Below are 57671 nucleotides of genomic sequence, written 5' to 3' on the forward strand. Positions count from 1 at the left end.
GTTTTTTGGCTGCAACTGGAACATGTTCATTACCTTCAACACATGAAAATGATCGGATAGCCTCAACATATGGCTTTAGAATCTGCACACGACGATCAACCTGCTCAAAACTAATATCATCACCTGGTTGCTGACCATCTTCATACATACTAAAACAAATTCCATGAAATCCTTCGTTTATAGTTTTGCGCCACAAATCTTTTAAGGCTTCCCGTGATAGTTTTGAAGTATCAATTCCTACAGTGTTTTTCTGACTATAGCCCTTGTATTTGTAATATGATTCTCTTCTATACGACATATATTTAATTAATTAAAATTTATAACTCACCCCGTCTTTCAACGAGCTGTGCTTTAATTTCCTTTGCTCTTTTTTCATTCAAACTATATTTCCACATCACAATCATCGCCATTGCCGCTGTAGTGGCAGGAACAATAATATCAGCTACGCGAAGCCTAGTCATGGTTTCAACAGCTTGTTCAGTGATGTTCTGATCAAACCCTACTATTTTTAAAATCACTCCACTTAAAATAATAGCTAGTGCTTGCCCTAATTTTACCATCCACCAATATATTGCTCCAAAGGTTCCTTCCTTTCTTGGCATACCATTTTCCAATTCATCTAAATCGCACACATCTGCAGTCATAGACATCATAAGTGTAAACAACCCACCCATACCAAACGCAAATAACGGAATAGGAATAAAAATTAGCCAAGGTATTCCATTACTGGCATCAATACTAAACCAAGACATCCCTGCCTGTTCCAGATATGGGTTTAAAAATTCAAAGATAGATGCGACACCATTGTTCAAGCTTTGTCCGAGGGATGTTTGATTAAATTGATCATTTAGTTGAACGTCGAATCCCCACCATTTTAAAATGTAGCCAATGATAGATAGAAAAGTTGAAATTAAAAACGCATTTCGTTTACCCCATTTGGTAGCCATTTTGGATATAATTGGAATAACAAGAAAAGCTGTAATAATAGCATTTAGAGTGTTGAACCAGGCAGGCCATGTTCCTGCGAGCTCCCAGCTTCCTTGATTCATATAAAATACAATTATAAAAACCGAAAAGGCTGCTACAAGTTGAAATCCATTAAATACCAAAAAAGTTGCGCCACATAATTTCATGAACGGCTTGTTTTTGGAAACTTGCTTAATTCCATGCCAAAGTTCTTTCATATTTGAAGCCAGTGTTTTGAAATTTATCTCTTTTCTGTTTTCCATATGTGCCGCATCAATACCCCTACAAAAAAAGGCTGGCAGAACTCCAAAAACTATACAAACTACACCAACAATAATTGCCATTGTTCGCACACCTTGAGCAGGATTGTCAAAGGTATTTGCATCAGGAATGATGACATATAACCATGGTACAATCATCCAAGCAATTTGACCCATTGAATTAGCAAGACTCATTAAACGGGTTCTTTCATTATAGTCAGAGGTCATCTCATAACCAAGACCTACTAATGGCGTTGCAAACATGGTATTTCCAACTAAAAACAATATTTGCAAAATCATCACATACCAAAAATTGAAGGTTTGTGATGCATTTTCATCAAGTTGCCACATTAATATGAAAAGAATACCACTAATAATTGCACCTGTAAAAATATAAGGTCGGCGCCGTCCAAATCGTGACTTGGTATTGTCTGAAATAAAGCCCATTATAGGGTCTGTAAGCGCATCAAATATTCGAGGTAAACCGCCTAATAAACCTGCCCAAACAGGATCCATTCCAAAAGCGGTTAAAATAAATACTTGAAGATATACTCCTAAAACACCTGGCAAAAGATTAAGCACAAAATGCCCAGCCCCAAAGGCTGCCTTTTGCCCTATTGGCACTCTATTTCGAGATACTGCTTTAATTTTTGACATAATACTTAATTTATCTGTTTAGTATTAAAATAGATTGAAGAGTTTGTCCATCAATATCAATTATGGTGCTTTTGCCATCAAATTGCAATTCAAAATATTTGGATTCCATCCCTTCATTAAAAATGATGACCGTTATTGAATTATCAGGATTTTTAGCTGCTGTAGCCAAAAGACCATTATCTGTTTTTTCGACTCTTAAAACAACCGCACCAGGTCTAATGTATTTACTAAAATGAGCCATGACATAATACAACGGTGTGAAATAGACCTCATCAGCTTCAGGGTCAACAATGATTGGCGCTACACACCAATTTTTAAACCAATTTGGACCACCTTGTCTATCGAGAACCATGTTCCAATCTACCCAACCATCAACCCAATTATTCAGGCATCCAATAATATCTCTAGCATAACGATTAACCGGTGCATATTTTGGATGCAAATACTTTTCGTCTTCTGCGGCCCAATCCCAGCCCCAATCTGTAGCTTCTTTTTTCCAATACCACGCATCATCTTTCCATTTTGGGATTTCCGCATCAATACATCCTTCCGTTTCAATTAAAAACTTATTAGGTGCTTTTTGATGTGCATATTGTAAGGCTTCAGGAAAGACCTCATAGGTGCTTTCATACCAATGAATCGCTGTTCCATCGAAATATTTGGAAGATGCTTCTGTAGCATACATAACATCTACCCATTCTTTTAAACCTGCTCTGTTTTGGTCATAACCAAGTACGATTTTATCACCGTATCCATCCGATTCTAATTTTGGTCCTAAATGGTTTTGAACAAAATCAGTCATCTCTTGTGGCGTAAAATGCATACTCTCCCAGTTGTTTCCATTACCATGTGGTTCATTCTCAACAGTAAAGCCCCAAATAGGAATACCTTGGGCTTCATAAGCATCGATATATTTTGAAAAGAAGAGCGCCCAAGTATCATAATATTCGGGCAATAGCTTGCCACCTACCCAATCGTTATTGTCTTTCATCCATGGTGCCGCTGTCCATGGTGAAGCAAATAATTTAAATCCATCTTCAGTAACAGCCATTGCATCTTTAATCATGGGAATTAAATCGTCTAAATCCTCCTGAATGGTAAAATGCTCTAGATTTATATCATTCTCAACAGGTGAATATGAATAATTACTTAATGAAAAATCACAGGAATTCATATGAGTTCTGCAAAGCGAATAGTTGGCACCATCTTTACTGAAATAGGCATTCAGAATTTTTTCCCGATTAGGTTTGCTCAATTGGTTTAGCAAATATGCAGACGACTCTGTAAAAGCACCACCAAACCCAGTGATGGTTTGATATTTTTTTTCAGGATTAATTTTGATTAGAGATGCTGAATCAGCGGCTTGAAAATCTTGGCGTTTAGTCAGTTTGTTTCCACTAGCGGAAGTTTCATAAACCTCAACTTTTAAAGTCTTGTTTTGCTTTTCGTGATTACAACTAACCATAAAACCTAAAAAAAGACAAGCCATTATATAGCCTATTGATTTCATATTCATTTGTTTTCATTTATAGCCACTATTTATGAGCCATCAATTCTTCATAAGATGGCGGCACCATAACATCAACCATTAGTGATTTATATTCCCCATTATATGTTTTTGTTATTTGATTTCCATTACGCGTTAATCCTTCAAAAACGCCTTTGTCTACTAATTCCCAAATAGGGTATTTGGCTTGACCATCTATGGTGAATAGCCCAAAATGATTTTCCGATCCCTTTGGGTTATGGGCATCTTTCCATTTTTCATTAAAGGCCTCAAAATAAAAGCAGGAAATGCTACTACTATTTGTCCATTCTCTTATTTGCTTGAAATAAAGTCCTTGCTTATACTCGTCAGTGGCTTTGGAACCATTTGGTCCGTAATGTCCGTTAGACACACTGGCCCAACCTGTTTCTCCTATGTGTATGGGTTTGGTTATACCTAAACTTTTTATATAATTTGATACACTATCATATTGTTTTTTTGAAAATTGAATAGCCCGTTTCATGGCTGCATCAATCTTCTCTATACTGGATAATTCTGTTTCATCTTCAGGAACCACCCAAAACTGTGGATTATAATGCGTGTTATGATATGGATAAGTATGCATTGAAATATAATCCACGGCTTCAATTAATTTATTTAAATCCTCATTATGGTATTGGCTATCACCGCCTCCCCAAGATGCAAAATCATCGGAGCTTGTTATCCATATATCTTTCGGAAGTTTGCCTTCCTTTTTCAAGTTTTGCAAATGCGTAACCCATTTTAAGATAACATGAGGCTGTACATAATAACTTGTTGCCCATTTTACCATGGCTTCATTACCCACGGCTAAAATTTTCACTATATCAGGATATGCGTTTGCTAATTTTACAGCACGCTCAATTTCTCCTGCGTTATTGGGGCTTTCTATATCGTGGTTGGGAGCTTGATCTGTCCATGCATTTAAACAGTCTATCCAAGCACCGAGCATGACGTACATTTCAAAATTTGGGTCTTCAGATTTCAACTCTTTAATGGCCTTCAAGACATTAGGCGCATGATCTAATTGTACGTTGTAGGTGCGTAAAATTTTAATCCCCATGGCAGACAATATTCTCATATCATTTTTTAGCTGCTGAATGGTTGGCTGACTATCTCTGGATACCTCTCTGTATCCGCCATAGGATATTGCCAGATATTCTGGATTGCCCAAAATTTCTTTTGCTGTTAAGTTCTTCACTTTTTTCACAGGTGCTGTATTGCTCTTTTTTTGGTTTGAATCATTACATGAAAACATAACTATTGATAAACAGAAATAGATGATATGTAATGATGTTATTTTCATTGGTTTTTATTCCTTTAAAGAAACTTGTATATAATTTATTTCACCTTTTCTTTTAAAGACACTCTCACTTGATTTTGTGTCCATAATTAGAGAATCAAAGACTTCTGATTTCCCATCGTTATATGATACTTCTATAGAACTTTGACTACTTAACTTATAAATGACAGGCACTTGACAATAGGTGAAGCAAATAGATTTTTCCTCAACAGGCAATTTTTTGATTTCGTTATTCAATGCCGTGTAAACAAATGTTTTAGGCTCTTTAAGAAACTCTTCTCCTCTTAATAATCTTGGATTAAACACTATTTTTCCGTTTTCCACAAAAACACCTAATTCACCAAAACGACATAAAATATCTTCTTTTACTTGACCTGTCATTCCTGGTTGCTGGGCACCTTTTCCTAATGGTGTGTGCGAATACGGATCTGTTGGAAAGGCTCCATAAAGTTTTGGTGATTTGTGAACACCAATGCCTTCATTAATTTCATAGTAATGATCCAACAAGCCTCCAATAGTTACGTTACTTTCACCATCCTTATAAGCTTTCAAACTGGTTTCTTGAACTGCCAACAATAATTTTGATACCATGTGCCAATAAATAGAACCAAGACCTTCATATCCAAAAAATGTTCCCGAACGCCCTGTAAATGCCTTATGATTGAATAATTCTTCATAGGTGTTTAAAATTACGGTTGAGTCTTTTTTTACAAGAGCTTCATACTTTTGTGGTAACGCATCAAGAGCTTCCCTCAATCTATCTGCATTATTAAAGTTGCCATTAAAATGGTAACTATTTAAAACATCTTGTTGAATAATCTGCTTATTTCCATCTTTGAGTAATTGTTGCAACAATTCAGACTGCTCAACTGCTTGTTTAGGTAGCCTGTTTTTTTCAAAAAATCCTGGAAGATCTTTATTTGGATACAATAAATAACTATACTGATCTGGTCTGAACAAAACACTTGCTTTTAAGGCGTTTAAAACTTCTAACGATTGCTCTCCAGAAATATAACCTGAACTTAAAACAGCTACTTGTCCTTCCAGCATTTCTGGCAAATATGAAATTGATAATTCAGAATTACCTTTAACAGTCATTAAATTGTAAGCGTGATAGAGTTTGTCTTCACGTTGATTGGCATTGATAGAATGTTCAAGATAGGCATTGGATAAATCTAAAAATTGCGAAATACTAGCTTTGGTTATGTTGCCTTTATTTCCTGAAAATCCGTTATCGTAAATTTTCAATCTAAAATCACTTCCGGCTTGACCTAATCCATCCAGCACCAATTTTCTATCGCTATCAGAAAAACCAGTGTTTAGGCGATTTTTAAAATTATCGAAGGTATTCAGTATTCTATCATAAAACGCTTTAAGTTCCTCTGAAACTTCAAAAGATTCCAATTCAGAAGTTATAATAATACCTTCAAAGAAGTTGATAAATCGTCTTAAATAATAAAGCGTAACCATAGAAACGCCATTTCCTACCAAAGCATTGTTGGCATCGTTCCATTCGGGTCTTTGCGTATTCATCCAAATACCACCTTCAGGTATAAAATTGGACAGTTTAGCTAAAACTGTAGCCAAAAGCTTTTCCATTAAATTCGCCTTGCAAATACCATTAGCTTTATTTCTTAATAACGCACCATCAGCACCAAATTCCTTACGTAATTGATGTATTTCAGCATCAAGTGTGTCATCAAAAACAATAGTATCTTTTGGGTTTTTTAATAAGTCTGCATAGGCCTTTATTCTGTATGGCACATTGGCGTACACAAACATGTTTTCATTGAAATATGCAGCCAATTTATTTGGATAGTGATTCTCAATTATTTCTAAAAATTTGAGCAGATAAATAATTTGGTGGTCTCCCCAATATCCTATGTAAGACCATGGATCATCTGGCTCTATAGTTTCCCAATCAAAACCATCTTTTGTAACTCTGTAAGGGTTGTACCCATCAAAGGTTGTGGCATTTAAGAATTTATGGATCATGCCTTCAATAAATTCTGGATAAGCATGTGCTAGGGCCTCCCAATTCTGAAAGATATCGCGCCAATTGCCTTCATAGTCCAAAATTTTGGAACCATCAACCTCGCTTCTTGTGTTAATTGAAAACTGATTCCATGGACGACTTGGATCACCATGTCTTCTGCTGAATTTTAACGGTAAATATTCATAACAAAGCCTTTTAAAATCACTATTATTATCCGCGTTTGCAAGACCTTTTAGGTGTTCCAGATTAAAGATTTCTTCTAAACTATTTAATACATGTGCCTTTTCTTTGTAGACTTGTTTATTGGCTTTTTGTAGATATGCTATAAAATCGGTTTTCTCAATTTGATAGTTGTCATCAAAAATACCTCCACGCATAATGTTGAACAAGGTATTTGAGAAATGACGCGCATTGCGCAACTTGTTTCTGCTTAATTGCATGGCATCAGATGCTCCTGCCAATTCTAATAAGTGCTTGGTACCTAAATCAACATTCTCCAAAACTTGAGCTTTTAAATCGGTCTCGTGTTTTATTTTTTCAGAAATGCAAACCACATCACTTATGCTTTGGTTGACATTGGCTATGAACATCCAATCTTGTTTCTGTCCTGACTCCAAGTTGACATCAGTAGAAATGAAATAAGCACCTTTTTCAGCTTTTACATCAGTTTCATTCTGAATAGTTTCGCCTCTTCTAAATCTATCCAATTGTAATGACGAGAGAAGATATTTTGGTTTTTCAAATCCTAAACTCCAAACGGTATTTGCCTTTAGGGCTTCGCTAGGCTCCGCCTTATCAACTATTATGGCACTTAAAGCGAATATGCCGATTCCTGTTTCTTCTTGCAACTCACTTCGTTTGTAGGCATCAACCAAATTACTATAACTATTTTGTAGGTCTGACCCAACTCCGAAAGGAATTATGTTTTGAAGCCCATCTAGAACATTCACAGTCACAATAGAATTTGAATGATTAATGAGCTTTGATTTTTTAATAAAACCATAGGCGTTACTGGTACACCACTGATAGCTAAACGTCAGTTCTAAATCATGGTTGATTTCTTCAAAAACCACCTTATTGCCATATTGATTTTTGTATATGTTTCTTTGAATGTCGTAAATACCGTAATATCTATTGGAAAAAGGTTCCCATACATGAGTCTTACCGTTTTTATGAGCTTGCAGTATGGTTTTGCTTCCAGTGGTTTCGGCAAATTCTGTGATTTTATCATCCGTGTAATATGGAAACAAAGCATGATTGGCATCTTTTCTACCTGCTGAAAGACCACCATTACTCGATATAAACATCCAATGATTGGAATTACTAATGAGACTCATAAAAAATGGTCTCATTTTATCTGAATTGGAAATTTTATAATATACCTCGCCTTCAAAATTTATTAATTCACCCGTAATCTCTTCCTCTTTAAATGAAGCCTGATTATTGCCGATATAAATTTTGTTGGGATTCATGCTTGTATTTCTTTCTTCAAAATTTTGATTGCTAGTTAAAATTTTTGTTGTCATAGTAGTCTTTTAAACCTACCCCACAAAATTGTAGGCTAGATTGATGATTCGTAAAAATTTGGGTATTTTTAAAGGTCGAGTAACTGGCTCGACCTTTAAATAAATATGTTTAAATTGTTCTATTGATAAACGCGGACATAATCAACGTACATAGTTTGAGGGAAAACGGTATTGGCATTTGGAGGACCTCCATAATTGCCACCCACAGCAACATTCATAATAATATAAAATGGCTGGTTGTCAAAAACCCATTCACCAGAAACATCTTCTGGTGTTATTTGATTATATAATACATCATCTACATAAAAGTTTATGTATCCTTCTCCCCATTCTATGCCAAACACATGAAAGCCAGTATCAAATCTATCATTTACAAGGTCATAAACTTTAGATATAGATTCCCCTCCAGAATATCCTGGGCCATGAACCGTTCCATTTATAATAGTTGGCTCACTCCCTCTATTTTCCATGATGTCAATTTCGCCGCAGGCGGGCCATTCAACCACATCAGAATTTGAGCCTAGCATCCAAAAGGCCGGCCACATACCTTGTCCCCAAGGCAGCTGAATTCGCGCTTCAAAACGCCCATATTTTTTTTCGAACAAATCTTTTGTTTGAATTCTGGCTGAAGTGAAGCTTGAACCTTCATAAGATTCTTCTTGAGCAGTAATTATCAGCATACCGTCTTGAACGGTAATGTTTTCAGATCTATCTGTATAATATTGTAATTCATTGTTTCCCCAACCAGGTATTCCTTGTTCAACACCATTTCCAATGTCATAGTTCCATTTGTTAGTGTCAATTGGTCCATCGGAATTAAATTCATCCTGCCAAACTAGCTGATTCAAAGTAGTAACTGTTTGAGTTTCGTCTGTAGAACAACTTATTAGAAACAGACTAAATACTATTAAGAGTACATAATTTAATTTATTCATTTTATATTTTTCTTTCTGTTGTTAATCAATAATTTGAATGTCGTCAAAATAGTAGGTACTCCCATCTCCAGGCAGGTCTACTACAAATTCAAAGAACACAACTATTCTTACATAATCTACTGAAGAATTATAAACACTACTGAAATCCCACTCCATTTCTTCCCACTCATCGGAAGTGGTTGTTGAAGCATCAATTTCTATACCTGCTGTATTATTTTGATCTTCCAATCTCACTTTTACTGGAATACCACTTTTTGGAGATAAAACCTTCATCCTAACTTTTTGAGAAGTCGAGAAATTAATTGGAGAATCTAAGTTTAATGCTGTTCCTGCATAGAATTGGGCTCCAACTGTTTTAATAGATTGCAAGACTGTTGATGTTGGGTTAATTCCACTAGCCATTGGGTTAAGTTGAATTGAAGAATCAGCCCCTTCAAATCCAACAAAATCATAAACCAAACTAGTTGATTCAAAACCTATTGGTAATGCTACTTCCGTTGCCATAGAATCATCGACATTTGGCGAAGGTTCTAACACATCACGGTAAAAATAAATATTATCTAAATAGAAATTACTTAAGGATGAACCATTAATATTTTCGTATATAATGAGTCCCAAATTATCCTTGTTAGCCAAAGTTAAAGGAAATTCTAATGTAAACCATTCATTAGCAACAACATCTGAAGAGCTAACAAAAATCTGTTGTCTCGTGTCATCACCACCGCCATCTTGTCCGTCATCTCCAAAATCCACAACCGAAATTAAAAAATCAAAATCTGATGGGATATCACCTGGAATATACATGTTTAAGTGTAAATTGGAATGACCCGAAGCGTCTACAGTTGGGTTCGCAAACTGATTCCCAACAAAATTAAAGTTAGTATAATTTAAAATATTATCTCCATTTACAACAAAATCAGCTGACAATGTTGTCTGGAATGGTTCCCAATATCCATTATAAAAATCAACTGGAACATTTTCATAAACATCACTAAAAATTGAAATAACGTTATCAGGGTCTCGTGTTGGTTCAGGAGCTAAATCAAAATCACCTAAAGAATTAATTGTTAAAGAGCCAGCAGCTTCTAGTCCTCCAATACTAGCAGTAATAACAGCAGTTCCGCCAGAATTAACGGTTATTTGCCCTAATTCGTCCACACTTGCAACGCCAGGGTTTGAAGAAACAAATTCAAAATAACTAGGCGCCGTTACAACTGTTTGATCTAAACCTGTTCCTAAATTGTATGTTTGCGTTAAACCCGTAACTTCTAGCTCTACACCAATAAAAGTATCAGCTATAACATCCTCCCCATTTTGGATTTTAGGTCTTGGATGAGCTAGTGTCCCTAATTTTTCAAATCTAATTTCATCTAACCAAATCGTATATCCGAGACCACCTGTTGCTTGTGTTCCCGCAGCGTATCTAAACACACCTCTTTCTTCAACAAGTTTTGACGGATCTGGAATTGGAACAATATATTTATTCCAACCTGTACCGATACTTACATTAGTTATTGCAGTTTGATACTTATTATCAATAAAATCTTCTCCAAAACCGATAGCATCCAGGTTCACACCTTGAGATGCCTTGGCATAAAAAGTCAAGGCATCAAAACCCGTTAAATCTCTTCCTGCTCCATCAATTCTTAAAATAGCTCCAGCATAATTTCCTTCTGGATCATCTGCATTTGGAACATTTATACGAATAGAAGTGCTTCCTCTATAGGCTTCAACACCATCAAAAGCAACAGCGTCTGGTTTTGAACCTGCATACGGAAAATAAAAATTACTACCTAAAGCAATTGGTCCGTCAATAAAAATATCACCTTCTTTTGAGAACCCTGCTAAAACAGCATCATCTGACAAATCACGTTCACAACTTCCTATTAACAAAAAGATAAATATTAATAGTAGTCCTTTTAATTTATAATTAAATCGTATGTTTTTCATAATCTTTTTTTTTATTTACCTACGTTAATATGGATATACGTTCTAATTTCCCATTCATTCCCATCAGGAAACCCAACAGGGCTTAATACTGGCAGAGTTGAAAATCCTTCAACTGCTGCTGGTGCATATCTATTTGAATATTGATCCAGCGTTCTATAAGTTCCTCGAATACCAATTTGGGTATTGGGCAATATGAACCAATCGGGTTTACCCAAAGTAGTTGACAAATCTAACATGACTTGTACAGGGAATGTAAGGTTAAAATCACGATGATAATCATAAGGCCCCCAATCATTAAACTTTGATGAGTACATTACTTTGAATTTTTTATAGATAACCCTAATGTCACCTCCATAACGTTCAATTAATCTGTCGTCACTACCGTTGGCTTGTGCATTACCGAAATACAAGTTGGCAATGATTCCTAGATCTGAATGTATTTTGGATACGATTCTGGTATTCGATTCCCATAAATCTTGAGCCGGTGCGGCTCCAGGGAAGGCAAAGGTTGTTCTACCATCTGGTAAAATACCAATGGCCGCATCTTGGGAAGTTGGTAAATGACGGAATACAAATCCTGTACTGAATGCAAATTTAGCATCTTCCTGCCTATCATTATCCCATTGATACATCCATGTTCCAGGTGTTGGATCAAAGGTTAACAATAACTCGACACCAACGGTTTCTCTATTTGCTCTCACCGCGAAAGGATCGTCTTGGATGTTTCTTAATCTTCCAGGAGCGCCAACATCGCCTGGCATGGGGTCAACTAATGGTTTTTGCCATAGGAAATTTGGTGCCACTTGAAGGTTTCCAAAAGAATATGTGAAACCGGTTAAAAAATTTGTTTGGTTTCCACTTCCTGTATCTTTAAGTCTCCAACCTGTAAAAGTTTGGGTTGCGTCAGCTCCGCCATTTGCAACAAGCCCCATATAAGCACCCTGCGCATACCAATTAAAACGCCCTTTAGAGAAGGTTATTTTTGCTTTTCCACCCCAATTATCACTTCCTTTTATTTCATCTTCATAAACTGTATAGTTGCCAGGCTCACCTTCTGCTATTTGAAATTTTCTACCATTAAGAGGTTGTCCACCCCAAATTCCACCTAGTTCCACCCCAACATTACCGAATTCTCTTTTTACGTATAATGTTGCACTTCTTGTTTGAGGTAGTGGCACCGCTATTGATGATACTGCTGCATTTGCATCATCAATATCACTTCTATACATTGCCGCCAAATCAAATTTACCAACAGTTCTTTCATACTTAAATAAAACAGCTGGGTTAGCGCCCCACCATAATTGTGGACCAAAGGCAGCTTTTAAACCAGACAATCCCCTCTTACCATCTACTTCTATACCTGATATTTCACCATTATATATATCTAAATTTGGACCATAATTCGCTTCAGGGTAAAGTCCGAAAAAGTCACCTTCGTATTGCCAATGATAATGACCAGTACGATAAAAACCTCTTAAATCAAAATCTTTTGCATTCCATTCATATTCTGCACTATATATTTTTACTCTTTCAATATCTGAAAGCTGAAGTTCTCCTTCGGCCGTGTTTACAGCTCGAGTTCTGGCTCTATTTTCGTAAAATATTTCATCTATTGGGTTTTCAGCTACATTACCAACAATATTAACATTAACTTCTGCTCGCATATTTGCCGTTGGATTGGCTTCTACTCCAATGTAAAAAGATTGCATATGATCAAAACCTAATTCATCAGGAAATACTAAATCATCTTCATTGGGTTCATCTGGTGTGGTTATTAAACTACCACCCGTATTAAAAGTTGTGAATTCGGCTCTTAATTGGCTTATTCCTAATTTTTTCGAGCTTTGGGATTCAAGTGCTGCCTTATCGCCTCTAGCTTTCAAAACAGCATCCATGATTTGTATATTCTTAAAATAATTGTTGAGAAATTCTGAAGTCATTCCCTCATCATAAGGATTCAATTGATGTGCCTCTTTCAAAGTATAATAAGCTGCTCGAGGATAAAGATCATAAAGGCCTCTTTCGTTTGTTGGGCCTTTGGCACAGATTCCAAACCATTCTTCATTCATATTATTCTCACCAGGTTCCAAATCATGCGGATATCCACCGTTGGCCCAAGAAGCATTACTATCATGAATGTCTGCATTCTCTCTATCATCAAAGCCATATTTCCACCATCCATCACTAAACTGAAAGGTGAAACCCCCTATTGAAATTCCAGACTTACCTAATCCTGCTGCATTTTCATAAATTTCCTTCCAATTGCCCAACATATAATAAGCCTGCATTTTTTGGTCTTCCTTCTTCTCTATTTCATTAAATGCATCAGCTCCAAATTCTGTGAATAATAAAGGCATATCTAATTTTTCTTTTACAACATCAAACATGTCAGTAAAGGACACACCTCTATAGGTATTTGTGCCATATATATCCACATCTTTACATTCTTGAGCAACAATGTCAATAAAAAGGACATCCCCGTTACAAATAGCTACTGGATGTGACGAATCTGCAGATTTAATGAGTTTTGCCGCTTCATTCATCAAACGATACATCGGTCTTCCTCTTTTCTCTCCAATAAATTCCTTTTCTTTTTCATCATCTGGAAAATCCTCTGTTTCAGCTCCTTGCCAAAAAAGCCCATAGTTGTTTTCGTTACCTAACAGATACATTAATAATCCAGGCGTGTTTTTGTAATCATTAACGAGAACATCTATTTCAGCTAATAGATGCTCCTGGGTTTTTGGATCATCATAAATGGTAACAGGTGTCCAAACCCCATCAAGTGTCAAGCCATATCGTCCAAATGAATGGTTTAGCATGGTATAAATACCATACTTTTCATAAATATATTTTATCCATCTGGCCGGCACACCTGTATACTGCCTAATGACATTAACTCCCATATTTTTCAATAAGGACATTTCGGTGTCAAGCCCTTCTTTAATAATATCATCTGGATTTTCCCAAAATCTAGCATCTACGGTATTTTTTCCAATGGGAATGTAATCCCAATTCATACCATTTACAATGAAATCTTCACCATTAACCATTAATCGCATACCAGTAGCGTCCTTTTTAACGGTAACTATGTTCTGTTGGGAAAAGCTAAAACAGGTGAAAAAGAAAAGAATTAATCCTACTAATTTGTTTCTCATAGTATTGAAATTTTAATAATCTCTGTATCGTGGATTTTAAAAATGATAAGAGTTAGTTCGATCCATAAGACCATAATCGTAAATTTAACCCATGATTCTATGAATTTACCAATTTTAACCCCAACAAAAAATATACATTTCAAAAAAAAGGGTTAAAAATTATCAAATCATCAAAGTTTTCTTTTAAAAACAATATAAACTGTAGTATAAATTTTCTTGCCAAGAAAGAAAAATAAAGACTATAATGTTAAAATGTTGTGGTAATGTATGGTTAAAATAACTTATTGTAGTATGCTCTACAATTCCAGTATGTAGTCAGTTAAGCTTGTTTCGTGCTCTAATTCCATTTTTTTACGCAATCGATATCGTTTCACTTCAACACTTCTAACTGAAATATTTAATAATGGCGCTATTTCTTTAGAAGATAGATTAAGCCTTAAGTATGCACATAATCGAAGATCGTTATGGGTTAAGGATTGGTGTTTTGATTTTACTTTTTTCAAAAAATCTTTATCAGCATTGTTAAACGCTTCTTCAAACATTTCCCAATCATTCGAGTTGTTGATGTTTTTGTCTATTAATCTAATTACTGGGTTGAGTTTTTTGTCTGGATTGAGTTTTTTTAATTCTTCTTTGATGTCATTTAAAAACTCATTTTTCTTGATTAAACTCATTGTTGAAATAGCTAGTTCACGGTTTTTATTTTCAATATCTTGAGTTAATGTCTCATTTTTAAAATTAGTAATCTGTTGTTGGTTTTCCAGTTCTTTTAATTCGAGATCTTTCTGTGTTTGTTCTAATATTTTTTTTCTTTGATTTTTGTAATAAGCTCTATAGAACAAGTGAATTATCAAGAGCATTATCATGCCACCGATAATATATATAATGATAAACACATTAGATAAATACCAGGGTTTTTCAATAACAAAATTAAAACTTGCTGTATTAATGGTTTCAATATTGCCAATTTTGCCTCTTACCTTAAAAGTATACTCTCCATATGGCAAGTTTTCAAATAGATGGGTGTTTTCATCGGTCCACCCACTCCAATTGTTATTATATCCTTCTAATAGATATTGGTAACGTTTTTCAGAATATTTATAGTATTCTGGTATGCTGTAAGAGAAAAATAAATTGTTGGTTTTATTTTTAAATACTGATGACCCTTGCAAAGCAACTTTATTCATTTCAGAATCAAGCCTACCAACCTCTATATGGTTTATTGATATATTGAATTCATAATCCGTATTCAACTTTGATAAATCGATTATCAAATAACCATTGGATGTTCCTAACAAGTATTGGTTTTTGAACAAATGACTAATATTCTCATAACCATTCATACTATTAATTTGTTTTTTAGGCAATGGTATATTGACCAATTCGGGAATATTACCAAACGAATCAAAATCCAAAAAAGCAAGATTGTATTCTGAAAATCCCCATAATTTATTTGTTTTATCAACAACAAGTTTTCCAGTAGTATATTCAGTTTTATTGTATAATTTGGACAAAATAGAATCTTTATAGAAACTGTTCTTTAACTGACTATAATTAAAAACACCGTCTTGATTGGCATAGAAAATAGACTCATTGTATTTTATTAAACTAGAATTTAGACCCTTTTCAAAACTCGGTTCTTTTTCAACTTTTAAAGCTTCTTCAAAGTCTGGACTCAACTCTATTTTAAATACACCTTTATATTCATGACTGACAAAAACTTTATTGTCAATTAATTCAAAATATCTTGAAGAAATGTCAAAACCTATAATTCTATTTCGCAAGCTCCATTTGCTTGCTTTCTTCTCCAATATATTGAGACCATCGTAAGTACCTTGTATTATGAGGTTTGGGTTGCCTGAAATTGGTTTTAAAGCCCAAGTTCCTTGAGTGCCTGGTAGCAACGTGGCTTCATTATTGCCATTAACTATAAACGTGCCTCTATCATGACCACAAAAAAGTTCGCCGTTTATCTCTATTAAGCTCCAAACTTGACCATTAGTTTCAGGAACAATAATATAGTCTTGGTTACTATTTGTTTTTTTAAAAAAAAGCCCTTGGTTAGTTCCAAGATATATATAATCATTATATATAATTGAGGTGTAGGTTGTTCCTAATTTTCCTGAAGAATCATAATAAATTTTGTAAGGAGAATTACTTTTAATAAAGTTGACACCATTATCCAAACCGAGCCAAATATTGTTGTCTATATCTTCTGTAATAGTTAAAACAGTATTGTTTTGTAAACCCCTAGTTTGATTGATATGGTATAGGAACTTCCCATTATGGTCAAGTGCTAACAAACCATTAGAAATGGTGCCAAGTAAAATAGTTTTGTTTTTGAGGATCTCGGCTGAATAAACTGTAATGTTATTCAGAATATCATCAATTTCATAGTCCCAATTGGTTAAATCACCATCTTTGTAATAATAAAACCCATTTCTTTCTGTTATAACCAAATACCCATCTTTATAATCAAACAAATTAACTATCCGAGACTCCAATATTTGGGCGGAATCTATAAACAATAATGATGAACCATTCTCTATTTTATAAACTCCTTCTCCAAATACTTGATAAAAAACGTCATCATTGATTTGGTACATTTTAACAATCCTAGATTTTGGTGCAACAACTTGAAAACTTTCATCTATTGTGTTATAAATATATATTCTGTCCAATGACTGAAATAACACCCAATTTTTAATATTAATAATTTTCCAAAACTCTTCATCCTCAACAATAGAGTCTAACTTATTTGACAAAGATGTGTAGTTTAAAGTTCCCTTACCGTCCTTGTCCCAATAACCAAACTCCATGTAGCTGCCTGTATACACTCTTTTTCCAACAACATGCACAGATCTCATTACAGTTTGATTTGGAGTTGGATAAAAGTCCCAAGTAGCTCCATCATATTCTAATAACCCTTTATTATTAGCTATGTATATATACTTATTTGAGGTTTGAGATATATCCCAATTTTGATTATCTGCATCATAATCCTGCGGTGAAAATCCCCCAATAGGTGGAAGCTCTTGAGAAAAAAGACTCCCATACAACAAAAAACCAAATAAGAATAACAACCAAGATACTGTTTTCATAAAGCCTCTATTTGCTTACATTTTTACAATATACAAAGAATGTATAGTTATACGAAAAACAAAAATCGACCTATACAAAAAATTAATTTTATGAAGGACCAGGAAAACCAACGATTAAAATCTTTTTAAAGTAAAAAGAATAACAATAGGCTGGTTCATTATAAGTAAAACTCCTAATAGTGATTCAAGATTTATTTTAAATTTAAGACCCAACCACAAAACACCAATTTTATATCAATTAGACAAACCATTTAAAAATACTTGTTGACTCAACTAATCAAATTCATTTTTTTTACACACTAGCACATATTGAAGTATGGGCAATTATTCAACTTAAAAGTTCGACCTGCATAAAAAGCAAAAGCCTTTACATTTCTGTAAAGGCTTTCTGTTGTTAAGCTCCCCCTCTTGGGCTCGAACCAAGGACCCTTTGATTAACAGTCAAATGCTCTAACCAACTGAGCTAAGGAGGAGTGTTATTCGCTTTTGCGAGCGCAAATATAAAGTATTTATTATTTACTACAAATATATTAATTAAAAAATCTACTTAAAATTTTAATTAAAAATAGCTTTATAAATATCATTGCCGTTTGCAAACAATACCAACGCTATTAAAAGAATAAAACCAATTAGCTGGGCGTATTCTAAAAACTTATCGCCAGGTTTGCGTCCAGAAATCATTTCATACAGTAGAAACATAACATGACCACCATCTAACGCTGGAATTGGCAACAGGTTTAAAACTCCCAGCATAATAGATAAAAATGCTGTAATAGCCCAGAAAGCCTTCCAGTCCCAACTTGGCGGAAACATATTTCCAATAGCGGCAAATCCACCGACTTGCGAAGCCCCTTTCTTCGTGAAAATATATTTAAACTGTGCCAAATAATCTTTAATGGTCCAGTAACCTAATGAAGTGCCCTTAACTATGGCCTCACCAAACGAATAGTCTTTGTGGTTGGTAACAATACGCTCTGTTTCTAAACTTACAATGCCTATGGTTGCATCTTCAGTTGGCTTGATCTCTAAATTTACAACCTCATTATTTCTTTCCACTCCGATATTTAGAGTATTATTACCGTTGCGTTTTAATCCATATTTTAAATCGGTAAAATAATTAATAGCCTCGCCATTTAAACTCACAATTTTATCTGTAGGTAATAATCCGGCTTTTTCTGCAGGAGAGTTTGGTGCAACAGAATCCAATTTAAATGGTAATCGAGGTGACATGGCTGGTAAATCACCTGCTTCAAATAATTGTGTGCCAATATCTTCAGGAACAGTTAAATTTGCTATTTCTCCTGATTCACGTTCGACTTGTATAGTGTTAATTTCCCTAAACAACAAATACGAATTAATATCTGTAACTTCACTAAAAGGCTTGCCATCTACAGATACTATTTTATCACCTTGCTGAAAACCATATTTTTCCATGGTTTCTGATACGCCAAACCCATAAGTAATATCATCTTTGTTAGAGTAATCGGTTCCCCAAACAAATAATATCATCATATAAATTAAAAACCCAAGAATAAAGTTCACAATTACACCCCCTAGCATAATAATTAAACGCTGCCAAGCCGGTTTGGTTCTAAACTCCCAAGGTTGGGGTGGTTGTGCCATTTGCTCTTTGTCCATGCTTTCATCAATCATTCCGGCTATTTTTACATAACCTCCCAAAGGCAACCAACCTATACCATAAACCGTTTCGCCAATTTTCTTTTTAAACAATGAAAATTTTATATCGAAAAACAAGTAGAATTTCTCTACACGCGTTTTAAAAAGTTTTGCGGGAATAAAATGTCCTAATTCATGAAGGACTATAAGAATAGACAAGCTTAAAAATAATTGCGCTGCCTTAATTAATATAACGGTCATAAAATCTGTCTTCTTTTAAATAACGCACAAAAGTAGTGTTTTTTAACTCAAGAATAAAACCTGAATCCAAGCACATTTGTATTTAACATATAATTATAGTCTTGAATTGTTTATTGGCTTCAAAAATCAATGTATTTTTGCAAAAACAATGCCAATAACTCCACTCTATGCTATCGTTTTTTAAAGACTACAAATATTTCGCCATTGTATTTACTATTATTTCAATTATAATAATTTCAATAATCTTTAATATTCTAAATGTCGATAAACCGCTTCCTATTTATCAACCTACAATGGTAAACTCTGAATTGGTAGACAGTACACTTTTAGATGTCAAGAAATATCATAAAATCGCTGATTTCAGCCTCATAAATCAAAACGGGGAAACCATAACCCAAGACAATTATAAAGACAAAATTTATGTTGCCGATTTCTTTTTTACCACATGCCAGACCATTTGCCCTATAATGACGAATCATATGGTAGAAATTCAAAATAAAACTTTAAGCGACAACGATATCATGTTGCTTTCGCATTCCGTGACTCCAGAAATAGATTCTGTAGCGCAATTAAAAAAATACGCCTTAAAAAAAGGAGTTAACGACAATAAATGGAATTTAGTTACTGGCGATAAAAAACAAATTTACGATTTGGCACGGAAAAGTTATTTAGCCGTTAAAGACCATGGAAGTGGTGATCAATACGATATGATTCACACCGAAAATTTCATGCTCATTGATAAAAAACGGCAAATTCGTGGTTTTTACGACGGAACCAACCCTGAAGATATCGAGCGCCTACTCAACGACATTGAAACCCTAAAAAAAGAATATCAATAGTTTTTCTACACAAAGTTTTTGCCTTATTTTTGCTTCTTTAAAATCAATCTAAATAAGCTTGCAGGTAACTTTAGCAGATATTAAACGTGGTGAAAAAGGCATTATTGCTGATGTTTCATCTATTCATATTCCACTTAAATTATTAGAAATGGGCTGCTTGCCTGGCAATTCTGTTGAATTGGTTCAAGTCGCTCCTTTTGCAGATCCCATGTATCTCAATATTAATGGGAGCCATCTTGCAATTAGAAAAGAAACAGCCATTCACATTTTAATAGAGATTTCCAATGGGTAAACAAATTAATGTTGCACTTATAGGAAACCCCAATACAGGAAAAACCTCTGTGTTTAACGCCTTGACAGGTTTAAATCAAAAAGTAGGTAATTATCCTGGCATAACAGTCGAAAAAAAAGAAGGTATATGCAAGTTGCCTAGAGGTGTAAAAGCGCATATAATAGATTTACCAGGAACCTATAGTTTAAATGCCTCGTCCCTTGATGAAAACGTCGTTATTGAACTGCTATTAAATAAAAAGGATAAAGATTTTCCCGATGTGGCTGTAGTGGTTAGCGATGTTGAAAACCTTAAACGTAATCTCCTTTTATTTACACAAATAAAAGACCTTCAAATCCCTACAATTTTAGTCATTAACATGGCTGACAGAATGGCTTATAAGGGTATTTCACTGGACATTCCATATCTAGAGCAACAACTTGAAACCAAAATTGCTTTAATAAGCACAAGAAAAAACCAAGGCATTACCGCTCTTAAAGATCTTATAGCAAATTTTAAAGAGCTTTCTGTAAAGCCTTGTTTAAATGCTTCCGAAATTGATACCGAGTATTTTGACAACTTAAGAAAAGCTTTTCCTAATCAGTTGTTATATAAGCTTTGGTTGGTAATCACTCAGGATGTTAATTTTGGTAAAACAGATAGAAACGAAATTGATGCCGTAGCCGATTTTAAAACGAAATCTAAAGCCGATTTAAAACGCCTGCAACAAAAAGAAACCATTAAACGCTATCAATTTATTAATGATACGCTAAAAAAGGGGCAGACCATAGACTTAAGTACAGCTAAAGATTTAAGAATAAAACTAGACAGGATAGTAACCCACAAAGTTTGGGGCTATCTCATTTTCGGTATTATATTATTAACCATTTTTCAAGCTATATACGACTGGTCTAGTGTCCCTATGGATTTTATTGATAGTACATTTGCCTCGTTTAGCGAATGGACAAAAAATAAAATGCCTGAAGGTGCCTTTACCAATTTAATAGCCGAAGGTATAATTCCTGGTCTTGGCGGTATTGTTATATTTATTCCACAAATTGCCTTTTTATTCCTTTTTATTTCTGTTTTAGAAGAAAGTGGCTATATGAGTCGCGTGGTTTTCCTTATGGATCGTATTATGCGCCGTTTTGGCTTGAGTGGTAAAAGCGTTGTCCCCCTTATTTCGGGTACGGCTTGCGCTATTCCAGCTATTATGGCCACACGTAATATAGAAAGCTGGAAAGAACGTCTTATTACTATACTTGTTACACCTTTTACAACTTGTTCTGCCAGACTTCCTGTTTACCTCATCATCATCGCTTTGGTAATTCCCAAGGGTCGTATTTTAGGGTTGAGCTATCAAGCCTTAACGTTAATGCTTCTGTATTTAATTGGTTTTGGTGCTGCAGTTGGTTCAGCTTACATACTAAATAAAGTTCTTAAAATAAAGAGTAAAACCTTTTTTGTGGTCGAAATGCCCAACTACAAGCTCCCTTTATTTAAAAATGTTGCTTTAACAGTTATTGAAAAAACCAAGTCGTTTGTGTTTGGTGCGGGTAAAATTATTTTGGCTATATCCATCGTATTATGGTTTTTAGCTTCCTATGGACCAGGAGATAATTTTAACAATGCCGAAGCTATTGTTACGGAGCAATACGCTTCACAAAATATTTCTCAAGAAGATTTACAGCAAGAAATAGCTTCATTTAAATTAGAACACTCCTTTATTGGTATAACAGGAAGAACTATAGAGCCTCTCATTAGACCTTTAGGCTACGACTGGAAAATTGGTATTGCCATAGTAAGCTCATTTGCAGCGCGAGAAGTATTTGTGGGTACTCTTGCCACTATTTACAGCGTAGGTAGCGACGAAGAAGAAACCATAAAAAATCGCATGGCTGGCGAGGTAAACCCCATACTTGGTGGTCCTTTGTTTAATTTTGCTTCAGGTATTTCATTACTGCTATTTTATGCGTTTGCCATGCAATGCATGAGCACACTGGCCATTGTTAAACGCGAAACCAATAGTTGGAAATGGCCCACCCTTCAATTAGTAATCATGAGTAGTTTTGCTTACATTGTAGCTTTAATAGCCTTTCAATTATTAAAATAATGAGCAGTGTTATTCAAAACATATTAGCCCTTACTACACTTATTATAGCGCTTGTGTATCTGGTAACGAAGTTTTTCTGGAAAACTAAACTATCAAAATCAAAAAGTTGTAGTTCAGACGATTGCGGGTGCCATTAATCTTTTGTAATTATTAATTGCAAATAATAATCGGATTTGTTAATCTTAGAACTATATTCAGGATACGGTAAAACATTATAGATTTCTACTTTAATGTTTTCGTAGTTTAATATAACTGGATAGTCATTTTGCAAATAGGTGCTGGGTGTAATATCTACAACTTCATTTTTAATGGTTTCACCATTTTTAGAAACATGAAATTGCACTTTAGCTTCACCTGCTCTTACACAATTTACATATCTAGGACACCTTGAGTCGTTTACAACATCTATAAACTTTATTTCAAATTCTCCTACTTCTATTATATTGTCCAATAAAAGTTTAGTTACAATTTTAGGACTGTCAACATGGACATCAGTAGTATCTTGGGCTTTTGCAATTAAAGAGAAAAGCAACATAAAAGCGAGTAATTGGTACTTCATAATTCCATTTTATAAGGCATAATACCGAAATCATACCAAAGTAGTGAAAATTTGCAATTATATTTAATTTAACTATATTTGAAAACTTTTTTAAGTATACTTAAATTTTATTTAAAGCAACAATAAATGTCAATAGCTATTGAAAATTTCGTTAAAGCAATTTATAAAAACGATAAGAACGACAGTAATAACACCAAGCCAGGTAACATTGCAAAAAAACTAGGCATTTCTAATGCAGCAGCAACAGATATGGCAAAAAAACTGGCTTCAAAAGATTTGCTTCACTATGAGAAGTATCAGGAGCTTCAGCTAACCGACAAAGGAACACAAATGGCTTTGAACATCGTAAGAAAGCATAGACTTTGGGAGGCACTTTTATTCAAATTATTTGACATGTCCTTACATGAAATTCATAAAGAAGCTGAACTACTGGAGCACCAGACATCGGATTTTTTAGCCGATAAAATTAGTGCTTATTTAGGTAATCCAAAATTTGATCCGCATGGTGATCCCATTCCTAATGCAAAAGGAGAAATTACAACAGTTGATAATTCCATAGCCTTATCGCAAACTCAAGCAGGTGAAACCTACATCATTTCTAGATTAATGAGTGACGACAAGGAATTCTTTGATTTTTGTGCGCTTCACGGTCTTAAATACGGCAACCGAATTACGGTAACTAATCAATTTAAAAATAACCGCATGACGCAAATTTCAATAAATAACAACACTATTTTACTAAACGAAGATTTTACTAATATTATTTATGTTAATGAAAGTAACTAAACACTTAAAACAACTATCCATTTTTGTATTTACAAATTGTTTTATGTGCTTGCAAGCACAAGAAACGGAAACCACAAAACCCCTAGAAACCGACAGACCAGATATGACCGAAGCTTCAAGCACAGTTCCTAAAGGCTTTTTACAGGTTGAAACCGGTGCCTTTTTTGAAACTTTTGAGCGTAACCAAATAAAGACCGAAAACTTTACCTATAATACTACATTAGTCCGTTATGGTTTATCCGACAATTTCGAATTGCGTTTGGGTTGGGATTTTCAAGAGAACATCACACATGTAAATGGTCAAAAAATGGATAATGTTACTAGCGGTTTAAGCCCATTGCTTTTAGGAATGAAAGTTTATGTAACCGAAGAAAAAGGTTGGATACCAGAAATTAGTTTAATAGGTCATGTTTTTTTGCCTTTTACAGCAAGTACAGACTATAGACCCGAAACAACAGGTGTAGATTTCAGGTTTTCACTCTCGCATACCTTGAGTGAAAAATCCAGCTTGGGCTATAATTTAGGAATGGCTTGGGGTGATGATTCTCCTGAAGCCAATTACGTCTATACTATAGCATATGGTTATAGTATATCTGATAAATTTGGAGCCTATGTTGAACTTTATGGAGACCTTCCTGAAGATAATAAAGCAAATCATTTATGGGACGCTGGTATGACCTATTTAGTATCTAATGATTTACAATTGGATATGTCTTTTGGCACAAGTATAACAGAAGGGCAAGACCTCTTGTTAAGTGCTGGAGCTAGTTTTAGATTACCAATTAAACACTAATTAAAATGAAAAAAACTGCACTTTTAATAAGTTTCCTTTTAAGCTTTATAAGCTGTAAAAACGAAGACAAAAAAAACGACAAACTAAATGTTATTACAACAACGACCATGATTACCGATTTAGTAAAAAACATTGGTGGCGATGTTATTACTGTTCAAGGATTAATGGGAAGTGGTGTAGACCCTCACCTTTATAAGGCTAGCGAAGGTGACGTAACCAAATTAGCAAATGCCGATTTAATTTTTTACAACGGATTACATCTTGAAGGCAAATTAGTTGAAGTTTTTGAAAAAATGGGCAGCCAAAATATTAAGACGGTTGCTGTATCCAATGTTATTGATAAAAATACTCTGATTGGTTCAGAATATTTTGCATCAAATTACGATCCGCATATTTGGTTTGATATTACTTATTGGGAGCAAGCCACACAATTTGTTGTTGATAAGTTATCAGAATCTGTACCATCAGAAGAAAATACGTTTCAAGAAAACGGAACGCGATATTTTAAGGAGTTAAGTGATTTAAAAGCTGAAATCAATACAACAATCAATACGTTACCAGAAGATAAACGTATATTAGTAACGGCACATGATGCCTTCAACTATTTTGGAAAATCCTTTGGTTTTGAAGTGGTTGGATTACAAGGTTTATCAACAGCTACTGAAGCTGGCGTTCAAGATGTTCAAAAATTGGCAGCTTTTATTATTGAGAAAAAAGTGAAAGCCATTTTTGTTGAAAGTTCTGTTCCAAAACGAACTATTGAAGCACTTCAAGCTGCTGTAAAATCTAAAGGACACGATGTGTCAATTGGTGGTACTTTGTATTCTGATGCTTTGGGAGATGCTGGAACCATTGAAGGCACGTATATAGGCATGTTTAAATACAATGTCAATACTATTGTAAACGCTTTGAAATAATGAGCTCAAAAATTGCTGTTCAAGTCGACGATTTAACTGTAGCTTACAACTACAAACCAGTCCTTTGGGATATTGATCTTGAAATTCCTGAAGGAGTCCTAATGGCTATTGTTGGCCCAAACGGTGCTGGAAAATCTACATTAATTAAATCAATTTTAGGAATTTTAAAACCAATTGCCGGAAGCGTGAGTATTTATGGCAAATCGTATGACAAACAACGTTCACTGGTTGCCTATGTACCACAAAAAGGTAGTGTAGATTGGGATTTCCCGACTACCGCTTTGGATGTTGTTATGATGGGAACCTATGGCAGTTTAGGATGGATAAAACGACCTGGACAAAAAGAAAAAAAAGCTGCTCTTGAAGCTTTGGAACAGGTAGGTATGCTGCCATTTAAAAATAGGCAAATAAGTCAACTATCTGGTGGACAACAACAACGTATATTTTTAGCACGCGCTTTGGTACAAGATGCCTCTATTTACTTTATGGATGAACCATTCCAAGGTGTTGATGCAACTACTGAAATTGCCATTATCAATATCTTGAAAGCATTACGTAAAGCCAATAAAACAGTAATCGTTGTGCATCACGATTTACAAACTGTTCCAGAATATTTTGATTGGGTGACATTCCTTAATGTTAAAAAAATAGCCACAGGACCTGTAAAGGATATTTTTAATGATGACAACTTAACAAAAACCTACGGTATTAATTACAAAGTGAGTATCCAGAAATAAAATACTATAGACTTACTAGAATACATAGAACTTGTAATAAACGATTACACTTTAAGAACCATAACACTTGGTACAGCTATTTTAGGTGCTGTTACTGGTATGTTAGGGAGTTTTGCCGTGTTACGAAAACAAAGTCTTTTAGGTGATGCTATTTCTCATGCAGCCTTACCAGGCATTGCTATAGCCTTCTTATTAACTGGTGCCAAAGAAAGCAATACTCTGTTGTTAGGCGCTTTAGTTAGTGGTTTGATCGGTACGTTTTGGATTAGAGGTATTATTACAAAAACACATTTGAAATCCGATACAGCTTTGGGATTGATTCTCTCATTGTTTTTTGGCTTCGGAATGTTGCTATTGACTTTTATTCAAAAACAACCCAATGCCAATCAAGCAGGATTGGATAAGTATTTGTTTGGTCAGGCTGCCACATTGGTTGAAAGTGATGTATGGCTTATGGCTATTGTAACAGGTTTATGTCTAATAGTTTTACTTCTGTTCTGGAAAGAATTTAAAATTTTATTGTTTGATAAAGATTATGCCAACACCCTAGGATTTAACACCAAAACTATAGACATTTTAATTACCTCTTTTATTGTTTTGGCTATTGTTTTAGGCTTACAAACGGTTGGTGTGGTTTTAATGAGCGCCATGCTTTTGGCTCCTGCTGCCGCAGCGAGACAGTGGACAAACAGTTTGAGTATGATGGTTTTCCTTGCTGCGTTATTTGGTGCGTTTTCAGGGGTTTTTGGTACAGCCATTAGTGCCGCTCAAAATAATCTATCTACAGGACCTGTAATTGTTATTGTAGCTTCAGTATTTGTGATGTTTTCTTTTATTTTTTCACCCAATCGTGGTTTGTTGTTTCGTCAAATCAGGTTTATAAAAAATCGTCGTGATTTAGAACTTCACAAAACACTGTCCTTTATGTTTAATATTGCGAAAACACACGAGAACATTTCGCATCCACATACCATTAAAATTTTAAATAACTTCCAAGGGTACACCAAAGGCACGCTTAAAAAATTAGTGGATAAAAACTATGTGACATTAAATGGAAACATGTGGAGTTTGACCCAAGAAGGATTTGAAACAGTATCCAATTTATATAACCAACAACTAAAAAAAGATGAGTAGCGCACAACTTGAAATACAACTCATTGCCAGTTTGGTTGCCATTGCCTGTGCCATTCCAGGAACGTTTTTGGTATTGCGCAAAATGGCTATGATAAGTGATGCTATTAGTCATTCCATTTTACCAGGAATTGTTGTTGGATTCTTTATCACACAAGACCTCAACTCGCCATTATTGATTGTTTTAGCAGCATTAACAGGTGTCATAACTGTCGTATTGGTCGAGCAAATTCAAAAAACGGGATTGGTAAAAGAGGATACTGCTATTGGATTGGTTTTTCCTGCCTTGTTCAGTATTGGTGTCATTATGATAGCTAAAAATGCCAATGATGTACATTTGGATGTTGATGCTGTACTTTTGGGTGAATTAGCATTTGCCCCTTTTGACCGATTGCTAATTTCAGGAGTTGATGTTGGACCAAAATCGTTGTGGATTATTGGAATTATTCTACTTATAACTATTGGGTTGCTATTTGCGTTTTTCAAGGAATTGAAATTAAGCACGTTTGATGCTGGCCTAGCCGCATCGTTAGGGTTTTCACCTGTTGCTATTCACTATGGCTTGATGACCGTTTCATCTGTCACAACTGTTGGGGCTTTTGATGCTGTTGGAGCCATTTTGGTTGTCGCCCTTATGATTGCGCCTGCCGCAAGTGCTTATCTTCTAACAACCGACTTAAAAAAGATGCTTTTTCTCTCCATGTTTTTTGGTGTATTTAGTGCTATTTCAGGATACTGGGTAGCGCATTGGTTGGACGCTTCAATAGCTGGATCTATAACCACTATGTTAGGCTTACTGTTTTTAGTTGTTTATTTATTTGCGCCTAGCAAAGGTTTGATAGCTGTTATGTACCGCGAAAAGCAACAAAAAATTGAAGTGTCACTCCTAACATTTTTACTACACCTAAAAAATCACACCGAAGAAAACGAACGTCATGTCAATCACTTACGAGAGCATATTAACTGGCAGAAAATCCGTGCCAAGACAGTTGTAGATTTAGCACTAAAAAACAATATGGTTACCATTGATAATCATATTGTTTCTTTAACCAAAAAAGGCGATGAGTTTACCTCTCAAGCCATTGACTATATCATTACTAATGAAGATGCCCAAATTGAAGACATGAAAGATGACTTCTTTTTATTTAGAGGATAAGTAATATTTTTATTTTTGAAAACCTTACAAACTATAATTAAAAAGTTTTTAATGATTTAAAAATGGCTGATTTTAATATTTTTCATATTATTCTACTGCTTGGTACTATTCAGGGTTTTATTTTAACATTTTTACTTTTTGTTGTTAAGAAAAATAATCAATCAGCTAATTCATTTTTAGCAATTTTTCTTTTAATGCTATCGCTTACTATGTTAGGGCGCTTTTTGATTGAACTGTCTTTTATTAAAAGCTTGCCCAATTTTCTAGCACTGCCTGATGCCATTATTTTTCTATATGGCCCTTTAATGTACATCTACCTTAAAAAATTATTATTAAAGAATGAGTTAAGCAAAACTCAAGTTTTATTACTTTTTTTACCAGCTATTCTATTTGTTTTGTCTGAAATTCCTCTACTGCTAAATGAAAAGAGTTACTTAAAAGCACTTTGGATAAAAAACACAACATACCGATTCATAATTATTGAAGGCACTGCAATACTGTATAATATATATTTTCTTTTCTTACAGTTTCAACTATTATTAAGATATCAAAAAATATCAGACAATAATTTTTCATTTAGGCAGTATCCCAGTTATCTAAAAGTATTATACAGTTTTACGGGACTAACATTGCTTATCTGGTTTATATCATATCTCTCATGGGTTTTTGGATATTATAGTGTTTTAAGTGCTTATGGTTATAGAGCTATTTGGTTAATTCTTCCAATAATCACATACATTATGGGATATTTTGCAATGAAAAATCCTGAATATTTTAAAATAGCTTCAACAAAAAATAATTCATCTAGAAAAAAATTAGTAGAGCATGAAAAACTAAAGATTCTCAACGAGATTCAAACTATAATGGTTCAAGAAGAACTATATAAAAACCCTGAATTTAGTCTTACTGTTCTATCAAATAAGTTGTCGATTGATAGAAATAAGCTTTCTCAATTAATAAATAATGAATTCCATAAAAATTTCAATGAGTGGACTAATGAATATAGAATTAACGAGTCTAAAACTCTTTTGCTAGAAACAAACTTAAGTATAAAAGAAATTTTTTACCAAGTAGGATTTAACTCAAAATCTGCATTTAATAGAGCGTTTAAAAACAATACTGGAACCACTCCTTCTGATTTTAAGAAAAAATAATACCCTTTAAATTTCTATTAAAAAGGGTATTATACTTTATTCAATAACAAACCATTAATCTTCTCTAAAACCTTCAATTTTTCTAACACTACCTTCTCCACTAACGATATAAAGTGTTCTTCCATCTTCGGAAGCAACAATGGCATTTGGGCTAGTCAGTGTTGCAACATCTCCATTTCCATCGGTATGCCCTTCAACACCTTGTAAGCCAGCAATAATTTCAGAAGTCCCATCACTGTCTATCATTAATACAGTATTATCACCAATACTTGTGGCATAGAAATATCCATCAGAATAAATTATAAAACCTATGCCACTACCATTATTTAAAGGCAGATTAACAAATGTACTTTGTTGGTTTGTAATAGCATCTATTTTTTTGATAATTCCCGAATTATAATCCGAGACATAAATATTATCATCATCATCAATTGTTAAGCTACTATTGTTGTATATGCCTACGGGAATGATTGTCTTGTTACCTTGAGGATCAATCTTTGTAATTGCATTGTTTACATTGTTGTTAGTATAAATATTACCATTTGAGTCAAAATCAACTGCTATTGGTGCTGCTATCTCATTTGCAACTACTTCAATTGTGTTACCTTCAGAATCTAACTTTACTATATCAAAAGCTTCATATCTAGCTAAATAGATGTTATCGTTAGAGTCTAAAACCATTCCCGCAGCTCCATCATGATTATTTGAGAAGATCGTTACAGATTGATTGGTGTCAATTTTATAAACAATATCATTCCAATAATTAGTTGCATAAAGATTTCCTGAACTATCAATAGCTAAACCATCTCCAGCAAAAACCGAGGTGGCATATGTAGACACTTGAACGAGGGAAGGTGCAATAGGAGTAACGGTAACACTGTCCTGATCGTCTTCAGTTATGTCGTTGTTGTTAGGTTCAGAATCTGGATCTTCTTTATCAGAAGCTATTACTTCTGCGATAACATTATAATCTCCTGTTTCATTAACTGTTGCGGTTATATTTAATGCCTTGTTTAACCCATTGGATATATCTGGCACTGTCCATACTCCAGTAACGTCATCATATGTTCCATTAGTTGACCCATTATCACTTATATAGCCATAACCGGACGGCAATACACTTTTTACTAAAACTCCAGTAGCCGTTTCAGGGCCCAAATTGGTTACGGTTAATGTAAATGTAACGTTGTCTCCAAAATAAGGCGATTCATTATCTACATTAACCATTAAACTTATATCAGAGCCTGTCTGTGGTTGCGGTTCAATACCTACTCCTCCATTTGAATCATCGGAAGAGCAAGAGGTTATAAAAATGACTAATAAAAATGTTGATTTGAATTTTTTTAATACGTTTTTCATGTTGCTTTTAATTTTTTGCTTTAAAAGTAACTAGGAAAACCGAGTAGCTAGTACCGATATGTAATTCAGTACCATTATTGTAAAAATTCAAAGGATTCTAAAAACCATTATACGCTACTAACTAAAAATATGGATGAATATTTCTTTTTAGAGGTTAATTAAACAAATCATTCAGTTTAACCATTTCATGCTTCAATTCTTCAATTGTAAGGGGTTTAAATTCAAAATTCAGTTCGGATATGTCTTCAATTTTTATTTCTTTAATACCCAAGTAAAAAGTGTCATTTACCTTTTTAATGGCAACCAAAACAATTTCTTCACCTTTAGGGACTAGTCCAAAATCCACTTGATCATCTACTCTCTTACTAGGCAAGATTGAACTTAAGGATTTAAAAACCATTTTCACGTTTGCACCTTCAGCGTTCTTGATTTTGAACTTATATTTTATTTTATTTTTCCACCCTCTTACAAATCGGTCGCAATTAATCCAGCCTAAATTAGCATTAGAGAATGCATAAGAAGACGCATGATAAGCATTAAAATTATTTGGGTCTAATCTTACTGAATCTTTGGATATAATTAAATCGTCTTCAAAAGCAACTGAACCCACTGTAACCATTGGCAAGTTCTTATCCTTTCCTGGAAGATTAACTTCAAACGGCATGAAATATGGGACTGTTACTTGCTCACCTCTTTGTAAAGCTGGCTGGAACTTTGGCAACAATTTAATAACACGCATCATTTCTTCTCCTAATGCTACACTTGATGCCTTAATTCTAATATTTGTTATATTACCGTTTTCATCAATTTTAAAGAACGAATTGATTCTATTTTTTCCGGTTAAATTCAATTTTTCAGCAATTTCAAGATTGAAGTTTTGAGTTAAAAAATCTTTCATCTTGGTATTAAAACAATCTTTCAATTCTTGATTTTGCCCTTGACAGCCAGGAAATACAGGGACGTTTTCAACTACATTAAAAGGAACCTCTACATTGTGTTCAATTGTTTCAAGGGAGATTGAATTTATCGTTCTATTGCCATCTGGAATCCAATTAATGTTATCATCGTTTTCTTTGCCAGAAAACAACTGCATATCTGGTTTGGGCTTGGTAAATGGAAAGGCTAATGAAATCTGTTTTTGTAGTTTTAATTTTTTGCCATTTTTGGTAGCATTTATATGAAGCATACCTCCTGTTTCCAGAGCTTCGCCATTTGATGTGGTTGATAAATTTCCTAGAAGCATATCAGACAACTTATAGTACTCTGTAACTTCTAATTGAACCGTACCACGAACTAACCGGTTTGTTTTTTCGTCTACAAAGGCATGTTTAGGTATTGTAATTGTTGTTCCTTCATCAAGGGTAAGGGATGTTTTTTCTTCAACATGAATTACAATAACCTGTGGTTCCTTTTTTACAGCTTCAAAAAATGAATTTAAGGATTGGTTGCTTGTATTGATTGCTTCAACAGGTTCGTTTTCAATCAAAGAATCGTTTTGAATTGTGGCCTCTTCTCTTGTTTCTTCAACTGCTTTCTTTGTTGGATTTAGTTCTTCTTTATTTGCTAAATCACTAGATTCCATATTGGCGGTAGGTGGCTCAACTGTTTTTAACGTATCTAGCTGAACACCTAAAACTTCAAGATCTGGCGCAGAGGAAGTTTCTGTTTTAGGCGCTTCTTTTATTTCTAAACCCATGTTGTTTTGGGTTGGTATGGGTTCGGGATTTGTTTTGTTAAACCATAAAGTTCCTACTACAATTAGAGCCACAATAGCGGTTCCTGAAACACCAATGATTTTTAACCATTTTGCCATAAAATAACGTTGTTTCGCAATAGCGATATCTTCTTTTAATCCGGCGCGCTTAATACCTCGAATTATTGCTTTCTGTTCGTTAAACAATTGCTTGAAATCGATATCCGTACGCAAACGTTCTTCAAAAGCTTGAGATTCGGAAAGGGAAAGCTCTCCGTTTAAATATTTTGTAATTAGCTCAATATGTCTTATATCTGTTTTCATGATTTCTGGAATTTAGGATTGGACGGTTTGTTGTTTGTTCTTGTAAATACCTCGAGCTTTAGATAAGCACTTATACTTCTGGTTTTTGGCAATTTTTTCAGTAGAAAATTGCATCACTTTAGCAATATCTTTAAACGACATCCGCTTGTGATAAAACAGTAGTAAGAGTTTTTTACAGCGTTCTCCTAATTCAGAAAAAGCCAGTTCGGCTAGTTGAAATTGCTTTTCTTCATGAATAGTTTTAGTAATGGTAGCTTCGTTTTCATTCAGCTGGTTAGAAAGTAGTTTAGATTCTTTTTTTTGCATATCGCTCCAAACAAATCTTGAAACAGAATACAAGTAGGTATAGAATGATGACGTAAGCTTGAAATTCGATTTTTCTAAATTCCGATACAGAATTATAAGGGATTCCTGAAAAACATCAGATGCATCCTGTTTTTGACCTCCTTTAGACAATACCAGTCGTTCAATTTTAGGATACAGCTGGTACAACTTCTTAAAAGCCTTTTCGCGTTGACCATTTTTAAAACACTGTAAGATTTTTTGATCGTTCATAAAACGTTTTATTACTTAATGGTCAAATTTTAAAAAGGTCACCTGAAAAATTTCTGTTTTTTTATCGCGCACAATTCACGCACAAAAAACTTTCAGGACGAATAAGTATTCTTCCAACGGGAATTGGGTTTTGACATTTTAAGCAAATGCCAAAATCGTCATCCTCAACTTTTGATAAGGCTCGTTTAAGATTTGTAAGTTTGGTTTCGGCCTGTCTCAATGAGGCTTCATTAACACTTCGGTTGTTAATGGCGTCCATTCGGCTTACCCTACCAATAGCATTATTTGGCGAAATGGGTTTGGTCAATTCTTTGTAGCCTACAATAGCTTTTTCTGTTTTCGCAATTTCATCTATTATAGTTTGCTTTATCTGCTCTTTATCCATAAAGATTAAAATTTACGCTCTTTTTGTATTTGTTCGTAAGCCTGTTGCACCTGTCTAAACTTTTCTTCTGCTCCTTCTTGGTGCTCCTTACCCAAATGAACCACTCGATCAGGATGATATTTTTTAGCCATTTTTCGGTAAGCCGCTTTTATTTCAGTTACTGAAGCGCTTTTGTCTATTTCTAAAATCTTATAAGCATTATCACTGCTATTGTAAAACATAGCTTTAATGCTTTCGTAGTCACGCGAACTGATTCCTAAATACCCTGAAATAGTATAAATTTGCTTAACCTCATCTTCCGTAACATGCCCGTCAGCTTTAGCAATTCCGAACAAAAAATGAAGCAATTGCAAACGCGATGGGTGATCCATCATCTGCCGGATTTGCAAACAAACCTGACGTACAGGAATTTGTTGCTTATTAATGTTTTTAAATAGCTTAAAGGCATGGTTGGCACGTTCTTTACCATACATACCAGCAAATTGTTGCCTTACAAAATCCAATTCTCTTTGATCTTGCTTACCATCAGCCTTTATAACAATTGAAGCTAATATTAATAAACTCACTTCAAAATCACCCGATTGGGTTCTTACACTGCTTCTGCCTCTGTCTTGTGCTCTTCTATACTGTTCTTGACCAAAAATGGTTTCATTTCCATTACCAGATACAGCATCAACAACACCTCCCAATGCCATTCCTATTATGGCTCCTATTGGACCACCAAATGACCATCCTAATGCTGCTCCAATCCATTTTGAAAAACTCATGTACCTATCAATTTTATTTATGGGTAAATATACTATTTGTTAGTAGATTGCCTGCTTAAATTGTTACACAATTGGTATCTTTGCACCATCTAAATATTAATCTTAAAATTTAAAATATATGTATCCAGCGGAATTAGTAAAACCCATGCGAGAAGATTTAACCAATGTTGGTTTTGAAGAATTACAAACTGTAGAAGCTGTTGATGCCGCTTTAGCAAAAGAAGGCACTACATTGGTTGTCGTAAATTCGGTTTGTGGTTGTGCTGCAGCCAATGCACGTCCAGGTGCTAGAATGAGTTTGCAGAATGCCAAAAAGCCAGACCATATTGTGACTGTTTTTGCAGGCGTCGATAAAGAAGCCGTAGATAAAGCTCGTGAACATATGATACCATTTCCACCGAGTTCACCTTGTATGGCTTTATTTAAAGATGGTGAATTGGTGCACATGTTAGAGCGTCATCATATTGAAGGTCGTCCTGCTGAATTGATTGCTGAAAATTTAGTTGATGCTTACAACGAACATTGCTAAAAAAACGCAACCCTTAAATTATAACCACGATTCTATCGTGGTTTTTTTGTGCTTTAATCTTATTGGTTAATTTTGTTTATTAATTCATTTTCATGCGAAAATTACTAGCTTACATACTAACCTCAATTTATGCGTTTTTTTTCTTACTCACGCTAGTGGTCTTTCAACCTATTCAATGGTTTTGTTTTAATGTTTTGGGTTATCAGGCACATAAAATAAGTGTAGATTGGTTACAGTTTTTTATCATGAGGTGTTTGAACTTACTAGGCACACGGTTTTCTTTTGAAAACAACTTTGATATACCCATTAATAAGCCTTTGATAATTGTTGCCAACCATCAAAGCATGTATGATATTCCACCCATTATTTGGTATATGCGAAAACATCATCCGAAATTTATCAGTAAAAAGGAATTGGGAAAAGGTATTCCTAGCGTCTCCTACAATTTACGACATGGCGGCTCGGTATTAATTGATAGAAAAAATCCGAAACAAGCATTACCTGCCATTATGAAGTTTGGTGAATATATTGAAGAAAACAATCGTACCGCAGTTATTTTTCCTGAAGGAACCCGAAGTAAGAATGGTGAACCCAAACCTTTTCAAACTAAAGGGTTGGATATGTTGTTCAAAAAAATACCATCAGCAATAGTAGTTCCTATAACAATTAACAATTCATGGAAAATGTTGCGTTACGGAAAATTTCCTATGGGAATAGGTAATCATTTAACTTTTAAAGTTCAAGAGCCCATTTCTTTAAAAGATTATAAAGGCGATAATTTGATTTCAAAAATCGAAAATGACATAGTAAAAGATATTGTAAATGACTGATGTTAAACTCATAGAAAACACTATAGCTTTTGTAAAAAAAGAATTAAAAGATGCTGAAGGTGGACACGATTGGTTTCATATTGAGCGCGTCTATAAAAACACAATTAATATTGCTAAACAGGAATCTGTTAATTTAGAAGTTGTTCAACTTGGTGCTTTACTTCATGATATAGCTGATAGTAAGTTTCATAATGGCGATGAAACTATTGGACCCAAAAAAGCACGTGAGTTTCTATTCAGTCAAAATGTATCATCCGAGGTCATTGAACATGTGGTTAGCATTATAGCCAATATGTCTTTTAGTAAATCATTGGGTAAGGGTGGTTTATTTACATCACCCGAACTGGAAGTGGTTCAAGATGCCGATCGTTTAGACGCCATTGGCGCCATTGGTATTGCAAGAGCTTTTAATTATGGTGGTTTTAAAAACAGAGCGCTTTATAATCCAGATATAAAACCAAATCTGAATATGAGTAAAGCCGAATATAAAACCTCGACAGCTCCAACCATCAATCATTTTTACGAGAAGTTGTTACTTTTAAAAGACAATATGAATACTAAAACGGGTAAGCGTTTAGCTGAAAAACGCCACAAGTTTATGTTGCAATATCTTGAGCAATTTTATGCGGAATGGGATGGAAGACAATAACATAAAATATCTAACTGTTGAAGGCCTTCCTGAAAAAGACTTGTTAAGTGAAATTTTAAATTTATATCAAGATATCTTTAATGATGCTGACAGCAAATTCTTTGTTGAACGGATACAGCATGAATCAAATATATTTTCTGTATTGGCGTATTCAAACAATGAGTTGGTTGGCTTTAAAATTGGCTATCGCAAAAACAAGGAAAGGTTTTACAGCTGGATAGGTGGTGTAAAAAAAGCATATAGAAATCTAGGAGTTGGCAAAGAGTTGGCAAGGCTTCAAGAAATATATGCCAAAGAAATGGGTTACAAGGTTCTTCAAAACAAGTCCATGAACCGTTTTAAACCCATGATGATCTTAAACTTAAAAAACGGGTTCAATATCACCAAAGTTTACACAAACGAAAAAGGACAAACCAAAATTGTTTTTGAAAAAACACTATATTAAAACAATCTCAACTGCCCATCCTTATACTCCTTATGCAATTGGGTGTTTAACTTTGGCATCGCTTTGTCTTTAAAATATTTTTGCCTGGCCAATTTTATCAAATCATTAATTTGTTTAGCTATCTGACCTTCGCCTCGCATACGTTTTCCATAACGCGAATCGTTAAGAGTTCCGCCATGACAATTCTCTATTTGATGAAGAACCTTGTCAGCTCTATCTGGCAATGCTTTTTTAATCCATTCAGTGAAAATTTCACCAATGGCTCCATTCAATCGTACAATGGTATGAGCAATGGATAGTGCACCAGCTTCAGAAACTGCTTTGGCCAAAGGCAAAATCTCATGGCTGTTTATGGATGGAATTATGGGTGCCAACATCACATTGACTGGAATACCATTTTCAGAAAGCACTCTTACGGATTCCAAACGCTTTTTAATAGTAGTTGTTCGTGGCTCTAAAATGCGCCTAGTATCTTCTGATAATGATGTTATGGATATGTTGACAGCTACCAAATTATCTTTTGCCAGCTCTTTTAAAATATCCAAATCGCGTAAAATCAACGCATTCTTTGTAATGATACCCACTGGATGTTTGTATTTTAAAAACACCTTCAAGCATTCCCTTGTGATTTTAAATTGTTTTTCAGCAGGTTGATAACAATCGGTATTCCCAGACATTACAATTGGGTAAGCTTGCCATGATTTCTTTTTAAGTAACACCTCCAATAATTTTGGCGCATCCTTTTTTACCAAAATTCGGCGTTCAAAATCCAAACCAGCACTGTAACCCCAATATTCATGACTGTTTCTGGCATAGCAATATACACAGCCATGTTCGCACCCTTGGTACATGTTCATGGAATAACCCATTCCCACATCTGGACTGGTAACTTTATTGACTATGGTTTTTGGAAAAACTGGTAAGTACAGTGTTTTATTTTTGTCGGCTTCTTCGCCTTGCTTGGCGCAATACTCCAAAAAATCATCACGGAGTTCATGGCTTAATTCAAAAAAACGGTTGTGCACATTGTGCTGGGCACCACGCCCTTTTATAATAGACTTGGGATTCATATAACTAAAAATTTGTGTGATTGGAAAAACCTGACACCTTAAAATTAGCTAATATTTAATGTGAAAAGTGTTAAAGTAAATTTGGGTTATTAACAAACTTGACTATGTAAAATAAAAAGCCGAACTTCGTTAACTCCTGATATAAATCATTAAAACGATATCATATCAATAAGTTGTGCTTCATTATAACCAACCGCTAACCAATGATAAAATTCTTTAGAAAAATTAGGCAAAACCTGCTAGTTGAAAATAAATTTAGTAAGTACCTGCTTTATGCCATTGGAGAGATTATACTAGTGGTAATCGGAATCTTAATTGCATTACAGATTAATAATTGGAATAATGAAAGAGTTTCATCGTTAGAAGAACAATTGCTCTTAGAAAATTTAAAAGAAGAATATCAAGAAAACTTATTAAACCTAAATGTTGCCATTGAAAAAAGAGAATCGCAAATGAAAGCGCTAAATTCATTAAACGGTTTTGTAACTGGTAAGCTATTTTTAAATGAGACCAAAAAACCAATTGATAGTTTAATAGGTGTTAGTAGATATATACCTACATATGAATCACGTTCTGGAGCGTTGCAAGAAATCATAAATGGGGGTAAATTGAGTATAATTCAAAATAAACAACTCCGAAAATATTTATCTAATTGGAGTGCAGAAGTTGATGATTTAAGAAAAATTGAAACTGGTGTTTATGATATAATTTTAAATAACTATAACACATATTTAATTAATAATTATACCTTAACATATTCCGATTACTATATAGCTCAAAGTTTATGGAAAGATACACCGATAAAGGAGACTAATTGGAAAGGAAAAGAATCAAATAATAAGGTAGATATACAAACTATCTTAAATGACCCTAAATTTGAAAGTATATTGTCTTTGGTTAATCTTTGGGCAATAAGTAGTAAAATAAGCGCTAGTGAGTTAAAAAATAAAACAGAAATTATAATTAGTTTGATAGACGCAGAATTAAAAAAATAACGAAAGCACAACAATGTATAACCGCAATTACGGCGGATTCGACTACGTCCGAATCCACGCGGAATTGCGAGCGTCGTGCCAAACCGAAAATTAACGCATATTAACCCGTAACTGACGGTTATACGAGACCGTTAACGAAACTAAAATTTATTCCCCTGGAAAATCCGCTTTACGTTTTTCTAAAAAGGCTGTAGTTCCTTCTTTAAAATCAGCTGTACCAAAACAATTTCCAAATTCCGCTATCTCGACATCAAAACCATTTATCCCATCTTGGTAATTGGCATTAACGGCTTTGATAGCCCCTTTAATGGCAACAGAGGAATTGCGCATAATTTTACTAGCTATTTTTTCAGCCAGCGGCATTAATTCTTCCTGCGAAGTCACATGATTTACCAACCCGTAACTATGTGCGGTTTGAGCATCAATCATACCAGCAGTCATGACCATTTCCATAGCGCGCCCCTTACCAATCAACTGTGGTAATCGTTGCGTACCGCCATAACCCGGAATCACACCTAAAGACACTTCTGGCAATCCCATTCGGGCATTATCACTGGCTACCCTAAAATGACAAGCCATGGCCAGTTCCAATCCGCCACCCAATGCAAAACCATTTACAGCAGCAATAACAGGTGTGCCTAAATTCTCCACAAAATTGAATAGTAATTCTTGCCCTTGGGCTGCCAAGTTTTCACCCTTTTTTACATCAAAATCTGCAAATTCAGAAATATCAGCACCAGCAACAAATGCTTTTTCACCACTACCTATTACAATAATAACTTTAGTGTTTTTATTCGCATCAGCCTCCTCAAAAGCATCATGTAACTCTTGAATGGTTGCTTGGTTTAACGCATTAAGTTTACTGGGTCTGTTAATGGTGATATAAGTGATTCCGTTTTCTGTTTTTGATAGGATGTTTTCGTATGCCATTTTGGTTTGTGTTAGACTCTTCGACAAGCTCAGAGTGACAGTAAATTATATTATTCTTTAGGAAAGGTAACTTTAAAGGTCGTGCCTACTCCTTCTTGGGATGTAAAGGTAATATTTCCATTATAAGTTTCCACAATATTTTTCACCATTGCCAGTCCTAATCCCATACCACTTGATTTGGTAGTGAATTTTGGCTCAAAAACTTTTGGTTTATTTTCTTCTGAAATGCCTTTACCATTATCAGAAACAATTATGTTAACTACTTTCTCACTGCTTGTAACCTCAACTATAATTTGAGGTGGTCTTTGTGCATGTTCTGGAATAGCCTGAATACCATTTTTTACCAAATTGGTAACAACTCTAATAAGTTGTGTGCGATCAAACTTGGCAATAATTTCGTCTTCTACAGCCTTAAACATAATATAGTCTTCATTGAAAATGTCTAGTGCCAATTTAACAATCTTCACCACATTAAGCGTTTCATTTTGCTGTGCTGGCATTTTCGCAAAGTTTGAAAAAGCCGATGCTATAGAACTCATGGTATCTATTTGCTGAATAAGCGTTTTGCTAAACTCGTCTACCTTTTGATTGATATCAGGATCTTCAGGATTGAACTTTCTTTGAAAACTCTGAACACTCAAACGCATTGGTGTTAATGGATTTTTAATTTCATGAGCCACTTGCTTTGCCATTTCACGCCAAGCCTGCTCGCGCTCACTTGTTGCCAATTTTACAGCACTTTCTTCCAGCTCATCAATCATACTATTGTAGGCTTGGACCAACACCGAAATTTCTTCGCTGGTTTTATCTAGATCTATTTTTTTATTCCGTTTTTCCAATCGTGTTTCGTTCATTTTATCACTAATGGTTTTTAACGATTTGGTAATGTACTTGGATAAAAAATAAGCCAACGCTACCGCTATAAGCAACATAATAAAGTAGGCATAACCCAAGCGTTCTAAAAATTCGTTTAGTTCTTTGTTTAGGAAATCGTCATTTTCTAAATAGTGTAAATGTAGAATGGCTAAAGGTTTAAATTTATGGTCTGTTATTACCGAATACGACGATAAATAACCTTCTCCGTTTTCAATGGTTTTGGTAACGTACCGCTTTTCCAGCGTATTGGATAGGGTATTTAATATATTGGCATCTAAACATTTTGGTATAGAATCTGCAGCAAAACTGGCCTTTGATGATTTAAGTAAACTACCTTCTAAATCATATAAATTAATTTCCATGTTGTGAATGGTAGCAATCTCATAAATCTCATCTTTAAAAATAAGTGCTACATTCTCTCTTATAACTGGATACGTTGTTTCCTTTATGGTATACTCGACACTGGCTTTTATGTTTTCCTCTTTACGGTTTAACCTATCTTGATGATAGTCATGCGCTTCTTCGTTATATTGATAAATGGTAACTCCGGCAATTAAGATAGATGCCAAAAGAACCAAGAGAATCATGGCCAAGAAAATACGTAGTCTTAAAGAGAGTTTAGCTAATTTCATTTAATCTGTAAAGTCCACTAAATATAACAATAATCAAGCCAAATGGTTTAGGCATTAGGATTTTTACTGCGAATGTTTTTATAGATTTTGAAACCTAGCATAATTAGTAATCCCATTACAAAAATTCCTATAACCCCAAAAATCCAGTTGAAAGTGCTTTTTAAAATCACCAAAAACACCACTGCAAACAAAATAAAAGTAGCTCCTTCATTCCAAAGCCTCATAAAACTTGATGTTTTGCGAACATCGTCCTGTTGTAATTGCTTATAAAACTGATGTGTTTTTAAATGATAGATGATTAGTAAAACCACAAATCCTAATTTGACATGCATCCAGGGCTGTTGTAACCATGAAGGCATTAAAATCAACAACCAAATGGCAAATAGCGTTGCTAAAATAGCCGATGGCCAAGTTATGATATTCCACAACCGTTTAGCCATAAGTTTTAATTGCTTACCTAGAATTTCTTTATCGGGTGATGGTTTATGAAACGCTTCAATTTGATACACAAAAAGTCTTGGAATGTAAAACAATCCCGCAAACCAGGTTATGACAAATATGAGGTGTAACGATTTTATATAATTGTAATACTCCATTAATCTTCAAGGAATAAATAGTTTAATTCTTTTTTATTAAACTCGCTATTAAAGGCCTGAATCTCTTCTGAAACCAATTTGTTGAAAGCTTTTAATTGCTCATTAATTTTTGCCGTAAGTTCGTTTTTAACTGCAACATCTTGATCAGTTGGCCCAAAATCTCCCATGCCAACCAAAGCATTTAAATGTCCCAATTTATTGGTTAATCTAATAGGGAAATTCAATGGGTCTTGGGCGCTTTGGTTTTTGGTTTGATACAAGGCTTTTTCAATTTCAGAAAATTGCTCACGAAGAGTTTTTGACTTTTCAATTAAATCTGTCACACGTTCATCATCTTTGTATTGTAATTCAAATGCCGCCAATTGTTTATCTATTTTCCGAATCTTTTTTATGGTTTTATGAGCCTCATCCATGGTTTTATTGACATCGGTAATGAAATTGAATTGTGTCTTCATATCTTCCAATGAGCTTTCTGATCTTGGGTCTGCCAGAATTGTAAATGATTTAGATAATACCTCATCATTTATTTTCAATTCTACTTTATAATTTCCCGGTACAGCTTTAGGCCCACTTAAACTAGCCCACCATAAAATCATGCCTTCTAATTTTTCGGCACCATCGTACATCATGTTCCAGTTAAACTGATTCATACCTTTTTTAACATCTAACTTGTCTTCCTTTTTATTTTTTGTGCTAAAGCTTTTAATTGTATCGCCTTTTGAATCTAAATAAGTTAAACTAACCTCATCATCTTCTTTATAATCTTTCAAATTAAAATACGTCATAACGCCTTGTGGATGATTGGCTCCAGCTGTTCTACTTCCAGATCGACCTGCTCCATCCATTCTATAAGTGTCTTTAGGTTTAAACAAAAAGTTGCTATTGGAACCTGAACCATATAACTGATGTAAGACTGTTAAATCGTCAATAATCCAGAGGCTTCTACCTTGAGTGGCAACAATTAAATTATTATCCTTTATGGCTAGATCGGTAATTGGAACAATAGGCAAATTTAACTGAAACGGTTGCCAGTTCTTACCATCGTCAAACGAAATATACATACCTGTTTCGGTTCCTGCATATAACAAGCCTTTTTGTTTTGGGTCTTCACGTACAACTCTTGTAAAATGTTCTGGATTTATACCATTAGTGATTTTTGTCCACGATTTTCCGTAATCTGTTGTTTTGTATATGTATGGTTGAAAATCTCCTGTCTTATATTTCGTTCCTGCTACATAGCAAGTGCCTTCATCAAAAGCACTTGGCTCAATACTATTAATCATCATCCAATCAGGCATACCTTTTGGTGTAATGTTTTCCCACGTTTCGCCTCCATTTTTGGTTATGTGAATTAATCCGTCGTCACTACCAACCCAAAGCAAGCCTTCTTTTAAAGGTGATTCTTGCGCAGCAAAAATAGTACAGTAATACTCAACACCTGTATTATCTTGTGTAATTGGCCCTCCAGACGATTTCATTTTTTTAGGATCACTCTTGGTTAAATCTGGGCTTATAATTTTCCAGGATTGTCCTTCGTTTTCAGTAACATGAACATATTGAGAAAAGGTATATAATCTATCAGAATTATGCTTTGAAAAAATAATAGGAAAATTCCATTGAAAACGATATTTCATACCTTCAGCGCCATAACCCATAGGATTATCTGGCCAAACATTAATAGCTCTAACCGTTCCTTTTTTGTGGTTAACACGCGTTAAAAAGCCTCCATAACTTCCACCATAAACAATATCGTTGTCATCAGGATCTATTGCAATATGCGCTGATTCGCCTCCAGCAGTGCTTTCCCAATCGTCTTCTGTAATAGACCAACCATCTGTACGATGTGGAATTCTTACTGTAGAGTTATCTTGTTGTGCCGCATAAATACGATAAGGAAAATGATTATCGGTAGTTACGCGATAAAATTGTGACGTTGGCTGATTATGATAAGTGCTCCAAGTTTCGCCACCATCGTACGTTACTTGAGCGCCACCATCGTCTCCAATAATCATCCGATTTGGGTTTTCTGGTGCTATCCATAAATCGTGATGATCACCATGAGGTGCATTATAGGTATCGAAAGATTTTCCGCCATCTGTACTTTTATGATAACGTACATTTAAAACGTAAACCACATCTACATCTTTAGTATCGGCATAAACTCGTGTATAATACCAAGCACGTTGTCTTAATTTACGTTCACTATTGACTTGATTCCAGGTTTCGCCACCATCATCACTTCTATATAAACCGCCTTTATCTTTGTTTTCGACCATAGCCCAGACACGCTGGTTATTTATTGGTGAAACCGTAACACCAATTATACCAAGTGTGTCCTTTGGAAAACCTTTGTTTAATGAAATTTCTTTCCAAGTTTCCCCTTTATCAGTACTTTTCCAAAGTGCAGAACCTTCACCACCAGAGCTCAAACTATAAGGCGTTCGTTGTACACGCCAAGTTGAAGCGTATAAAATTCTTGAATTGGTTGGGTCAACCAAAAGGTCAACTACACCTGCATGCTCATTAGCAAACAAGGTTTTTCTCCAAGTTTTACCACCATCTTCACTTTTATAAACACCACGTTCTGAAGTCGGTTTGTAAATATTTCCCAAAACACCTGCATAAACCACATTATGGTCGGTCTGATCGATAGCAATTCTTGGTATATGCCTTGATTTTTCCAACCCAGATTGTTGCCATGTTTTTCCAGCATCAAGGCTTTTCCATATCCCGTATCCTGAAGACACGTTACCACGAACTGTTTTTTCTCCACCTCCAGCATACAACACATTTGGATCACTTTTGGAAACCGAAATAGCTCCTATACTTCCACCAAAAAAGCCATCTGATATGTTTTCCCATGTTCGACCTCCATCATTTGTCTTCCATATTCCGCCACCTGTTGCTCCAAAATAAAACAAATTGGGTTTATTAGGAACACCTGTTACTGCTGCACTTCTTCCGCCTCGAAAAGGCCCAAGCAAGCGATACTCTAAAGCATCATATTGAGATTCCTCAAAAGTTTGTGAAGCAAGATTAAAAGGCAATAATAGCAGCCCTATAAAGAAAAATAACAGTCGCATGGTTTTTGGTTTTGGTTAACGAGGACTAAAAATAAGGATTATTAGGCACTATTCATTTCCAGATTTTAAATTTAATCTGATTTCTCGGTTTAAAAAATAACCCGTTACAAGAGTCGCCAGTACATCTGCAATAGGGAAGGACATCCAAACACCTAGTTCTCCATAAAAAATAGGCAAAATGAATATTAATGGAATAAAGAAAAAACCTTGCCTTGTTAAGGTGAGCAATAAGGCAGGTGTTGCTTTTCCAACAGCTTGAAAATAGGCCGCTCCTATTAGTTGAAGCGCGATAATAGGTGTAGCTGCAAACACCCAACGCATGGCACTTGGTGTTTCTGAAATTACTTCGGTGTCAGATGTAAATAATCTGGTAATACTTTCTGGAAAAACCATCAATAAAACAAATACCAACGTAGCTAAAGCAACTGCATATTTTATAGCGGTATTGATACTTTCGCGAACTCGGCTGTATTTGTCTGCTCCATAATTATAGCCTGCAATCGGCAAAAAGCCTTGGGTAATACCATAAACCGGAAACAAAGCAAACATAAGCATTCGTCCTACAATAGCGTAGGCTGTTACTGAGGTCTCACCTCCTAATTCAAATAGAATATTGTTCATAAACAGGTAGGTGATACTCACTACTGCTTGTCTTGCTAAAGTTACAAAACCAAGTGAGCCAATCTCCTTAATAATTGGAAGATCCAATCCGAAATCATTCCATTTAATCTTTAATTCTGAATTTTCAGAAAGAAAAAACCAAAAAATAAAGGCAAAGCACAATAAATATGATCCTGTTGTTGCCCAAGCTGCTCCTGCCATTCCAAAATCTAAAACATTGATAAGCAGATAGTCCAAAATTAAATTACCAATAGATGGAATCATCATAGCATACATCGCAAATTTAGGTTTACCTTCTGCCCTAATTACTGTATTCCCCATCATACACAAGGCTAGAAATGGTACACCATACAAAACGATTTTATAATAAATTTTTGCAGGTTCGAAAATAGTTCCTTTTCCTCCAAAAGCAGGAATAATATCGTTTACGTAATACAAACCAAACGTTATCATTGTAACTGTTAATAACAACGTTAAGGTTATCTGATTCCCAAATGTTTTTAAAGCTTTATTTCTGTTGTTGGCACCCAGTGCTCGAGAAATTATTGAAGACCCTCCAACACCAATACTCATACCAAGAGCAGCGATAAAAAAGGATACTGGAAGCACAACATTTATTGCTGCAATGGCTGTTGACCCAATCCAATTACCAACAAAAATGGTGTCTACCAAAATATTGAGCGACATAACCAAAATTCCGATAGAAGCTGGCACGGCTTGTTTGATAAGTAATTTACTTATGGGCTCTGTTCCTAAATCAACTGAAGTGTTTTTTTTCATTCAGATAAAACGGTTTCAGATGTTGCCCATTCATTCATCCAATTGGCCAAAATACCAACCCAAGCATCATCGTCATTTAAACAAGGTACCGTAGTAAACTTGTTACCTCCTATTTCATGAAATATTTCTTGACCTTCCATAGCAATCTCCTCTAAAGTTTCCAGACAATCACTGACAAAAGCTGGCGTTACAATAGCCATGTTTTTGATGCCTTCCTTCCCTAAACGCTCAATAGTTCTATCTGTATAAGGTCGCAACCATGGGTCGAATCCTAATCGTGATTGAAAACTGGTAGAATAAGTCCCTGCTTCTAAATTTAGTTTTTTTGCTACCAAACGCGTGACCTCATAACATTGATGCCTATAGCAAAATTCATGAGCACTTGATGGTGTTTTACAACAACTGCCATCTATTTTACAATGGGATTTAGTAATATCGCTTTTTCTAATATGGCGTTCAGGAACACCATGATAGGAAAACAATAGATGATCAAAATCTTTGCCTTCAAGATGATTTTTTATAGAATTAGACAGTACTTCAATATATTCTGGCTTGTTATAAAAAGCTGGTAAATCGGAAATTTTTAAATCGGGGAAATTGGTTTTTCTAATCTCTTCAGCTAAAACTAAAATGGTCTCTGTTGTTGCCATGGCAAATTGGGGATAAAGCGGAATCAGTAAAACTTCTTCAACACCCTTATCTACTAATTCTTGCAACCCTTTTTTTATGGTCATGCTCCCATATCGCATGGCTAAAGCAATAGGGTAATTAACCTGTTTTTGCACCTTATCTCTTAATCGTTCTGAAATAACAATTAGTGGCGAGCCTTCGTTCCACCATATTTTTCTATAAGCTTCAGCCGATGCTTTTGGTCTGGTGTTTAAAATAATGCCTTTTACTAAAAGATTCCTTGCCCAAAGTGGCACATCAATCACCCGCTCATCCATAAGGAACTCACCTAAATATTTTTTAACGTCTTTTGGATTAGGACTATCTGGAGATCCTAGATTTACTAATAATATTCCTTTTTTCATAATAAACTCTTTACCTTAAGTTAGCTTAAGGACATCACATATTTTTTAGGCGTAGTACCATATTTCTTTTTAAAAGCAGCAATAAAATGGCTTGCCGTACTGTAACCAACACGCAATCCTACTTCATTAACATTGTGCTCTCCCGATTCCAATAATTTTCTGGCTACTTCCATCTTGTAATCAAATAAAAAGCTAAAAACCGAGTCGCCATAAATTTCCTTAAAGCCTTCTTTTAATTTTTTTAAGCTCAACTGAATTTCATCGGCCAATTCTTGTAAAGTTGGCGGTTCAGCCATTCTAGAAATAATTATATCTTTTGCCTTACGGATTTTTATAACGTTGGTTTCATCAGCCAAAAACGGACATTGCTCAATATTGGCATCTTCATTTCTGTTAAAATACAAGCTTAATAATTCGTATGCTTTCCCTTTAAAATAAAGATTCTTTATAGATTGATTCAAATTATAATTCACCAATTGATTCAGAACAATGGCCATAGACGGTGTAATTTTACCATCTTTATAATATTTTTTATGACGGTTATCTTCACTTAAAAACGTAATATAGTCAGCTTCTTGCGAAAACAGGCGATGGAACTTTTTTATGGAAATTAAAATGGAAACCAACCAAGAATTTGGGTTAACATCCATATAAATTGGTAAATCACGTTCAGGATTATATAACAACAAAGACGTTTCTTCCTGAATATTTAGAGTGTAAGTTCCATTATTGAACTGAAATGCGCTAGAACCCTTAATACAAAAGTGAAATTGTATATAACTGCTATCTATCTCACGTTCAACTATTTTAACTTCGTTCGAATTATTTTGAAATGTTAAAACTATAAAACCATCGTCAATAAATGATTCCTCAAAAGATCCTTTAGCGATACTTTTAGGCTGATTATTTTCTTGCATAATATTATTTTATTTAGAATGGTTCTAAACTAAATTAATCAAAAGTATTGATATAACAGCAAAAGTATGACAATTATCATATTATTTAATATTTATTCATTAAAAAACGACAAGCGATACTAAAAGTTCTTTTGGCGTTATTTTTATTAATATATCCATTCTATTTTTGCTTGGTAATATCCAAGTCAGGTAATGGAGCACTACAATATTTCAAAAGGCAATTCATTTTACGCCATTGGTTTAAGTTATAAAAAAGCCGATGCGGAAATTCGTGGTCACTTTAGTTTGGACGCTGAAGCCAAATCTAAATTATTGGAACAGGCGAAAAATGAAGGCATCGAGAGTTTAATAGTGACGTCTACATGTAACCGTACAGAAATATACGGTTTTGCACAGCATCCTTTTCAACTTATCAAATTGCTTTGCGACAATACCATTGGGACCGTTGAAGAATTTCAAAAAGTGGCTTTCGTTTACAAAAACAGTGACGCCATTTCGCATTTGTTTCGAGTGGGTTCTGGATTGGATAGTCAAATATTGGGCGATTTTGAGATTATTGGACAATTAAAACAGGCGGCAATCACTTCTAAACAAAAAGGGTTGTTGAATGCGTTTTTAGAACGACTTATTAATGCCGTAATACAAGCCAGTAAACGCATTAAGACAGAAACCAATATTTCAACTGGAGCTACATCAGTTTCATTTGCGTCGGTTCAATACATATTGAATACCGTTAAAAATATTTCAAGTAAAAACATTTTACTTTTTGGTACAGGAAAAATAGGCAGAAACACTTGTGAAAACTTAATCAAGCACACAAAAAATCCGCACATTACCCTAATAAATCGTACTAAAACAAAAGCTGAAGCTGTTGCTGGAAAATTCAATTTAACAGTAAAGGATTACGCCAATTTACAAGAAGAAATAAATGCTTGTGACATTTTAATAGTGGCTACTGGAGCTCAACATCCTACAGTTGATAAAGACATTATTCAAAACCATAAAGAGCTTCTTATTTTAGATTTATCTATCCCTAAAAATGTGAATGAAAATGTTTTGGATTTAGATACTGTTAAGCTTATTCATTTGGATTATCTATCAAAAATTACTGATGATACGTTGGAAAAACGCAAACAGGATATTCCACTAGCTGAAAACATAATTAAAGACGTAGAATCTGAATTTAATTCCTGGCTACAAACACGCAAATTTGCACCTACCATTAAAGCCTTAAAAAATAAACTTCAGGATTTTAAAGCTGCCGAATTGGATTCTCAACGCAAAAAGTTAGCTGACTTTAACGAAGAGCAAGCCGAAATAATTAGCAATAATATCATTCAAAAAATAACCAATCATTTTGCTCATCATTTAAAAGATGATGCTATTTCTACAAACGATAGTTTAGAGCTTATAAAAAAAGTGTTTCAATTAGAAGAAACTACCCATCATGTCTAGAACAATCCGAATAGGTACTCGCGATAGCGAGCTCGCCTTATACCAAGCCAATATTGTAAAAAATCAATTAGAGCATTTAGGTCACAAAACAGAATTGGTCCCTGTAAAATCTACGGGAGATATTGTTTTAAACAAACCGCTTTACGAGTTGGGTATAACAGGTATTTTTACTAAAACACTTGATATTGCCATGCTCAACAATGATATTGATATTGCAGTACATTCCTTAAAAGATGTTCCTACGGTTTTACCAAATGGTATTGTTCAGGCAGCTGTTTTAAAACGTGGGAATGTTCGTGATACACTTGTTTTTAAAAATAATGAAGAGTTTTTGGGTGCCAAAAATGCCGTTATTGCCACAGGTAGTTTAAGGCGTCGTGCGCAATGGCTGAACCGATACCCAACCCACAAAATTGAAAATTTAAGAGGCAACGTTAATTCCCGTTTACAGAAATTAGAAGACAATGACCATTGGAATGCCGCTATTTTTGCTGCGGCTGGTATTGGCCGTATTGGACTTCGCCCAACAAATGCCATTAATTTAAATTGGATGATTCCTGCTCCCGCTCAAGGCGCCATTATGATTACAGCTCTTGAAGAAGATGAGGAAATACGTGCCATCTGTTCCGAATTAAACCATGAGGAAACCGAAATTTGTACCAGTATTGAACGTGAGTTTTTAAATAAGTTGGAAGGTGGCTGCACGGCTCCAATTGGAGCTTTGGCTTTCATTAAAGATGAAGAAATAACCCTTGAAGGCGTTTTATTAAGTACCGATGGCAGCAAGAAAATTGAAGTAAAACGTTCTGAAAAATTGGGACACCATCACGATTTAGCAAATTTTTGTGCCAATTACATTATTGAACGTGGTGGCAAGCGCTTAATGGACAATATTAAACGTTCGGCTAATGAAACCAAGATTTATTCTACCAAGACATTAACCGATGACCAACTGCAGTTGTTTCATGAGAATATTGGTGTGGATAGCTCCGATTTTGTGAAAATCAGTTTAAATAGAATAAAACCTCAAGTGGTCAGAAACCCGATTCAAAATGTTGTTATAACCAGTAAGAATAGCGTTGAAGCCTTGTTGCATAATTTTTCTACGCCCGAATTACAGTTTCAGAATATTTATTGTGTTGGCAGACGAACCAAAAAGCTTGTTGAAAAACGAATTGGCTCTGTTAAACACAGCGAAAAGAATGCCCAAAAATTGGCTGAATATTTAGTAGAATATATTGAAGGGACTGAAGTTACCTATTTCTGTAGTGATATACGATTAGATGCATTGCCTTCCATTTTAGAAGAAAACAATATTAAAGTTCAAGAAGTTGAAGCCTATCAAACCAAATTTGACGCGGTAAAACTCAAGGATTCTGTTGAAGGTGTTATGTTTTACAGTCCTTCAACCGTTCAAAGCTACAGACAGGAAAACAATGCAGAACTGATTGCTTTTTGCATAGGTGAAACAACTGCTAAAGAAGCCAAAAAACATTTTAAGGATATACGCATTGCAAAAGTACCTACCATTGAAAGTGTTATTGAATTGGTAAACGAACATTATATTCCTGCGTAGGCAGGAATCTTATTTAATTAAATTTTGAAACACCTGTATTTCAGGAATAATTGAAAGATATGAGCAGCATAAATAAAGAGATACCTGTTTCCACAGGTATTCGTAACGATTTATTTTTAAGAGCCTTAAAAGGCGAAACGGTTGAAAGACCTCCTGTTTGGATGATGCGTCAAGCAGGTCGCTATCTTCCAGAATTTATGGAAATCAAAGCTAAATATGATTTCTTTACTCGTTGTCAAACACCAGAACTGGCTAGTGAAATCACAGTTCAGCCCATTAGACGATATGGTATGGATGCCGCTATTTTGTTTAGCGATATCTTGGTTATCCCTCAAGCCATGAACATTGAGGTACAAATGAAACCTAATTTTGGTCCGTATTTACCAAATCCTGTTCGCTCTCAAAAAGATGTAGATAATGTTATTGTTCCTGATGTAAAAGAGGCTCTTAATTATGTTTACCAAGCCATAAAAGCTACCAAAGAAAAATTAAACGATGAAATTCCTTTAATTGGTTTTGCAGGTTCACCTTGGACTATTTTATGTTATTGTGTTCAAGGGCAAGGCAGCAAAAACTTTGATAAAGCCAAAGAATTCTGCTTCACTAATCCTGTTGCAGCGCATCAGTTGTTGCAAAAAATTACGGACACTACAATTGCTTACTTAAAGGAAAAAATACAAGCAGGTTGTAATGCAGTTCAAGTATTTGATTCTTGGGGCGGCATGTTATCACCAACTGATTACCAGGAGTTTTCGTGGCAATATATCAATCAAATTATAGAGGCGTTGCATGAAGATGCTCCAGTTATCGCCTTTGGAAAAGGCTGTTGGTTTGCCCTAAACGATATGTCCAAAAGTAAGGCATCGGCTTTGGGTGTTGATTGGACGTGCTCGCCAAGAAATGCACGCTATTTAACAGGTGGCAATATCACGCTACAAGGAAATTTTGATCCAACACGATTGTTTTCACCGCCTGCAGAAATTAAAAAGATGGTAACCCAAATGATCAATGAATTTGGCAAGGATAAATACATTGTAAACTTGGGCCATGGTATTCTACCTAATATTCCATTAGACCACGCCAAAGCCTTTATTGATGCTGTAAAAGAATACAAAAGTTAAATTTTGATTGCTAATTTTGATTCATATTATATAGATATTATTCAAGAAAAAGATGCTTGGTCAATTTGTGACTTTGTTGTTTCCAATGAAGATCGTTTAAAGCGCTTTTTCCCACAAACCCTATATCAAAATTTAACTCCTAATCTTGCCAAATCATTTGCAGTAAAAAAAGTCAAGCAATTTTTAGCAAATGAAGAGTTCGTATACCTCCTAAAGGAAAAAGTGTCTCATCAATTAGTAGGAATAATTTATATAAAAGAACTTGATTGGGGAATAAAACAAGGTGAATTTGCATATTGTATTGGTTATCAATTTGAAGAAAAAGGACTAACCACTAAAGCTGTTAGATTGCTTTCCGAGTATGCATTCAAAACTTTAGGCCTCAAAACACTTCGGATTATAGTAAATAAAAGTAATATATCCAGTATAAAAGTAGCAACCAATAATAATTTCACTTGGAAAGAAACATTATTAAAAGAATACACGCCTCCAGGTGAAGACACTCTTGATATGGAGTTATATGAATTATACCATGAAAGATAAATTCTATCAATACATACAAGATTTACAAGATACCATTACTTCTAAATTGGAAGCTATTGATGGCAATGCACAATTTCAAGAAGATATCTGGAAACGACCTGAAGGCGGTGGCGGAAGAACGCGTGTTATTGAAAACGGTGATGTGTTTGAAAAAGGCGGTGTCAATATTTCAGCTGTTTATGGCGAATTGCCTGAAACCATGCGTAAGCATTTTGGTGTTTCTGAAGCAAACTTTTTTGCCTGTGGTTTGAGTCTGGTTTTACACCCTAAAAACCCAATGGTTCCAACCGTTCATGCCAATTGGCGCTATTTTGAAATGTACAACCAAAATGGTGACATCGTTGACCAATGGTTTGGTGGCGGTCAAGATTTAACACCTTATTATTTATTTGAGGAAGACGCCAAACATTTCCACAAGGTTTGTAAGACCGCTTGTGATAAGCATAATCCCGATTTTTACGAAACCTATAAGACTAGATGCGATGAATACTTTTACAATTCGCACCGGAATGAAGCCAGAGGCATTGGCGGTTTGTTTTTTGACTATTGCAAAGCTACTAGTACTATGTCTATGGGAAAATGGTTTAACTTTGTTGCAGAGGTTGGTGATAGTTTTTTAGAAGCCTATGTTCCTATAGTTGAAAAAAGAAAAGATTTACCATTTTCTCAAGAACAACGCAATTGGCAGGAAATTCGTCGCGGTCGTTATGTTGAATTTAATTTAGTTCACGACAAAGGCACCTTGTTTGGTCTAAAAACCAACGGTCGCATTGAAAGTATTTTAATGAGTTTGCCCCCACATGTACAATGGGTGTACGACCATCACCCTGAAGCTGGTAGTGATGAAGAAAAATTAGTTGAAGTATTAAGAAATCCTAAAGATTGGGTTTAGTACAAATAACAAGATTACTTCCAAATTAAAACTTCTTTCGACACCTTTCTAAATGCGTTATAAACATGAAATAATCGTGCTTTTAACAATAGTTTTCTACCTTCAATTTGTCTTGTATAAAACAACTTATTTGCTCCTAAAATAAATTTCCAATTTTTTTGAAAAACTAAAACATTAGACTTTTTATCTCCAAAAATTTCAGGTACTGGATAAAAATTCTCAACATCTAATTTCTTTCTAAAAAAATTTGTTTTTACGATTAAATACCTGGGTGATTTTATTGGATCAATCAATTCACTTAATGCTGTTGAAAATAATTCGTTTTCATACAAGCTCCCACCTATTATTCTACAAGTAACATCGCCATTATTCAACAATATAGATTCTACTGAAACAGAACGTTTACTGCTAGTCATATACCCTAATTCATATAGTGTGTTGAGTATTATTACACCAAATTTCTTTATTTTTTTATGTAAATATCCATGCCTAAAATATAGTTTAACTGCTTTATATAATTTATACCCAAATGTTGCTAAAAAAGCCATGGCAAATGCATATAAAAAATATACAATTCCTTTTTGTAAAACAATATGAAAACTTTTCAAAAAAAACTCTAAATAGAACAGCATCATGGCAAAAAATAGTTCAACAACAAAAAACTTAACAGCATCAAAATAATAAACTTGTTTTTGTTTTCTATAGGGTATGTCTCCTAAATGAATAAGTTTAACCTCTTTATTTAACCTTGTTCCCTTTTCAATGGCATTTTCCCATTTTTTACTTATCTCATTTCTATTTTTAGCTTGTTCTAAAGTTTTAGAGTTTAATGTTTCAATGTTTTCAATAACTCCAGGAAAGCCTAAACGGTCAAAGCCATTTGAAATATAAGGGATCTCATTATTTGTAACACCAACAAATGCTTCAAATCGTCTCTTTAATATATCAACATCTTTACCTCCATTTAAAGCAGTAGGATCTATACATGCTAAATGCCAAATATTTCCTGTTTTATTTTGTTTATTAAAGTCCTTCCTTATTGCTCTGCCTCTCATTTGGTTTGACGATACAAATGAACCTACAAACGAAGCCAAAACCAAACTATTAATTGATGGCGCATCCCAACCTTCCCCAAGCAATGATTTTGTACCAACTAAAACTTTAATGTCTCCTTTTTCAAAAAGTGTGGTAATAGCATTCACAACACCTTTCTTTATTTTGTTTTTTGATGAAACTAATAAAAAGTCCGCATCTATTTGTAAAGGTTTGAATGAGAAATCTCTACTGTTTTCTAAACCATTAAAGGCTTTTAAGATTGAATTATGAATAATAACTAAACTCCCTGAAAGCACAGCTATTTCTTCCCTTTTTTTACAATAGCATCTTATAAAATGAAAAATAGGAATCACCCCAATTTTATTAATACCATCAATTGCATCTTCCTTAATATCTAAAAACTCTTTTCTTATATAATCTGTTAACACAACACACCTCAAGTCTTCGCCTAAACTATCTCTTTCTGCCGTTACAACACTAACAATACTTTTTAGTTTACTTGGACTATTAGATAACGATTTATATAACAAATCGTCGCCAACAAAGTTTACTTTCTTCCTGTTATAAACATTTAAACGTCTTAAATGTTTCTCTAGGTTTAGCAAGTAAGTTTCATGCTCTTTTAGTTGGTCTCGATCTTTAACTAATAAATTTTGAAATAATATTTCTAACCATTCTAGTTGAAATTTGGGAAAAGATATAACCTCATTACTTCTAAACCCTAAAACTTCTAATTTAGTTTGCTCAATCTCTACACCGCATGCATTTAAAAAAATTAGTATTGACGAAAAGTATTCTGTATTAGAATAAAGCTCTTCCAAATGAAAATTAGGAAGCTTAAAAAAACGGTGATTTTTAATAAAAGAAATAAAGGTTTTATCTTTTAATAATTCATCTTTAAAATCTGCTATTTTACGTCTATAATCAACAATAAAATTAATCTCTACATCTTTTGGTTTAGAAAAATAAACGAAATCTTGATGTGGGCATAAATCGGTTTCCTTTACCAAATCTGGAACTGCAATTTCATCATCAATTTCTCCACAAAGCATAAAATATTTAGAGACTTCGCTTCTATTGCTATCGTAAGGAGGTGTTGCTGTTAATGCTACAACATAAAATGGATTGTTGTTTTTTAAAGTAAACAAACAATTCCACCATTCATTTTTTAAATGATGAGCCTCATCTAAAACAAGTGTTTCAATGTTGTGTTTATCAAAAAACGCATAATACTTTTCCTTATCATTAAAAGTTTTGTAAAAAGCATGTAACGATTGGTAAGTAACAAACGTAATATCCTTTGGAGATTTTAAATCAAAAGAGTACGATTGATAATTTTTATCTGTGGTAAAAAAGGACTGTAACCGATCTTCCCATTGGTTTCTTATTGTAAGCGTAGGGGTAAGTACTAAAGTCTTTTTACCCAACCTTCGAATAATTTCAATTCCTAAAATAGTCTTCCCGGAACCAGGAGGTGCAATGACGTGAAAATGATTATCAGATATATGACTATCAAAGCTTTTTAATAGGTTTTTCTGATAGCTTCTCCATGAAAAATTAAATTCTAAACGAACTAACGATTCAATCAATATAAAATAGCTTTTTTATGATTAACTTTGCTTTCGATAAATGTAACCAATTATCAAGAAATATTAGAATAAGTTATCTTCCTATTAAGACAAAATCATGGGTATAAAAAATAATATTCTGTGTGCCCTTTTATTTTCGCTACCCTTATTAAGTTTTTCCCAAGAAACCGAAGAAGAAATTGTTTACAAAAATGAAACAGAATACAAAGTTTCTTATCCCAATAGAATAACTGTTCGGACTTTTTATGTAAACACATCCAACTCACTTCAACTTAAAGATCGTAATTCAGATGTGTCCTTTAACCTTGAGCCCAATAAACAAAACCGTATTGGTGCTTCAGTTTCCTTTAGAGGCATAACCGCTTCTTATTCTTTTGCACCTGATTTCTTGGCTGAAAACGAAGACAATAAAGATTCAAAGCTTTTCAACCTTAACTTAAGAACTTTTTTTGGAAAACATTTTATGCAAACCTTTGACCTTTTCAACGAAAAAGGGTTCTATTTAAGTGATGATAATGTTTCGGTCTATTTACCAAAAACTAGAAACTTTAAAATCGGTGGTGCGACATCTTATATCTGGAATGAGAATTTTTCGTTCAGGGCTATAACCTCTCAAGACGAAAAACAACTTAAAAGCACCGGAAGCTTTATTCCAAGA

The 57671-nt window shown here is 34.4% G+C and carries 46 protein-coding genes and 1 tRNA gene (2 of these 47 cut by a window edge); 21 read left to right on the forward strand and 26 right to left on the reverse strand.

The features are described from left to right. The 11 genes from K7G76_RS00280 to rseP form a co-directional block, all read right to left on the reverse strand. A protein-coding gene (locus K7G76_RS00280; RefSeq protein ID WP_223032208.1) for a glycoside hydrolase family 17 protein crosses the window boundary here: on the reverse strand, positions 1-298 show its 5' portion. 617 nt of this gene lie to the left of the window's left edge; 298 of the gene's 915 nt are visible here — the first part of the coding sequence; its start codon is at positions 296-298; its stop codon lies off the left edge, out of view. Between the two features lie 19 nt (positions 299-317). After that, positions 318-1883 (reverse strand): MFS transporter, encoded by a 1566-nt coding sequence (locus tag K7G76_RS00285; protein ID WP_223032209.1) that lies wholly within the window; start codon positions 1881-1883, stop codon positions 318-320. Between the two features lie 10 nt (positions 1884-1893). Then, entirely contained in the window at positions 1894-3393 is a 1500-nt protein-coding gene (locus tag K7G76_RS00290) for a glycoside hydrolase family 30 protein (protein WP_223032210.1), read from the reverse strand. 25 nt (positions 3394-3418) lie between these two features. Further along, positions 3419-4714, reverse strand: a complete 1296-nt coding sequence (locus tag K7G76_RS00295; RefSeq protein WP_223032211.1) for a glycosyl hydrolase family 17 protein — start codon at positions 4712-4714, stop codon at positions 3419-3421. A 6-nt stretch (positions 4715-4720) separates the two neighbouring features. Continuing rightward, on the reverse strand, positions 4721-8179 hold the full coding sequence (locus K7G76_RS00300) for a hypothetical protein (protein WP_223033569.1): 3459 nt from the start codon (positions 8177-8179) through the stop codon (positions 4721-4723). A gap of 173 nt (positions 8180-8352) precedes the next feature. Continuing rightward, positions 8353-9168, reverse strand: coding sequence for a glycoside hydrolase family 16 protein (locus tag K7G76_RS00305; protein ID WP_223032212.1), 816 nt, complete (start codon positions 9166-9168; stop codon positions 8353-8355). Positions 9169-9189: 21 nt separating this feature from the next. After that, on the reverse strand, positions 9190-11118 hold the full coding sequence (locus K7G76_RS00310) for an Ig-like domain-containing protein (protein WP_223032213.1): 1929 nt from the start codon (positions 11116-11118) through the stop codon (positions 9190-9192). A gap of 11 nt (positions 11119-11129) precedes the next feature. Beyond that, positions 11130-14276 (reverse strand): glycoside hydrolase family 2 TIM barrel-domain containing protein, encoded by a 3147-nt coding sequence (locus K7G76_RS00315; RefSeq protein ID WP_223032214.1) that lies wholly within the window; start codon positions 14274-14276, stop codon positions 11130-11132. A 296-nt stretch (positions 14277-14572) separates the two neighbouring features. Beyond that, a complete protein-coding gene (locus tag K7G76_RS00320) occupies positions 14573-17377 on the reverse strand; it encodes a helix-turn-helix and ligand-binding sensor domain-containing protein (protein ID WP_223032215.1) in 2805 nt (934 codons plus the stop codon). 399 nt (positions 17378-17776) lie between these two features. Then, positions 17777-17850 (reverse strand) — tRNA-Asn (locus K7G76_RS00325). Positions 17851-17932: 82 nt separating this feature from the next. After that, positions 17933-19255 carry an RIP metalloprotease RseP gene (gene rseP, locus K7G76_RS00330; protein ID WP_223032216.1) on the reverse strand — a complete coding sequence of 441 codons (1323 nt, stop codon included), beginning with the start codon at positions 19253-19255 and terminating at the stop codon, positions 17933-17935. 167 nt (positions 19256-19422) lie between these two features. Here rseP and K7G76_RS00335 point away from each other — a divergent pair, with 167 nt between their 5' ends. The 3 genes from K7G76_RS00335 to feoB are packed head-to-tail and all read left to right on the forward strand — an operon-like array spanning position 19423 to position 22478. Beyond that, positions 19423-20094 carry an SCO family protein gene (locus K7G76_RS00335; protein ID WP_223032217.1) on the forward strand — a complete coding sequence of 224 codons (672 nt, stop codon included), beginning with the start codon at positions 19423-19425 and terminating at the stop codon, positions 20092-20094. 58 nt (positions 20095-20152) lie between these two features. Beyond that, the gene (locus tag K7G76_RS00340; protein WP_223032218.1) at positions 20153-20386 is read left to right on the forward strand and encodes a FeoA family protein; all 234 of its coding nucleotides are present in this window, start codon (positions 20153-20155) and stop codon (positions 20384-20386) included. Then, on the forward strand, positions 20379-22478 hold the full coding sequence (feoB, locus tag K7G76_RS00345) for a ferrous iron transport protein B (RefSeq protein ID WP_223032219.1): 2100 nt from the start codon (positions 20379-20381) through the stop codon (positions 22476-22478). The genes K7G76_RS00340 and feoB overlap by 8 nt, the downstream gene beginning before the upstream one ends. Positions 22479-22611: 133 nt before the next feature. On the opposite strand, the gene K7G76_RS00350 is transcribed toward feoB, so the two are convergent. Then, complete coding sequence (locus K7G76_RS00350) at positions 22612-23037, reverse strand: hypothetical protein (RefSeq protein WP_223032220.1); 426 nt, start codon at positions 23035-23037, stop codon at positions 22612-22614. A gap of 126 nt (positions 23038-23163) precedes the next feature. Between K7G76_RS00350 and K7G76_RS00355 the strand changes: the two genes are divergently transcribed. The 7 genes from K7G76_RS00355 (at position 23164) to K7G76_RS00385 (ending at position 29711) form a co-directional block, all read left to right on the forward strand. Further along, positions 23164-23823, forward strand: a complete 660-nt coding sequence (locus K7G76_RS00355; RefSeq protein ID WP_223032221.1) for a metal-dependent transcriptional regulator — start codon at positions 23164-23166, stop codon at positions 23821-23823. Further along, positions 23810-24616, forward strand: a complete 807-nt coding sequence (locus K7G76_RS00360) for a transporter (RefSeq protein ID WP_223032222.1) — start codon at positions 23810-23812, stop codon at positions 24614-24616. Before K7G76_RS00355 ends, K7G76_RS00360 begins: the two co-directional genes overlap by 14 nt. Before the next feature lie 5 nt (positions 24617-24621). Beyond that, the gene (locus K7G76_RS00365) at positions 24622-25533 is read left to right on the forward strand and encodes a metal ABC transporter solute-binding protein, Zn/Mn family (RefSeq protein ID WP_223032223.1); all 912 of its coding nucleotides are present in this window, start codon (positions 24622-24624) and stop codon (positions 25531-25533) included. Then, on the forward strand, positions 25533-26270 hold the full coding sequence (locus K7G76_RS00370; RefSeq protein WP_223032224.1) for a metal ABC transporter ATP-binding protein: 738 nt from the start codon (positions 25533-25535) through the stop codon (positions 26268-26270). The genes K7G76_RS00365 and K7G76_RS00370 overlap by 1 nt, the downstream gene beginning before the upstream one ends. 6 nt (positions 26271-26276) lie before the next feature. Further along, on the forward strand, positions 26277-27404 hold the full coding sequence (locus tag K7G76_RS00375; RefSeq protein ID WP_223033570.1) for a metal ABC transporter permease: 1128 nt from the start codon (positions 26277-26279) through the stop codon (positions 27402-27404). Continuing rightward, on the forward strand, positions 27397-28557 hold the full coding sequence (locus tag K7G76_RS00380) for a metal ABC transporter permease (protein WP_223032225.1): 1161 nt from the start codon (positions 27397-27399) through the stop codon (positions 28555-28557). Before K7G76_RS00375 ends, K7G76_RS00380 begins: the two co-directional genes overlap by 8 nt. 62 nt (positions 28558-28619) lie before the next feature. Continuing rightward, positions 28620-29711, forward strand: a complete 1092-nt coding sequence (locus K7G76_RS00385) for a helix-turn-helix domain-containing protein (RefSeq protein ID WP_223032226.1) — start codon at positions 28620-28622, stop codon at positions 29709-29711. A gap of 54 nt (positions 29712-29765) precedes the next feature. Here the strand turns inward: K7G76_RS00385 and K7G76_RS00390 are convergent, their stop codons facing one another. The 5 genes from K7G76_RS00390 to K7G76_RS00410 all read right to left on the reverse strand — a co-directional run bounded on the left by K7G76_RS00390 (position 29766) and on the right by K7G76_RS00410 (position 34794). Then, positions 29766-31070, reverse strand: coding sequence for a DUF11 domain-containing protein (locus K7G76_RS00390; protein ID WP_223032227.1), 1305 nt, complete (start codon positions 31068-31070; stop codon positions 29766-29768). A gap of 154 nt (positions 31071-31224) precedes the next feature. Next, positions 31225-33087: an energy transducer TonB gene (locus K7G76_RS00395; RefSeq protein ID WP_223032228.1), complete on the reverse strand. Its 1863-nt coding sequence runs from the start codon at positions 33085-33087 to the stop codon at positions 31225-31227. 12 nt (positions 33088-33099) lie between these two features. Continuing rightward, a complete protein-coding gene (locus K7G76_RS00400; protein ID WP_223032229.1) occupies positions 33100-33642 on the reverse strand; it encodes an RNA polymerase sigma factor in 543 nt (180 codons plus the stop codon). 61 nt (positions 33643-33703) lie between these two features. Further along, entirely contained in the window at positions 33704-34027 is a 324-nt protein-coding gene (locus K7G76_RS00405) for a TraR/DksA family transcriptional regulator (protein ID WP_223032230.1), read from the reverse strand. A gap of 5 nt (positions 34028-34032) precedes the next feature. Beyond that, positions 34033-34794 (reverse strand): TerB family tellurite resistance protein, encoded by a 762-nt coding sequence (locus K7G76_RS00410; RefSeq protein ID WP_223032231.1) that lies wholly within the window; start codon positions 34792-34794, stop codon positions 34033-34035. A 118-nt stretch (positions 34795-34912) separates the two neighbouring features. On the opposite strand from K7G76_RS00410, the gene K7G76_RS00415 reads away from it, so the two are divergent. From K7G76_RS00415 to K7G76_RS00430, 4 genes are all read left to right on the forward strand, one after another. After that, positions 34913-35323, forward strand: coding sequence for a BrxA/BrxB family bacilliredoxin (locus tag K7G76_RS00415; RefSeq protein ID WP_223032232.1), 411 nt, complete (start codon positions 34913-34915; stop codon positions 35321-35323). 92 nt (positions 35324-35415) lie between these two features. Beyond that, the gene (locus K7G76_RS00420; RefSeq protein WP_223032233.1) at positions 35416-36153 is read left to right on the forward strand and encodes a lysophospholipid acyltransferase family protein; all 738 of its coding nucleotides are present in this window, start codon (positions 35416-35418) and stop codon (positions 36151-36153) included. After that, positions 36146-36802, forward strand: a complete 657-nt coding sequence (locus tag K7G76_RS00425) for an HD domain-containing protein (RefSeq protein ID WP_223032234.1) — start codon at positions 36146-36148, stop codon at positions 36800-36802. The genes K7G76_RS00420 and K7G76_RS00425 overlap by 8 nt, the downstream gene beginning before the upstream one ends. Next, positions 36789-37247 carry a GNAT family N-acetyltransferase gene (locus K7G76_RS00430; RefSeq protein ID WP_223032235.1) on the forward strand — a complete coding sequence of 153 codons (459 nt, stop codon included), beginning with the start codon at positions 36789-36791 and terminating at the stop codon, positions 37245-37247. The genes K7G76_RS00425 and K7G76_RS00430 overlap by 14 nt, the downstream gene beginning before the upstream one ends. On the opposite strand, the gene K7G76_RS00435 is transcribed toward K7G76_RS00430, so the two are convergent. After that, on the reverse strand, positions 37244-38317 hold the full coding sequence (locus K7G76_RS00435; protein ID WP_223032236.1) for a PA0069 family radical SAM protein: 1074 nt from the start codon (positions 38315-38317) through the stop codon (positions 37244-37246). The two genes, K7G76_RS00430 and K7G76_RS00435, sit on opposite strands and share 4 nt — an antisense overlap. Positions 38318-38520: 203 nt before the next feature. On the opposite strand from K7G76_RS00435, the gene K7G76_RS00440 reads away from it, so the two are divergent. Continuing rightward, positions 38521-39312: a DUF6090 family protein gene (locus K7G76_RS00440; RefSeq protein WP_223032237.1), complete on the forward strand. Its 792-nt coding sequence runs from the start codon at positions 38521-38523 to the stop codon at positions 39310-39312. 147 nt (positions 39313-39459) lie between these two features. Here K7G76_RS00440 and K7G76_RS00445 read toward each other — a convergent pair whose 3' ends face one another. Genes K7G76_RS00445 through K7G76_RS00475 form a run of 7 tightly spaced genes read right to left on the reverse strand, consistent with a single transcriptional unit; the run spans position 39460 to position 48781 of the window. Next, on the reverse strand, positions 39460-40242 hold the full coding sequence (locus K7G76_RS00445) for an enoyl-CoA hydratase/isomerase family protein (RefSeq protein WP_223032238.1): 783 nt from the start codon (positions 40240-40242) through the stop codon (positions 39460-39462). A 50-nt stretch (positions 40243-40292) separates the two neighbouring features. Next, on the reverse strand, positions 40293-41750 hold the full coding sequence (locus K7G76_RS00450) for a sensor histidine kinase (protein ID WP_223032239.1): 1458 nt from the start codon (positions 41748-41750) through the stop codon (positions 40293-40295). Positions 41751-41797: 47 nt separating this feature from the next. After that, positions 41798-42346, reverse strand: coding sequence for a CopD family protein (locus K7G76_RS00455; protein ID WP_223032240.1), 549 nt, complete (start codon positions 42344-42346; stop codon positions 41798-41800). Beyond that, positions 42346-45429, reverse strand: coding sequence for a WD40/YVTN/BNR-like repeat-containing protein (locus tag K7G76_RS00460; RefSeq protein WP_223032241.1), 3084 nt, complete (start codon positions 45427-45429; stop codon positions 42346-42348). Before K7G76_RS00460 ends, K7G76_RS00455 begins: the two co-directional genes overlap by 1 nt. Positions 45430-45477: 48 nt before the next feature. Further along, positions 45478-46830 carry an MATE family efflux transporter gene (locus K7G76_RS00465; protein WP_223032242.1) on the reverse strand — a complete coding sequence of 451 codons (1353 nt, stop codon included), beginning with the start codon at positions 46828-46830 and terminating at the stop codon, positions 45478-45480. Further along, positions 46827-47864 carry a ferrochelatase gene (gene hemH / locus K7G76_RS00470; RefSeq protein WP_223032243.1) on the reverse strand — a complete coding sequence of 346 codons (1038 nt, stop codon included), beginning with the start codon at positions 47862-47864 and terminating at the stop codon, positions 46827-46829. Before hemH ends, K7G76_RS00465 begins: the two co-directional genes overlap by 4 nt. Positions 47865-47884: 20 nt before the next feature. Next, positions 47885-48781, reverse strand: coding sequence for a helix-turn-helix transcriptional regulator (locus tag K7G76_RS00475; RefSeq protein ID WP_223032244.1), 897 nt, complete (start codon positions 48779-48781; stop codon positions 47885-47887). 192 nt (positions 48782-48973) lie between these two features. Between K7G76_RS00475 and hemA the strand changes: the two genes are divergently transcribed. The 5 genes from hemA to hemF are packed head-to-tail and all read left to right on the forward strand — an operon-like array spanning position 48974 to position 54368. Next, positions 48974-50236 carry a glutamyl-tRNA reductase gene (gene hemA, locus K7G76_RS00480; RefSeq protein WP_223032245.1) on the forward strand — a complete coding sequence of 421 codons (1263 nt, stop codon included), beginning with the start codon at positions 48974-48976 and terminating at the stop codon, positions 50234-50236. Next, positions 50229-51812, forward strand: coding sequence for a hydroxymethylbilane synthase (gene hemC, locus K7G76_RS00485; RefSeq protein ID WP_223032246.1), 1584 nt, complete (start codon positions 50229-50231; stop codon positions 51810-51812). Before hemA ends, hemC begins: the two co-directional genes overlap by 8 nt. A 59-nt stretch (positions 51813-51871) precedes the next feature. Continuing rightward, positions 51872-52933, forward strand: coding sequence for a uroporphyrinogen decarboxylase (gene hemE / locus K7G76_RS00490; RefSeq protein ID WP_223032247.1), 1062 nt, complete (start codon positions 51872-51874; stop codon positions 52931-52933). Between the two features lie 3 nt (positions 52934-52936). Continuing rightward, on the forward strand, positions 52937-53476 hold the full coding sequence (locus tag K7G76_RS00495) for a GNAT family N-acetyltransferase (RefSeq protein WP_223032248.1): 540 nt from the start codon (positions 52937-52939) through the stop codon (positions 53474-53476). Further along, complete coding sequence (hemF, locus tag K7G76_RS00500; protein WP_223032249.1) at positions 53466-54368, forward strand: oxygen-dependent coproporphyrinogen oxidase; 903 nt, start codon at positions 53466-53468, stop codon at positions 54366-54368. The genes K7G76_RS00495 and hemF overlap by 11 nt, the downstream gene beginning before the upstream one ends. Before the next feature lie 14 nt (positions 54369-54382). Here hemF and K7G76_RS00505 read toward each other — a convergent pair whose 3' ends face one another. Then, complete coding sequence (locus K7G76_RS00505) at positions 54383-57013, reverse strand: DEAD/DEAH box helicase family protein (protein ID WP_223032250.1); 2631 nt, start codon at positions 57011-57013, stop codon at positions 54383-54385. A gap of 97 nt (positions 57014-57110) precedes the next feature. Between K7G76_RS00505 and K7G76_RS00510 the strand changes: the two genes are divergently transcribed. Continuing rightward, positions 57111-57671 carry the 5' portion of a DUF4421 domain-containing protein gene (locus K7G76_RS00510; protein ID WP_223032251.1) on the forward strand. Its footprint extends 450 nt past the window's final position, so only the first 561 of its 1011 coding nucleotides appear in the window; the start codon lies at positions 57111-57113; the stop codon falls past the right edge of the window.

It is taken from the genome of Hanstruepera marina (assembly GCF_019880635.1).
In the GTDB taxonomy this organism is placed as follows: Bacteria; Bacteroidota; Bacteroidia; order Flavobacteriales; family Flavobacteriaceae; genus Hanstruepera; species Hanstruepera marina.

What these genes read in the sequence shown, in the direction of transcription:
- K7G76_RS00370 (WP_223032224.1), top strand. Translation starts at nt 25,533, where the DNA reads ATGAGCTCAAAAATTGCTGTTCAAGTCGACGATTTAACTGTAGCTTAC.
- K7G76_RS00385 (WP_223032226.1), top strand. Translation starts at nt 28,620, where the DNA reads ATGGCTGATTTTAATATTTTTCATATTATTCTACTGCTTGGTACTATT.
- K7G76_RS00295 (WP_223032211.1), bottom strand. Translation starts at nt 4,714, where the DNA reads ATGAAAATAACATCATTACATATCATCTATTTCTGTTTATCAATAGTT.
- K7G76_RS00430 (WP_223032235.1), top strand. Translation starts at nt 36,789, where the DNA reads ATGGAAGACAATAACATAAAATATCTAACTGTTGAAGGCCTTCCTGAA.
- K7G76_RS00400 (WP_223032229.1), bottom strand. Translation starts at nt 33,642, where the DNA reads ATGAACGATCAAAAAATCTTACAGTGTTTTAAAAATGGTCAACGCGAA.
- K7G76_RS00315 (WP_223032214.1), bottom strand. Translation starts at nt 14,276, where the DNA reads ATGAGAAACAAATTAGTAGGATTAATTCTTTTCTTTTTCACCTGTTTT.
- K7G76_RS00415 (WP_223032232.1), top strand. Translation starts at nt 34,913, where the DNA reads ATGTATCCAGCGGAATTAGTAAAACCCATGCGAGAAGATTTAACCAAT.
- hemF (WP_223032249.1), top strand. Translation starts at nt 53,466, where the DNA reads ATGAAAGATAAATTCTATCAATACATACAAGATTTACAAGATACCATT.
- K7G76_RS00360 (WP_223032222.1), top strand. Translation starts at nt 23,810, where the DNA reads ATGAAAGTAACTAAACACTTAAAACAACTATCCATTTTTGTATTTACA.
- K7G76_RS00310 (WP_223032213.1), bottom strand. Translation starts at nt 11,118, where the DNA reads ATGAAAAACATACGATTTAATTATAAATTAAAAGGACTACTATTAATA.
- hemE (WP_223032247.1), top strand. Translation starts at nt 51,872, where the DNA reads ATGAGCAGCATAAATAAAGAGATACCTGTTTCCACAGGTATTCGTAAC.
- K7G76_RS00390 (WP_223032227.1), bottom strand. Translation starts at nt 31,070, where the DNA reads ATGAAAAACGTATTAAAAAAATTCAAATCAACATTTTTATTAGTCATT.
- K7G76_RS00405 (WP_223032230.1), bottom strand. Translation starts at nt 34,027, where the DNA reads ATGGATAAAGAGCAGATAAAGCAAACTATAATAGATGAAATTGCGAAA.
- hemA (WP_223032245.1), top strand. Translation starts at nt 48,974, where the DNA reads ATGGAGCACTACAATATTTCAAAAGGCAATTCATTTTACGCCATTGGT.
- K7G76_RS00305 (WP_223032212.1), bottom strand. Translation starts at nt 9,168, where the DNA reads ATGAATAAATTAAATTATGTACTCTTAATAGTATTTAGTCTGTTTCTA.
- K7G76_RS00475 (WP_223032244.1), bottom strand. Translation starts at nt 48,781, where the DNA reads ATGCAAGAAAATAATCAGCCTAAAAGTATCGCTAAAGGATCTTTTGAG.
- K7G76_RS00320 (WP_223032215.1), bottom strand. Translation starts at nt 17,377, where the DNA reads ATGAAAACAGTATCTTGGTTGTTATTCTTATTTGGTTTTTTGTTGTAT.
- hemH (WP_223032243.1), bottom strand. Translation starts at nt 47,864, where the DNA reads ATGAAAAAAGGAATATTATTAGTAAATCTAGGATCTCCAGATAGTCCT.
- K7G76_RS00410 (WP_223032231.1), bottom strand. Translation starts at nt 34,794, where the DNA reads ATGAGTTTTTCAAAATGGATTGGAGCAGCATTAGGATGGTCATTTGGT.
- K7G76_RS00395 (WP_223032228.1), bottom strand. Translation starts at nt 33,087, where the DNA reads ATGAAAACAGATATAAGACATATTGAGCTAATTACAAAATATTTAAAC.
- K7G76_RS00425 (WP_223032234.1), top strand. Translation starts at nt 36,146, where the DNA reads ATGACTGATGTTAAACTCATAGAAAACACTATAGCTTTTGTAAAAAAA.
- K7G76_RS00450 (WP_223032239.1), bottom strand. Translation starts at nt 41,750, where the DNA reads ATGAAATTAGCTAAACTCTCTTTAAGACTACGTATTTTCTTGGCCATG.
- K7G76_RS00455 (WP_223032240.1), bottom strand. Translation starts at nt 42,346, where the DNA reads ATGGAGTATTACAATTATATAAAATCGTTACACCTCATATTTGTCATA.
- K7G76_RS00290 (WP_223032210.1), bottom strand. Translation starts at nt 3,393, where the DNA reads ATGAAATCAATAGGCTATATAATGGCTTGTCTTTTTTTAGGTTTTATG.
- K7G76_RS00300 (WP_223033569.1), bottom strand. Translation starts at nt 8,179, where the DNA reads ATGAATCCCAACAAAATTTATATCGGCAATAATCAGGCTTCATTTAAA.
- K7G76_RS00355 (WP_223032221.1), top strand. Translation starts at nt 23,164, where the DNA reads ATGTCAATAGCTATTGAAAATTTCGTTAAAGCAATTTATAAAAACGAT.
- rseP (WP_223032216.1), bottom strand. Translation starts at nt 19,255, where the DNA reads ATGACCGTTATATTAATTAAGGCAGCGCAATTATTTTTAAGCTTGTCT.
- feoB (WP_223032219.1), top strand. Translation starts at nt 20,379, where the DNA reads ATGGGTAAACAAATTAATGTTGCACTTATAGGAAACCCCAATACAGGA.
- K7G76_RS00460 (WP_223032241.1), bottom strand. Translation starts at nt 45,429, where the DNA reads ATGCGACTGTTATTTTTCTTTATAGGGCTGCTATTATTGCCTTTTAAT.
- hemC (WP_223032246.1), top strand. Translation starts at nt 50,229, where the DNA reads ATGTCTAGAACAATCCGAATAGGTACTCGCGATAGCGAGCTCGCCTTA.
- K7G76_RS00380 (WP_223032225.1), top strand. Translation starts at nt 27,397, where the DNA reads ATGAGTAGCGCACAACTTGAAATACAACTCATTGCCAGTTTGGTTGCC.
- K7G76_RS00350 (WP_223032220.1), bottom strand. Translation starts at nt 23,037, where the DNA reads ATGAAGTACCAATTACTCGCTTTTATGTTGCTTTTCTCTTTAATTGCA.
- K7G76_RS00285 (WP_223032209.1), bottom strand. Translation starts at nt 1,883, where the DNA reads ATGTCAAAAATTAAAGCAGTATCTCGAAATAGAGTGCCAATAGGGCAA.
- K7G76_RS00465 (WP_223032242.1), bottom strand. Translation starts at nt 46,830, where the DNA reads ATGAAAAAAAACACTTCAGTTGATTTAGGAACAGAGCCCATAAGTAAA.
- K7G76_RS00335 (WP_223032217.1), top strand. Translation starts at nt 19,423, where the DNA reads ATGCTATCGTTTTTTAAAGACTACAAATATTTCGCCATTGTATTTACT.
- K7G76_RS00435 (WP_223032236.1), bottom strand. Translation starts at nt 38,317, where the DNA reads ATGAATCCCAAGTCTATTATAAAAGGGCGTGGTGCCCAGCACAATGTG.
- K7G76_RS00445 (WP_223032238.1), bottom strand. Translation starts at nt 40,242, where the DNA reads ATGGCATACGAAAACATCCTATCAAAAACAGAAAACGGAATCACTTAT.
- K7G76_RS00440 (WP_223032237.1), top strand. Translation starts at nt 38,521, where the DNA reads ATGATAAAATTCTTTAGAAAAATTAGGCAAAACCTGCTAGTTGAAAAT.
- K7G76_RS00420 (WP_223032233.1), top strand. Translation starts at nt 35,416, where the DNA reads ATGCGAAAATTACTAGCTTACATACTAACCTCAATTTATGCGTTTTTT.
- K7G76_RS00365 (WP_223032223.1), top strand. Translation starts at nt 24,622, where the DNA reads ATGAAAAAAACTGCACTTTTAATAAGTTTCCTTTTAAGCTTTATAAGC.